Annotated in this window: 56 protein-coding genes and 4 tRNA genes (1 of these 60 running past the window's edge); 42 read left to right on the plus strand and 18 right to left on the minus strand. The window is 50.4% G+C overall.

The window, feature by feature from the left end; genetic code table 11:
• Nucleotides 1-862: 862 nt before the first annotated feature.
• The gene (gene ltrA, locus HMPREF9469_RS29080) at nucleotides 863-2,110 is read left to right on the plus strand and encodes a group II intron reverse transcriptase/maturase (protein WP_007871059.1); all 1,248 of its coding nucleotides are present in this window, start codon (nucleotides 863-865) and stop codon (nucleotides 2,108-2,110) included.
• A 16-nt stretch (nucleotides 2,111-2,126) separates the two neighbouring features.
• Nucleotides 2,127-2,639 (plus strand): IS200/IS605 family transposase, encoded by a 513-nt coding sequence (gene tnpA / locus HMPREF9469_RS29085; RefSeq protein WP_416390403.1) that lies wholly within the window; start codon nucleotides 2,127-2,129, stop codon nucleotides 2,637-2,639.
• A 259-nt stretch (nucleotides 2,640-2,898) separates the two neighbouring features.
• Here tnpA and HMPREF9469_RS29090 read toward each other — a convergent pair whose 3' ends face one another.
• The 8 genes from HMPREF9469_RS29090 to trmB form a co-directional block, all read right to left on the minus strand.
• The gene (locus tag HMPREF9469_RS29090; RefSeq protein WP_007871064.1) at nucleotides 2,899-3,588 is read right to left on the minus strand and encodes a response regulator; all 690 of its coding nucleotides are present in this window, start codon (nucleotides 3,586-3,588) and stop codon (nucleotides 2,899-2,901) included.
• Between the two features lie 3 nt (nucleotides 3,589-3,591).
• Nucleotides 3,592-4,701, minus strand: coding sequence for a sensor histidine kinase (locus HMPREF9469_RS29095; RefSeq protein WP_007871065.1), 1,110 nt, complete (start codon nucleotides 4,699-4,701; stop codon nucleotides 3,592-3,594).
• Nucleotides 4,702-4,787: 86 nt separating this feature from the next.
• Entirely contained in the window at nucleotides 4,788-6,428 is a 1,641-nt protein-coding gene (locus tag HMPREF9469_RS29100) for a D-alanyl-D-alanine carboxypeptidase family protein (RefSeq protein ID WP_007871066.1), read from the minus strand.
• A 78-nt stretch (nucleotides 6,429-6,506) separates the two neighbouring features.
• Nucleotides 6,507-7,202 (minus strand): TIGR01906 family membrane protein, encoded by a 696-nt coding sequence (locus HMPREF9469_RS29105; RefSeq protein WP_007871067.1) that lies wholly within the window; start codon nucleotides 7,200-7,202, stop codon nucleotides 6,507-6,509.
• A gap of 104 nt (nucleotides 7,203-7,306) precedes the next feature.
• Nucleotides 7,307-7,379 (minus strand) — tRNA-Lys (locus HMPREF9469_RS29110).
• Between the two features lie 205 nt (nucleotides 7,380-7,584).
• A tRNA-Lys gene (locus HMPREF9469_RS29115) sits at nucleotides 7,585-7,657 on the minus strand.
• A 105-nt stretch (nucleotides 7,658-7,762) separates the two neighbouring features.
• Nucleotides 7,763-7,918: a hypothetical protein gene (locus tag HMPREF9469_RS32555; RefSeq protein WP_007871068.1), complete on the minus strand. Its 156-nt coding sequence runs from the start codon at nucleotides 7,916-7,918 to the stop codon at nucleotides 7,763-7,765.
• A gap of 86 nt (nucleotides 7,919-8,004) precedes the next feature.
• Complete coding sequence (gene trmB, locus HMPREF9469_RS29120) at nucleotides 8,005-8,643, minus strand: tRNA (guanosine(46)-N7)-methyltransferase TrmB (protein WP_007871071.1); 639 nt, start codon at nucleotides 8,641-8,643, stop codon at nucleotides 8,005-8,007.
• Between the two features lie 221 nt (nucleotides 8,644-8,864).
• On the opposite strand from trmB, the gene HMPREF9469_RS29125 reads away from it, so the two are divergent.
• From HMPREF9469_RS29125 to HMPREF9469_RS29225, 21 genes are all read left to right on the plus strand, one after another.
• A complete protein-coding gene (locus HMPREF9469_RS29125) occupies nucleotides 8,865-9,851 on the plus strand; it encodes an SH3 domain-containing protein (RefSeq protein ID WP_007871074.1) in 987 nt (328 codons plus the stop codon).
• Between the two features lie 203 nt (nucleotides 9,852-10,054).
• On the plus strand, nucleotides 10,055-10,366 hold the full coding sequence (locus tag HMPREF9469_RS29130; RefSeq protein WP_007871077.1) for a hypothetical protein: 312 nt from the start codon (nucleotides 10,055-10,057) through the stop codon (nucleotides 10,364-10,366).
• 4 nt (nucleotides 10,367-10,370) lie between these two features.
• The gene (locus HMPREF9469_RS29135; protein ID WP_007871079.1) at nucleotides 10,371-11,390 is read left to right on the plus strand and encodes a V0D/AC39 family V-type ATPase subunit; all 1,020 of its coding nucleotides are present in this window, start codon (nucleotides 10,371-10,373) and stop codon (nucleotides 11,388-11,390) included.
• A gap of 17 nt (nucleotides 11,391-11,407) precedes the next feature.
• Nucleotides 11,408-13,348: a V-type ATP synthase subunit I gene (locus HMPREF9469_RS29140; RefSeq protein WP_007871080.1), complete on the plus strand. Its 1,941-nt coding sequence runs from the start codon at nucleotides 11,408-11,410 to the stop codon at nucleotides 13,346-13,348.
• Between the two features lie 74 nt (nucleotides 13,349-13,422).
• Nucleotides 13,423-13,851 carry an ATP synthase subunit C gene (locus tag HMPREF9469_RS29145; protein WP_007871081.1) on the plus strand — a complete coding sequence of 143 codons (429 nt, stop codon included), beginning with the start codon at nucleotides 13,423-13,425 and terminating at the stop codon, nucleotides 13,849-13,851.
• 4 nt (nucleotides 13,852-13,855) lie between these two features.
• A complete protein-coding gene (locus tag HMPREF9469_RS29150) occupies nucleotides 13,856-14,164 on the plus strand; it encodes a V-type ATP synthase subunit F (RefSeq protein WP_007871082.1) in 309 nt (102 codons plus the stop codon).
• Between the two features lie 31 nt (nucleotides 14,165-14,195).
• The gene (locus HMPREF9469_RS29155; RefSeq protein ID WP_007871083.1) at nucleotides 14,196-14,777 is read left to right on the plus strand and encodes a V-type ATP synthase subunit E; all 582 of its coding nucleotides are present in this window, start codon (nucleotides 14,196-14,198) and stop codon (nucleotides 14,775-14,777) included.
• 1 nt (nucleotide 14,778) lies between these two features.
• Nucleotides 14,779-16,545 (plus strand): V-type ATP synthase subunit A, encoded by a 1,767-nt coding sequence (locus HMPREF9469_RS29160; protein ID WP_007871084.1) that lies wholly within the window; start codon nucleotides 14,779-14,781, stop codon nucleotides 16,543-16,545.
• A 14-nt stretch (nucleotides 16,546-16,559) separates the two neighbouring features.
• Complete coding sequence (locus HMPREF9469_RS29165; RefSeq protein ID WP_007871085.1) at nucleotides 16,560-17,951, plus strand: V-type ATP synthase subunit B; 1,392 nt, start codon at nucleotides 16,560-16,562, stop codon at nucleotides 17,949-17,951.
• Between the two features lie 5 nt (nucleotides 17,952-17,956).
• Entirely contained in the window at nucleotides 17,957-18,574 is a 618-nt protein-coding gene (locus tag HMPREF9469_RS29170) for a V-type ATP synthase subunit D (protein WP_007871086.1), read from the plus strand.
• 50 nt (nucleotides 18,575-18,624) lie between these two features.
• Nucleotides 18,625-19,005, plus strand: coding sequence for a MazG family protein (locus HMPREF9469_RS29175; protein WP_007871087.1), 381 nt, complete (start codon nucleotides 18,625-18,627; stop codon nucleotides 19,003-19,005).
• A 100-nt stretch (nucleotides 19,006-19,105) separates the two neighbouring features.
• Nucleotides 19,106-19,381: an HU family DNA-binding protein gene (locus HMPREF9469_RS29180; RefSeq protein ID WP_007871088.1), complete on the plus strand. Its 276-nt coding sequence runs from the start codon at nucleotides 19,106-19,108 to the stop codon at nucleotides 19,379-19,381.
• Nucleotides 19,382-19,384: 3 nt separating this feature from the next.
• The gene (locus HMPREF9469_RS29185) at nucleotides 19,385-19,624 is read left to right on the plus strand and encodes an RNA-binding S4 domain-containing protein (RefSeq protein WP_007871090.1); all 240 of its coding nucleotides are present in this window, start codon (nucleotides 19,385-19,387) and stop codon (nucleotides 19,622-19,624) included.
• 70 nt (nucleotides 19,625-19,694) lie between these two features.
• Nucleotides 19,695-19,982, plus strand: coding sequence for a sporulation protein YabP (gene yabP / locus HMPREF9469_RS29190; protein ID WP_007871092.1), 288 nt, complete (start codon nucleotides 19,695-19,697; stop codon nucleotides 19,980-19,982).
• A gap of 12 nt (nucleotides 19,983-19,994) precedes the next feature.
• A complete protein-coding gene (gene yabQ, locus HMPREF9469_RS29195; protein ID WP_007871094.1) occupies nucleotides 19,995-20,375 on the plus strand; it encodes a spore cortex biosynthesis protein YabQ in 381 nt (126 codons plus the stop codon).
• Nucleotides 20,376-20,378: 3 nt separating this feature from the next.
• Nucleotides 20,379-20,696 (plus strand): hypothetical protein, encoded by a 318-nt coding sequence (locus HMPREF9469_RS29200; protein WP_007871095.1) that lies wholly within the window; start codon nucleotides 20,379-20,381, stop codon nucleotides 20,694-20,696.
• A 104-nt stretch (nucleotides 20,697-20,800) separates the two neighbouring features.
• The gene (locus HMPREF9469_RS29205; protein WP_007871097.1) at nucleotides 20,801-22,222 is read left to right on the plus strand and encodes a SpoIIE family protein phosphatase; all 1,422 of its coding nucleotides are present in this window, start codon (nucleotides 20,801-20,803) and stop codon (nucleotides 22,220-22,222) included.
• A gap of 174 nt (nucleotides 22,223-22,396) precedes the next feature.
• Nucleotides 22,397-23,767, plus strand: a complete 1,371-nt coding sequence (gene tilS / locus HMPREF9469_RS29210; protein WP_007871099.1) for a tRNA lysidine(34) synthetase TilS — start codon at nucleotides 22,397-22,399, stop codon at nucleotides 23,765-23,767.
• A 54-nt stretch (nucleotides 23,768-23,821) separates the two neighbouring features.
• Nucleotides 23,822-24,349, plus strand: coding sequence for a hypoxanthine phosphoribosyltransferase (gene hpt, locus HMPREF9469_RS29215; protein ID WP_007871119.1), 528 nt, complete (start codon nucleotides 23,822-23,824; stop codon nucleotides 24,347-24,349).
• A gap of 55 nt (nucleotides 24,350-24,404) precedes the next feature.
• Nucleotides 24,405-26,219 carry an ATP-dependent zinc metalloprotease FtsH gene (ftsH, locus tag HMPREF9469_RS29220; protein ID WP_007871122.1) on the plus strand — a complete coding sequence of 605 codons (1,815 nt, stop codon included), beginning with the start codon at nucleotides 24,405-24,407 and terminating at the stop codon, nucleotides 26,217-26,219.
• Nucleotides 26,220-26,794: 575 nt separating this feature from the next.
• Entirely contained in the window at nucleotides 26,795-28,915 is a 2,121-nt protein-coding gene (locus HMPREF9469_RS29225) for a glycoside hydrolase family 13 protein (protein WP_007871125.1), read from the plus strand.
• A 191-nt stretch (nucleotides 28,916-29,106) separates the two neighbouring features.
• Here HMPREF9469_RS29225 and HMPREF9469_RS29230 read toward each other — a convergent pair.
• Nucleotides 29,107-29,190, minus strand: a tRNA-Leu gene (locus HMPREF9469_RS29230).
• Nucleotides 29,191-29,286: 96 nt separating this feature from the next.
• Nucleotides 29,287-29,368: transfer RNA gene (locus HMPREF9469_RS29235), tRNA-Tyr, on the minus strand.
• A 378-nt stretch (nucleotides 29,369-29,746) separates the two neighbouring features.
• Here HMPREF9469_RS29235 and HMPREF9469_RS29240 point away from each other — a divergent pair.
• Genes HMPREF9469_RS29240 through HMPREF9469_RS29270 form a run of 7 tightly spaced genes read left to right on the plus strand, consistent with a single transcriptional unit; the run spans nucleotide 29,747 to nucleotide 35,891 of the window.
• On the plus strand, nucleotides 29,747-31,312 hold the full coding sequence (locus HMPREF9469_RS29240) for a SulP family inorganic anion transporter (RefSeq protein WP_007871127.1): 1,566 nt from the start codon (nucleotides 29,747-29,749) through the stop codon (nucleotides 31,310-31,312).
• A gap of 24 nt (nucleotides 31,313-31,336) precedes the next feature.
• Nucleotides 31,337-32,800, plus strand: coding sequence for a hypothetical protein (locus HMPREF9469_RS29245; RefSeq protein WP_007871128.1), 1,464 nt, complete (start codon nucleotides 31,337-31,339; stop codon nucleotides 32,798-32,800).
• Between the two features lie 17 nt (nucleotides 32,801-32,817).
• On the plus strand, nucleotides 32,818-33,378 hold the full coding sequence (locus HMPREF9469_RS29250; RefSeq protein WP_007871131.1) for a flavodoxin family protein: 561 nt from the start codon (nucleotides 32,818-32,820) through the stop codon (nucleotides 33,376-33,378).
• Nucleotides 33,379-33,427: 49 nt separating this feature from the next.
• Nucleotides 33,428-33,808 carry a TIGR03792 family protein gene (locus tag HMPREF9469_RS29255; protein WP_007871133.1) on the plus strand — a complete coding sequence of 127 codons (381 nt, stop codon included), beginning with the start codon at nucleotides 33,428-33,430 and terminating at the stop codon, nucleotides 33,806-33,808.
• Between the two features lie 21 nt (nucleotides 33,809-33,829).
• Nucleotides 33,830-34,561 carry an SDR family NAD(P)-dependent oxidoreductase gene (locus tag HMPREF9469_RS29260; protein WP_007871135.1) on the plus strand — a complete coding sequence of 244 codons (732 nt, stop codon included), beginning with the start codon at nucleotides 33,830-33,832 and terminating at the stop codon, nucleotides 34,559-34,561.
• A gap of 11 nt (nucleotides 34,562-34,572) precedes the next feature.
• Nucleotides 34,573-35,526 (plus strand): dihydrofolate reductase family protein, encoded by a 954-nt coding sequence (locus HMPREF9469_RS29265; RefSeq protein ID WP_007871136.1) that lies wholly within the window; start codon nucleotides 34,573-34,575, stop codon nucleotides 35,524-35,526.
• A 17-nt stretch (nucleotides 35,527-35,543) separates the two neighbouring features.
• A complete protein-coding gene (locus HMPREF9469_RS29270; protein ID WP_007871138.1) occupies nucleotides 35,544-35,891 on the plus strand; it encodes a phenylpyruvate tautomerase MIF-related protein in 348 nt (115 codons plus the stop codon).
• Nucleotides 35,892-36,001: 110 nt separating this feature from the next.
• Here HMPREF9469_RS29270 and HMPREF9469_RS29275 read toward each other — a convergent pair whose 3' ends face one another.
• From HMPREF9469_RS29275 to HMPREF9469_RS29285, 3 genes are all read right to left on the minus strand, one after another.
• Nucleotides 36,002-37,153: an ROK family transcriptional regulator gene (locus HMPREF9469_RS29275; RefSeq protein ID WP_007871140.1), complete on the minus strand. Its 1,152-nt coding sequence runs from the start codon at nucleotides 37,151-37,153 to the stop codon at nucleotides 36,002-36,004.
• Between the two features lie 106 nt (nucleotides 37,154-37,259).
• Nucleotides 37,260-37,655, minus strand: coding sequence for a DUF2752 domain-containing protein (locus tag HMPREF9469_RS29280; protein WP_007871143.1), 396 nt, complete (start codon nucleotides 37,653-37,655; stop codon nucleotides 37,260-37,262).
• The gene (locus tag HMPREF9469_RS29285) at nucleotides 37,648-37,992 is read right to left on the minus strand and encodes a DUF4234 domain-containing protein (RefSeq protein ID WP_007871146.1); all 345 of its coding nucleotides are present in this window, start codon (nucleotides 37,990-37,992) and stop codon (nucleotides 37,648-37,650) included. The genes HMPREF9469_RS29280 and HMPREF9469_RS29285 overlap by 8 nt, the downstream gene beginning before the upstream one ends.
• A 220-nt stretch (nucleotides 37,993-38,212) precedes the next feature.
• On the opposite strand from HMPREF9469_RS29285, the gene HMPREF9469_RS29290 reads away from it, so the two are divergent.
• From HMPREF9469_RS29290 to HMPREF9469_RS29320, 7 genes are all read left to right on the plus strand, one after another.
• Nucleotides 38,213-40,261, plus strand: coding sequence for a DHH family phosphoesterase (locus tag HMPREF9469_RS29290; protein WP_007871157.1), 2,049 nt, complete (start codon nucleotides 38,213-38,215; stop codon nucleotides 40,259-40,261).
• 34 nt (nucleotides 40,262-40,295) lie between these two features.
• On the plus strand, nucleotides 40,296-40,742 hold the full coding sequence (gene rplI / locus HMPREF9469_RS29295) for a 50S ribosomal protein L9 (RefSeq protein WP_007871160.1): 447 nt from the start codon (nucleotides 40,296-40,298) through the stop codon (nucleotides 40,740-40,742).
• Between the two features lie 110 nt (nucleotides 40,743-40,852).
• Complete coding sequence (dnaB, locus tag HMPREF9469_RS29300; RefSeq protein ID WP_007871163.1) at nucleotides 40,853-42,211, plus strand: replicative DNA helicase; 1,359 nt, start codon at nucleotides 40,853-40,855, stop codon at nucleotides 42,209-42,211.
• 96 nt (nucleotides 42,212-42,307) lie between these two features.
• A complete protein-coding gene (locus HMPREF9469_RS29305; RefSeq protein ID WP_007871165.1) occupies nucleotides 42,308-42,976 on the plus strand; it encodes a MerR family transcriptional regulator in 669 nt (222 codons plus the stop codon).
• A gap of 270 nt (nucleotides 42,977-43,246) precedes the next feature.
• Nucleotides 43,247-44,854 (plus strand): C40 family peptidase, encoded by a 1,608-nt coding sequence (locus HMPREF9469_RS29310; protein ID WP_082082468.1) that lies wholly within the window; start codon nucleotides 43,247-43,249, stop codon nucleotides 44,852-44,854.
• A 27-nt stretch (nucleotides 44,855-44,881) separates the two neighbouring features.
• Complete coding sequence (locus HMPREF9469_RS29315) at nucleotides 44,882-45,577, plus strand: response regulator transcription factor (protein WP_007871169.1); 696 nt, start codon at nucleotides 44,882-44,884, stop codon at nucleotides 45,575-45,577.
• Nucleotides 45,578-45,585: 8 nt separating this feature from the next.
• Nucleotides 45,586-48,045 carry a sensor histidine kinase gene (locus tag HMPREF9469_RS29320; RefSeq protein ID WP_007871172.1) on the plus strand — a complete coding sequence of 820 codons (2,460 nt, stop codon included), beginning with the start codon at nucleotides 45,586-45,588 and terminating at the stop codon, nucleotides 48,043-48,045.
• A gap of 143 nt (nucleotides 48,046-48,188) precedes the next feature.
• Here HMPREF9469_RS29320 and HMPREF9469_RS29325 read toward each other — a convergent pair whose 3' ends face one another.
• The 5 genes from HMPREF9469_RS29325 to HMPREF9469_RS29345 all read right to left on the minus strand — a co-directional run bounded on the left by HMPREF9469_RS29325 (nucleotide 48,189) and on the right by HMPREF9469_RS29345 (nucleotide 53,146).
• A complete protein-coding gene (locus HMPREF9469_RS29325) occupies nucleotides 48,189-48,938 on the minus strand; it encodes a phosphotransferase family protein (RefSeq protein WP_007871187.1) in 750 nt (249 codons plus the stop codon).
• 158 nt (nucleotides 48,939-49,096) lie between these two features.
• Nucleotides 49,097-51,061 (minus strand): 1,4-alpha-glucan branching protein GlgB, encoded by a 1,965-nt coding sequence (glgB, locus tag HMPREF9469_RS29330; RefSeq protein ID WP_007871189.1) that lies wholly within the window; start codon nucleotides 51,059-51,061, stop codon nucleotides 49,097-49,099.
• 1 nt (nucleotide 51,062) lies between these two features.
• Nucleotides 51,063-52,403, minus strand: a complete 1,341-nt coding sequence (locus HMPREF9469_RS29335; protein WP_007871192.1) for an alpha-amylase family glycosyl hydrolase — start codon at nucleotides 52,401-52,403, stop codon at nucleotides 51,063-51,065.
• Between the two features lie 55 nt (nucleotides 52,404-52,458).
• A complete protein-coding gene (locus tag HMPREF9469_RS29340; RefSeq protein ID WP_007871201.1) occupies nucleotides 52,459-52,722 on the minus strand; it encodes a YaaL family protein in 264 nt (87 codons plus the stop codon).
• A gap of 70 nt (nucleotides 52,723-52,792) precedes the next feature.
• A complete protein-coding gene (locus HMPREF9469_RS29345) occupies nucleotides 52,793-53,146 on the minus strand; it encodes an ArsR/SmtB family transcription factor (protein WP_007871208.1) in 354 nt (117 codons plus the stop codon).
• Between the two features lie 266 nt (nucleotides 53,147-53,412).
• On the opposite strand from HMPREF9469_RS29345, the gene HMPREF9469_RS29350 reads away from it, so the two are divergent.
• The 5 genes from HMPREF9469_RS29350 to HMPREF9469_RS29370 all read left to right on the plus strand — a co-directional run.
• A complete protein-coding gene (locus HMPREF9469_RS29350) occupies nucleotides 53,413-54,045 on the plus strand; it encodes an A24 family peptidase (protein WP_007871211.1) in 633 nt (210 codons plus the stop codon).
• A gap of 87 nt (nucleotides 54,046-54,132) precedes the next feature.
• On the plus strand, nucleotides 54,133-55,122 hold the full coding sequence (locus tag HMPREF9469_RS29355) for a P-loop NTPase family protein (RefSeq protein ID WP_007871214.1): 990 nt from the start codon (nucleotides 54,133-54,135) through the stop codon (nucleotides 55,120-55,122).
• 354 nt (nucleotides 55,123-55,476) lie between these two features.
• Nucleotides 55,477-56,652 (plus strand): CpaF family protein, encoded by a 1,176-nt coding sequence (locus tag HMPREF9469_RS29360; protein ID WP_157140361.1) that lies wholly within the window; start codon nucleotides 55,477-55,479, stop codon nucleotides 56,650-56,652.
• On the plus strand, nucleotides 56,603-57,457 hold the full coding sequence (locus HMPREF9469_RS29365) for a type II secretion system F family protein (protein WP_007871229.1): 855 nt from the start codon (nucleotides 56,603-56,605) through the stop codon (nucleotides 57,455-57,457). The genes HMPREF9469_RS29360 and HMPREF9469_RS29365 overlap by 50 nt, the downstream gene beginning before the upstream one ends.
• Before the next feature lie 35 nt (nucleotides 57,458-57,492).
• Nucleotides 57,493-57,671, plus strand: the start of a protein-coding gene (locus tag HMPREF9469_RS29370) for a hypothetical protein (RefSeq protein ID WP_040417781.1). 1,102 nt of this gene lie beyond the right edge of the window; the window shows 179 of its 1,281 coding nt (coding positions 1-179); its start codon is at nucleotides 57,493-57,495; its stop codon lies beyond the right edge, outside the window.

The raw sequence follows: 57,671 nt of genomic DNA on the forward strand, positions 1-57,671 counted from the left end.
GTCAAGACCACCAAGATGGCGGGGGACGAGGATGTGGAACTGCTGACCCAAAGAAAGGAAGACGGGCGCAGAAAGCGCAGTGCCAAGAGCCACACTAAAAAATATGACAACAATTAGCAAAACCTGCAGGACGGCTGACCAGCGATCCTGCAGGTTTTATTGTGTCACAGTAAAAATAAACCACCTGCTCTGCAGGTGGAGGGAATATCTTCAGATAAAAGCAACTCCTGTGCTAAACTAGATGTAGGTCTGCAAACCACAAATAAAAAGCACAGGAGGTCCAAAATGGACAATAATAGTTTAGCTCATAGTGTGTCCTGAATGCTAGAGGATACTGAAAAAGTAGTAACCGAAAAGCAGTGCTTTTCGTGAGATGGAAGCAGGCCTTCCGCAATCGGTATACAGGTGCAGGTTGCAAAACACCCATAGGTGCTATAGACAAAAGCTACGGTATTGAGCGTATGAGGAAAAGGCAGTAAAGAAACTGTCAGTTAAGTGCCATGAAGCTGAATGAAAATGAAGAACTGATGAAGCATCGTTAAGACTTATAGGTACAGTCAAAACCAGAGTGTTGTGTGGACGCTGGGATAGATCCGTGAGGAGCCTGATTTACTGCGCGGGTGGCTGTCGGTGTTGAGGTTACAGGAGCATGGTGCAGGCTCATGAAAGGAACAGGAGAATCCTGTGTTGTAATGCTAACCGAAAAATACAAGCTAACATATGTGCGAGTATGAAAGTAGGAATGAACAACACAGGTGCGGAAGAATCCGTAGTAGTGATGAAGTCTCTGTAATGGAGGTGGAGCAAAGGGATTCTGTCATTGCAACTTCTTGAATAGAACAACCAGAAATGGGAGGATTACATGAAAGAAGGGAAAACATTTCATATTTCACAGAATGAAGTCCTGAATGCGTACAAGGCGGTCAAGGCCAATAAAGGCGCTGGCGGTGTGGATGGAATAGAGCTGGAGGAGTTTGACAAAAACTGGAAAAACAGGTTGTATGTGCTGTGGAACAGGATGTCATCCGGCTGCTACTTCCCAAAACCGGTCAGAGGAGTTGAAATACCGAAAAAGAATGGAAAGGTAAGGCTTCTGGGAATTCCGACTATTGAGGACCGAGTAGCACAGATGGTGCTCCGAAACCATATAGAGCCATTTGTGGAACCTGTTTTTCATGAAGATTCATATGGGTACAGGCCAGGTAAGTCCGCCCTTGATGCGGTGGAGACAGCCCGGAAAAGATGCTTTCAGATGAGATGGGTCATTGAGTTTGATATTGTAGGGCTATTTAACAACATTGAACATGATAAGCTGATGAGGCTGGTTGAAAACCATTGCAAAGAAAAATGGGTTAGCCTTTATGTCAAAAGATGTCTGAAAGCGCCAGTACAGATGCCGGATGGAACGGTTTGCGAAAAGAATTCCGGTACACCCCAAGGTGGGGTGATTAGTCCAGTCCTTGCGAATCTATTCATGCATTATGGATTTGACAACTGGATGAACAGGAAATTTCCAAACTGCCCATGGGAAAGATATGCTGATGATGGATTGATACATTGTGTCAGCAGAAAACAGGCAGAATTCGTACTTGAAATGCTAAAGGAGCAGATGCAGCGAGTGGGACTGACAATTCACCCTGAGAAAAGCAAGATTGTATTTTGCCAACGAAACAATGAAGAAGTGCCGGAGGATGTGGAAACATCGTTTGTATTTCTCGGATATTGTTTCAGGCCTCGGCTTGTAAAAAGCGGAGAGGGAAAATATTTCATGGGATTCACACCAGCGGTCAGCAGTGATGCCGGAAAAGTATTCCGTGAGAAAATCAAAGAGGGGATAGAACAGCAAAACAGCACAGACATAGTAGCATTGTCAGAAAGACTAAATCCAATTATCAGGGGATGGATGAATTATTTTACAAAATTCACTCCAAGCGAAGCATTCAGACAGGGAATCAATTATGTGAATCTGACGTTAGTACGATGGTTGAGAAAAACAAGGAGGAAGGCACGGCGGAGTTATCAAAAAGCACAGCGTTTACTGCATCAGATAGCCATGTCGAATATAGAAATGTTTTACCATTGGAAAGTGGGTTATATACCAGTGAAATGATGACAAGAGCCGTATGATGGGAGACTATCACGTACGGTTCCGTGAGAGATTTGGGGTGAAATTCCCCTTATCTACTCGACCAAAATGGGATTGCAAGTATCATCTGGTTTTTGCACCAAAATATCGTAGACAGGTAATCTATAAAGATATCAAGGCAGATGTAGGACAAATCCTTGGGACATTATGTCGAAGAAAAGGGATTGAGATAATTGAGGCACAATGCATGCCAGATCATATTCATATGCTGGTAAGCATTCCACCCAAATATTCAGTATCAGAGGTGGTGGGGTATCTCAAGGGAAAAAGTTCACTCATGATATTCGAGAAGCATGCGAACCTAAAGTATAAGTACGGAAACCGTCATTTCTGGTGCCGTGGATATTATGTGGACACAGTAGGAAAGAATACGGCGGCAATAAAGGCATACATCCAAAATCAGATAAAAGAGGACTTGGAATATGATCAGATGTCGTTAGTAGAGTACATAGACCCGTTTACGGGCGAGCCGGTGAAGAAAAACAAGAAGTAGGACTCTTAAGAGTCAGTAGGAAGTCAAAGCAAACCAGTAAGCCCCTATTGGGGCAAAGCCGGAGTAAGGAAGCACTGAACATGCCCTTTTAAGGGCAGCTGAGAATGTGGTGCAGCAGGCAGACTTTTCAGTGCGCCTTCCGGGCGCAAGCAGGTAACAGCCCCTTATAGGGGCAGAACAAGCCACCGGCTAAGCCGGTGGTCTTGACTTTTTGTTATTCCTTCTGCTATTCCTTCTGCTATTCCTTCTGTTATTCCCTCTATTCTTCCCTCATACGGTAACCCACGCCGATCTCTGTGAATATATATTGGGGCTCTGCGGGATTTTCCTCCAGCTTTCTTCGGATATGGGCCATGTTCACACGCAGGATCTGATTGTCGCTGTCAGCATAGGGGCCCCAGATTTTGGATATGATAGTTTCGTAGGTCAGCACCCTTCCCGCGTTCTGAGCCAGCAGGGAGACCAGTTTGTATTCGATCTGGGTCAGATGTACGTCCTGATCCTTTACCTTTACCAAACGGCGTTCAAAATCGATCATCAGGTCCCCGACCTCATAGCGGGTATTCTCATTGGCTGTCTTCTGGCTGTGGCGCAGTGCGGTGCGGATGCGCGCCAGCAGTTCCGCTGTGCCAAAGGGTTTTGTGAGATAGTCATCGGCTCCCATATCCAGGGCAGCTACCTTGCTGCGCTCCAGGGTTCTGGCAGAGATAACAATGATGGGCACGGAGCTGTATGCCCGAACCTCCTCAATGATCTCAAGCCCATCCATATCAGGAAGACCCAGGTCCAGTAAAACAACATCCGGTTTGTGGGTATTGATCTGCTTTAACCCATCGGCTCCTGTATATGCACAGACCACATGGTAGTTCTGAGGTGTCAGGACTGTTTCTATAAAATTACATATATTTTTTTCGTCTTCAATGATGATAATACTGGCTTTTGCGTTCATAAATCAGTATTCCCTCCAATCTGGTAAGGTAAAAGTAAATTGGGCGCCATTCTGATGATTGCCGGCCTGGATCTGGCCGCCATGTGCGTTTATGATGGTTTTACAGAGAGACAGGCCGATCCCCATTCCCTTATGGCTGTCTCCCATCTGGTTGGCATAGACTCCTCCTCCGTCAAACAGGGTGTCCAGCAGATCCGGACGGATACCCTTTCCATAATCCTTTATGGTTATGGATACATAAGGTCCGTCTGTGGTTACGATCAGATCAATGGGACCGTGGCTTCCGGAGTGAAAGAATGCGTTTTCCAGAAGATTGTTAATGACCTGTTCGATGAGCGTGGCGTCCATGGGAACCATGATAAAGATGTCCGGTATGGAAACATGGACAGGAACATCCATAAAGCGTTTTCTGAACCTTCTCACTGCGGAAGAGATGATCTCCTCCAGCGACTCGTCCGCCTTGATCACATTGGCCACACCCCGTTCATCCTGGATCCTGGTAACGGTGAGGAGATTTTCCACCATGGTCAAAAGCCACTGCGCATCCTCCTCAATGTTCTGGACCAGTTTGTGCTTTTCATCGGGGGACATGGTCTCCTCCTGTTCAAGATAGGTGGAACTGGAACCGATGATCGTGGTAAGAGGCGTGCGCAGATCATGGGACATGGCCCTCATCAGGTTGGCTTTCATGGTTTCCTTCTCTGCATTAAGAAGCATCCGGTCCTTTTCCTGGATCTGGGCATTCTGCTTTGTGATCATGATGCAAATGCTGCTGGTAATACAGGAGATCAGCATCATGCCCACAAACGTGATCGGGTATCCTGACATGGTAAAGTTCAGTGTCATGTAGGGATACGTGTATGCAAAGTTTACCCAGAAGACAGCAAATAAAGAGGCAAGTATTCCGGAACCGTAGCAGCTGGTGGCGCGGGCGATCAGGATAATGGCCAGAGTAAATATGATGGAAATGTTGGTGACATTGTTGCTGAAATGAAAAAATATGGTGGAAACTAAGGTGGCGGCAGCCATATATTCGATGGTTATAGGAAGGTTCCTTACCAGGTTCATGACAGCTGCTTTCAAATCCTCTTTATCCGTATGGAAAAGTTTCATTTCTCTCTCCCCTGTAAATTGTGGTTACATACATGATTGATTTCATGAATAGCCCCCCTACATTATAACCCATGGATATGGGAAGTTCAACGGAAAAAGGTCTTTTTACGCCGGCCTCTCCTGTTTCTCCGTTTGGAGGGAGATGGGACCCTGCGCTCGGCCACCAGTTTGTCAAAATCGGCAGAGGAGTAGCCGATATCCTCCAGGCGTTCAAGCCTGCGCTGGCGGCGGAGCGTCAGGTCGGCCTCCTCCTTCTTTTTAACATGTATTTTTACGGCGGCCACAATTGCCACAATAACACACAGGGACAGCGCGATCCCCAGAATGGTCAGGGTATTGGCGGGAATCCGGATACTGGAAGCAGTGCCTTCCTTTGTGGTGATGTCCGGCCGTGTGGCAGGAGGTGTCAGGTTCCCATCTGTTGAGAGGCCGTTCCCCTGATCCTGGAGATTTCCCTGGCCCGGCTCATGGCCCAGGTTTTGACCTGAATACTGCCCTGGATTCTGACTTGAATCCCGCTCTGGGTTCTGGCCCGGAACAGGCTGGTTTCCATTGCCTGCCGCTGCCTGTGGAGGTGTGGCGGCCGCAGCCATGGGATCGGCGGAACTTTCCATGCCTGATGAACAAAGGTATACAAAGCCCACCTGGCGCCCGTTGTAGGTGTAGCGGATACAGGCAACCCCGTTCCTGGGGCTGCTGCTGTCCAGGTCATAGGTCAGGGTGGATTCCGTGTCCGTAAAGTCGGCATCCTTTGGTATGACCACACGTCCGTTCCGGTCAAGCTCCAGGGAAATGCTGTCCCGGGCCGTCATGCCGGCAATGGTCATGTCATTTTCCAGGGATTTGTACCGCGTCTCATAATCCACTGCTTTCAGGGACTGGAAATTGCGGAAACCGAAATCGAACAAGGCCTTTGTGTCTGTGTAGTGGGACTGGTGTCCGTTCAGCACAACGGCAATCAGGGTCATGCCATCTTTTTTTGCACAGGTTACAAGGGTATTGCCCGCAAGGGATGTGTATCCTGTCTTTCCTGCAAAGGCGCCCGGATAGTAGACGGATTCGTTCTTATTAAACATCTTGTGGTGATTGGCCACATATCCGCCCTCAGGTGAACGCTTGGTAGGAGCCAGTCTGTAGCTGCGGGTTATGTTGATGGTAAGAAATTCAGGATTTTTAATGGCTTCCCTGGTAATAAGAGCCATGTCATGGGCCGTGGTGTAATGGTTCTCATCATTTAAGCCGCTGGGGTTTGTAAAATTGCTTCCTGTACAGCCCAGGCTGGCGGCCTTTTCATTCATCAGTTTGGCAAATGCCTCCCGGGAGCCGCTTACATGACATGCCAGGGCGTTGGCGCTCTCGTTGGCAGAGGCCAGCAGCAGGGCATAGAGACAGTCGCGGACCGTGAGCACATCGCCCTCATCAATGCCGGCGCTGCTGCTTCCCGCTTCCACATTATAGACGTCATCATGGGAAAATGATACCATTTCATCCAGACCGCAGTGTTCCAGCACGATCAAAGCGGTCAGTATCTTGGTGATACTGGCCGGGTAATACTGCTGGTCCATATTCTTCCCGTATAATATAGTTCCTGTATCCGCATCCATGACAATGCCGCCGTCCGCCTGTATGGAAACATGGTCGGGCCACTGGGGCGCTGCCAGGCTCTTCATGGTAACTATGCCCATGGAGAGACAGAGACACAGGAACAGCGTGAAAAATCGCTTCATCCAAACAATCTCCAATCATATAATAGCCTATGGTACAGTATAAAATATTTCCGGCTTTAAGTAAAGCCCGGTTAGGATTTAAGCGGCTTTTTTACGGTTTTTTATGGTCAGGAACAGGCAGAATCCAAACAGGATCAGGGATAAAGCGCCGAAAAGACCGGCAATGCGGGCGGCCGTATCCATAAAAAATCCTTCAGGCACAATGTTGATGAGCATATCCGTGGCAGGGTCCAGGATCCACAGGTCATTGGTAAAGAATATATGGTGGAACATGACAAAATATTTGGAGAAATCAGTGGAAATGATCAGGGCCAGGGCGGTGATCAGCCCAAAGAACAGGCCGCATCCAATACACAGGGATGAGGGAAGGGTCTGTCTCATCCGTCCTTTGGCGGCAGCCATAAAGATAAGTAATAAGGCTGCCGCTGCCAGACAGATACGGCGTATGGACATGGCTTTTAAGAACAGCACCTGCACGTCCTCCATATGGGCGATTTCCCGCTCATTAAAAAATTCCCGCTGCTGGCCTCCCATGGTGGTGGTCACGTGGAGATCCTCACGGTCGCCTTTTAAGTAATCCATCATCTGGTCCGTTACTTCCAGCAGGTCGTCCATGGTCATGGCTGGAAGGCTTTCCAGCACATTGTATTTGGTATACTCTTTTTCAAAATATCCAGGGGTCCAGTACACCACGGCTTCCACCGAAGTGATGAACAAAATGATCATAATGCAGAATGCGGCCGCGATCCCGGCAAATCTGTGTAAGTGTTTCATAGTTCCTCCTGACTCAGAATAGAATATAATCTGTAAAAAGTTGTCTGTAACAAAGAAAAGCCCGACCCCGCAGCTTCCTGTATCTGCAAAGTCAGACCTTTTAGTGCGCCTTCAGGGACTCGAACCCTGGACAAATAGATTAAGAGTCTACTGCTCTACCAACTGAGCTAAAGGCGCATATGTTTAATTTAATTCTTTTGAGTGACACGTCCACTATTATATAGCTTGGAGAAGGAAATGTCAATAATATTTTAAGAAAAAATTTATTTTTTAAAATATACCTTTTAAAAATATAGCTTTGTCCCAGATGTGTTTGTTCTATTAAGGCACAAAAAAGTCCGACCCCGCAGCTTCCAATATCTGCAAAATCAGACCTCTTAAGTGCGCCTTCAGGGACTCGAACCCTGGACAAATAGATTAAGAGTCTACTGCTCTACCAACTGAGCTAAAGGCGCATGCCCGTGTTTTGTTATAACCCGTCCGGGCGACACGAACGACATTATATCTCTTTCATAGACAAATGTCAACGGTTTTTCGGAAAAAAAATAATTTAAATGATTTTATTTTCCTTTTTTATCCTTTGCCTTGGAACCTGTGCCCAGAACTTTGTTCACTTCCTTGAAGGAGCGGCTCAGGCGGAGGGCCTGCTTGTTCAGGTCGGTTTTGTCGCTGGTTGCCTGCATTAGTTTTTTGGTGATTCCAGGAGATAATGCCATAGGATCTGCCTCCGGCAGGTAATTTACTTAGTAACAGTATATGGCGTGATCTGTCATTTTGTGCAGGTATCCGCATTAAGACCTGCTTACGCCCTGGCGGCCACCAGTTTACAGATGGGTTTTCCCTCGGCGGCAAACTTTGTCTCATATTCGGTCATAATATTGCCTTCGGCCATGGGGCTGTTATGGAGGTCAAATGTGTGGGACAGGATCTTCCAGCCCGCGGATGGGATGGATTCCAGAGAATATTCAAACAATTCCCGGTTGTCGGTCTTAAACTCCACCACTCCGTCACGGGCCAGTATTTTGTCGTACACTGCCATAAAGTCAGGCGAGGTGAGGCGCCGCTTGGCATGCCTGTCCTTGGGCCAGGGGTCTGAGAAATTGAGGTAAATACGGCTGACCTCTCCCGGGGCAAATAGTTCGGGCATGGTTTTTGCATCAACGCACATGAAGTATATATTGTTAAGATCCAGCTGTGAGCGTTTCTCCAACCCTCTTAAAAGTACGCTGGAATAGCGTTCGATCCCTATATAATTAATATCCGGATGGGCCCCTGCAAGCTCCATGATAAAGCGTCCTTTACCCATTCCCACTTCAATCTCCAACGGGTGGAGGTTTCCAAATACCTGATGCCAGCTTCCGCGTTTTGTCTCTGGTTCCTGGACCACATAGGGGCTTGTGGCAATGGTTTCTTCCGCCCCGGGGATATGACGTAATCGCATGTCTTTTTTCCTTTCTTCCGGAGAGGCGTTCACAATATGCCCCCGGCAGTGATTTTTTTGTTGGTGCAGGCCTTATTTTATCATCCGAAGTGCCTATTTGCAACAAAATTTACTTTTTTCTTATTTTTCTGATTTATTACAATTAGTAGTGCAAAATTGGCAAAAATCGATTATACTATACATAATAGACGGATATCTGCGGATACTAAGGAGGAAGGCTTATGTCGAATGTGGAGCGGACGACCAGCTGGCAGCAGATCCAGTTGGGCGTTAAGGACGCGGAACGGTTGATCGTACGAAAAGAATATAATCTTGTGATGGTTAAAGCAAGGCAGGTTCTGGAATATATGGTAAGGTGCATGGCTGAGCGCGCATGCCTGGTGGAGGGGGATCTGTCGGACACCATTGACCAGCTCTATGAGGGGCGCTGGATCAACAAGGCGACCAAGGATAACTACCATACCATCCGCATACTTGGCAACAAGGCTGTCCATGAAGGGGATGACACTGCATATGATGCCAATCAGGCGTATCAGCTCCTGACCCAGGAGGTCTATGTGTTTGCCAACGAGTTCTCCGGAGGACGCTCATCAGCCAGGGCGCCGCAGACAGGAAGAACTGCATCGTCCAGACAGACGTCCCAGCGCCAGGGATCATCATCCCGGTCAGGCGCCCGAAGCCCCCAGAGCGGCAACCGCCGTCCTGCCCAGTCAGGAGGCCAGCGCCAGGGAGGTCCGAGAAAAAAGAAACGCAGGCGGGTATCACCCGTATCTTATATCTGGAGACTTTTGATCCCTGTACTGATCGTGGTTCTTCTCATTGTTGTGATTCGTACCATGGTTCCTTCCGGGGACAAGGATAAGGGAAATTCAACCACGGCACCCACAGTTACCACGGCGGCCACTGAGCCGGCGCCCACACTGCCCCCTGAGCCGGAGACGGTTCCTGAGACAGAACCTCCGGTGGCGGTATACAGGATTAAGGGCAGCAGCGTGAATGTACGCACGGAGCCGTCCACGGACAGCCGTATCATTGTGCAGCTGACCAACGGCACCGAGGTGGATTATGTGAAGCGCTACAGCAATGACTGGGATGTGATCAATTACGATGGACAGGAAGCATATGTATCCAGCCGGTTCCTGGAAAAGGTGGAACCCGTGGCTGAGACAGAGGTTCCGGCAACCAGCGGGAGCGGTCAGAATAACTGATAAAACATGTTTGTAAAAACTGCATAGATAAATTTGTCACATACGTTGGTAAAAAGAGGAAGGACGAAAAATGTTCTTCCTTTTTTTGGCATTCTGCCACAGGTAATTTGTTAATTTTTTATTTTAATTATTAAAAAACCCTGGTATTTTTAAAAAAAGGAGTATCATGAAGTGATATAAAATTATATATAAGGAGGAGCTCTATGGATACTGTGATCAACAGATTATCGGAAATAGAAGAAGCAGCCGGTGCCATTGCAGATGAGGCGAATGTGCGTAAAAAAGCGTTTGCCAAAGAGATGGAAGACAAGACAGCCTCTTTTGATACGGATCTTGAACAGGAAACAGCCCGCAGGATAGCCGAGATCCAGCATAAGATGGAGGCGGACATGGAAGACATGCTTGCCCGCCAGAAAGCGGATTTTGAGGCGCTTTTAAAACAGCTGGAAGGTAATTACAATCAACATCATGCAGCGTATGCAGAGGCTCTGTTCCAGAACATGATAAAGGGGTGAGGATATGGGCAGCCTGATAACTTACAGCGGCATTGCCACCAAGGTCAAGGCCATGGAGCGGTGGCGGATCAAGGATGAGCAGTTTAAGGAAATGGCTTCCCTGGAGACAGTGCCTGAAGCAGTGGAATATCTGCGGCGTTTTCTGCCTTACCGGGAGATTTTCCAGGAGGCGGAGGACAAGGACCTGCACAGGGGCAATATTGAACAGCGTCTCAACCTTTCACAGTACAGGGATTTTGCAAAGCTTTATAAATTTGCCAATATCAGGCAGAGACGTTTCCTGGACCTGTATTTTATGCATTATGAGATAACGATCATAAAGACATGTCTGAGAAATGCGGCGGGACACAGGGAACAGCGCCAGGACCTGTCCATGTTCCAGGATTTTTTTGAGCGCCATTCCAGCATTGACCTGATCGTTTTATCCCAGTCCCCATCCATAACGGAGTTCGTGGGCAATCTTAAGGGGTCGCCTTATTATGAGCCCTTAAACATGATGCTGCAGAACGGGACCGTAAGCCTGCCCGCCTTTGAGACGGCGCTGGATATGCTGTATTTTAAGACTATGTGGAAGATCAAGGACAAATATCTGTCCAAGGAAGAGCGTAAGATCCTGGCCCAGTGTTTCGGCACCAGGATGGATATGCTGAACCTGGAATGGCTCTGCCGTTCCAAGAAATTTTATAAGCTGTCTCCCGGAGAGATCTATGCAATGATGATTCCGGTCCAGCTTCATCTCACCAAGAGCGAGATCAATAAGATGGCTGAAGCCGAAACCCTGGACCAGCTCTATGGACTGATCCGTTCAAGCTGGTATGGAAAGCTGGACTTAATAAGCCACTCAGAGGAACCGGATCTGGACCGCCTGACCTATGAGATCATTGACAGGATCTATCAGATGACCAGAAGAAAAGACCCGTACTCCATCGCCATCCTTAACTCCTACCTGTATTTTAAGGAACGGGAGATTGCGCACATTATCAACACCATTGAGCGCATACGGTATGGCTTGGCTGCAAATTGACTAAAGGGGGTTAAGACGTGATTGAAAAGATGAAATTCTTGAGTATTACCGGTCCCAAGGATGATATTGACCGGGTAGTGGACACGTATCTGTCCAGATACGAGATACACCTGGAAAATGCCCTGTCGGAGCTCAAGACAGTAAAGGACCTCCGGCCCTATATTGAAACCAATCCATATAAAGAGGAACTTTTAAAAGCAGGGGAGCTGATGGAGAGCTATCATGAGCTTTTGCCTGAACATACGGACAGGAGGCTTAAGCTGGGGGATGCGGTGCAGCTGATCCGCAGCCTGGATAAAGATTTAAAGGAACTTACGGACAAAAAAAGCGTTCTGGTAAACCAGAGGAACGAGCTGCAGGCGTCCAAGGACAAGGTGGTTCCCTTTGCAGGGCTGAACTACAGTGTGAAGGAGATACTTGGATTCCGGTTTATCAAGTTCAGGTTCGGGCGCATTTCCAAAGAGTACTATGAAAAGTTTTCCACCTATGTGTACGATACCATTGATACGGTCATGTTCAAATGCGAAGAGGACGGGGACTATGTGTGGGTGGTCTACTTTGTGCCGGAAAAGCTGGCAGACAAGATCGATGCCATCTATGCATCCATGCATTTTGAGCGGAGTTTCCTTCCGGATGAATATGAAGGGACCCCGGTGGAGGCCGGCCATGTGCTGGATGACCGGATCAGTGCGTTCCAGAAACAGATTGATGAAGCGGACCAGGCCATTGTGGAATCCATCAGCAACCGCAAGGACGACCTGGTGGCGGCCTATCATGTGATCCGGACATTTTCCACTAACTTTGATGTGAGGAAGATGGCAGCCGTCACCAAGCATGACCTGCACAATTTTTATATCCTGTGCGGGTGGATGACACAGAAGGATGCAGCCGACTTCCAAAAGGAGATTGAGCGCGACAGCGATACGTTCTGTATCATAGAAGACGACCATAACAATATAATGAGCAAGCCGCCTACCAAGATGAAGAACCCGGGGCTGTTTAAGCCCTTTGAAATGTATGTGGAGATGTACGGACTTCCCTCTTACAATGAGCTGGACCCCACTATCCTGATCGGGATCACTTACTCCATCCTGTTTGGTTTCATGTTCGGGGACGCGGGGCAGGGATTGTGCCTGCTCACAGGAGGATTTCTTCTGTACCGGTTTAAGAAAGTGCGCCTGGCCGGCATTATTTCCTGCTGCGGTGTATTTTCCACCATATTCGGATTCCTGTTCGGCAGTGTGTTCGGATTTGAGGATATCATAGACGCAGTTTGGCTCAGGCCGCAGGAGGCCATGGTAAACCTTCCTTTTATCGGGAAGCTGAACACTGTGTTTGTGGTGGCGGTGGCCATAGGTATGGGAATCATACTCATGTGCATGGTGCTGAACATTATCAACAGCGCCCGTGTCCATGACACGGAAAAGATTTATTTTGATACCAATGGAGTGGCCGGATTTGTATTTTATTTTGCATTGTCCTGTGTCATCATTCTTTATATGACAGGCAACACGCTGCCTGCCACGGCCATACTGGTGGTCATGTTCCTGATCCCCCTTCTGATCATGTTCTTTAAAGAGCCGCTTACAGCAGTGGTGGAGAAAAAATCAGAGAAGATCGAAGGCGGGATGGGTATGTTCATCACCCAGGGGATCTTTGAACTGTTTGAAGTTCTGCTGAGCTACTTTTCCAATACCCTTTCCTTTGTCAGGGTAGGAGCCTTTGCGGTCAGCCATGCGGCCATGATGCAGGTGGTCCTGATGCTTGCAGGGGCAGAGGCGGGAGGAAGTACCAACTGGGCCGTGGTGATAGGAGGAAACCTGTTCGTGTGCGGTATGGAGGGCCTGATCGTGGGCATCCAGGTACTGCGTCTGGAATACTATGAGCTGTTCAGCCGGTTTTACCGGGGAAGCGGACGTGCGTTTGAACCATATGGAAAGGCTGCCGGAGAGCAGTAATACATTATAAAACTAAAATAGCCGGGAAACAGGCCATTTTAAGACCGGGCCGGGTAAAAAAGGAGATAAGAGATATGAGTTTATTAGTTAAGATCACACTGAGCGTAGCATTGATTTTAAGTATCGCAGTACCGTTTGGCGCATTTGCAATGGGTGAGAAATCCAAGGGACGTTATAAGACAGCATTGGCTGCCAACCTGTTCCTGTTCTTTGGCACCATGATGTTTGCCGCCGTTGTCATGTTCTCCGGCAATGCGCAGGCAGCTGAGGCCGGGTCTGAGGCGGTTTCCGCAGCCGGCATGGGATATTTGTCGGCTGCCCTGGCAACCGGGCTTTCCTGCCTGGGCGGCGGTATCGCTGTTTCTGCCGCTGCAAGCGCTGCTCTGGGAGCGATCAGTGAGGACAGCTCCATTCTTGGCAAATCATTAATCTTCGTAGGTCTTGCCGAAGGTGTGTGTCTGTATGGCCTGATCATTTCCTTTATGATCTTAGGAAAGCTGTAAGCCTATGAAGATGTACCTGATCAGTGACAATGTGGACACCCTGACAGGGATGCGCCTGGCAGGTGTGGAGGGCGCCGTGGTCCATGAGAGGGAAGAACTTAAGAATGAGCTGGATAAGGTCCTGGCCGATAAATCCATTGGCATCATCCTGCTGACTGAGAAATTCGGCAGGGAATTTCCGGAGATCATAGATGATGTAAAGCTGGAGCGGAAGCTCCCTCTGATCGTTGAGATCCCGGACCGCCATGGCACCGGCCGCAAGCCGGATTTTATCACCTCTTATGTAAACGAGGCGATCGGACTAAAACTGTAAAAATATGGGATAAGAAAGCAGGTGAGGCAGCTTGACAACAGAGGAAAAGCTGAAACATTTCCAGGATATATGCATGGAGGATGCCAGGGAGCGCAGCGCAAAGATGCTGGACGATTATATGAACGCCCTGGAAAAAGCCTACGAGGAACATACCGCTGATGCCAGACGGCGGGCTGACATGCAGGTGGAGGCAGAGACGGAAAAGCTGGAGCGTGAGATCAATAAACGTCTCTCCATCGGGCAGCTGGACCTTAAGAGGGAATTCAGCCACAGGCAGGAGGAGCTTAAGGATAAGCTGTTTGTGGAACTTAAGGATAAGCTGGCTAATTTTATGGAAACCCAGGAATACCAGCAGCTTCTGGACCGCCAGGTCAAGGAAGCCAAAGCATTTGCAGGGGATGAGGAACTGATCATCTATATGGATCCCTCCGATGGGGATAAGCTGCAGAGGATTGCAATGCATCACAATGCCAGCATTAAACTGAGCGAATATTCCTTTACCGGAGGCATCAGGGCGGTGATTCCAGGCAAACATATACTGATAGACAACTCATTTGAGACCAAACTCAGTGAAGCGCGGCATGAGTTCAAATTCGATTTAGGAGGTAAGTAAAGTGGCAAAGACAGGTGTGATTCACGGCATTAATGGTCCTGTCGTTTCCTTGCTGGGTGACCCGGGATTCCAGATGAACGAGATGGTTTATGTGGGAAAGGAGAACCTGGTAGGTGAAGTCATTGGACTTACTTCAGAGAAAACCACCATTCAGGTGTACGAGGAGACCAGCGGGATCAAGCCGGGGGAAGAGGTGACCGGTACAGGGGCGCCTGTGTCCGTAACCCTGGCGCCCGGGATCCTGAGTAATATTTTCGATGGGATCGAGCGGCCCTTAAGCGAGATCGCAAAGGGGAGCGGATATTACATCAGCCGCGGTATTTCTGTGGACAGTCTGGATACTTCCAGGAAATGGGATACACATATGGTGGTAAAGCAGGGGGACCGGCTGATGCCCGGGGCCATCATCGCAGAGGTTCCGGAGACAAGAGCCATCATTCACAAGGTGATGGTGCCCCCTGATGTGGAGGGGTATGTACTGGATGTGGCGGAAGACGGACAGTACACCATCCAGGACCCCCTGGTCACGGTACAGATGATGGACGGAACTGAGCGGAAGCTGACCATGACCCAGAAGTGGCCCATCCGTATACCCAGGCCGTCAGCCAAGCGTTTCCCGGCTGTAAAACCGCTGATCACGGGACAGCGTATCCTGGACACCATGTTCCCCCTTGCAAAGGGCGGTACGGCAGCGATCCCGGGAGGGTTTGGAACCGGAAAGACCATGACCCAGCACCAGGTGGCAAAATGGTCGGACGCGGATGTGATCATCTACATTGGCTGCGGTGAGAGAGGCAATGAGATGACCCAGGTTCTGGAAGAATTCTCAGAGCTGATCGATCCTAAGTCAGGCAACCCCCTGATGGACAGGACCACCCTGATCGCCAATACGTCCAACATGCCTGTGGCTGCCCGTGAGGCAAGCCTTTATTCCGGTCTGACCCTGGCTGAGTATTACAGGGATATGGGCTATCATGTGGCTATTATGGCTGACTCCACCTCCCGCTGGGCGGAGGCGCTCAGGGAACTGTCGGGACGTCTGGAGGAGATGCCCGCGGAGGAAGGATTCCCTGCCTACCTTGCATCCCGTCTGTCGGCATTTTATGAGAGGGCGGGCATGATGCAGAATTTGAACGGCACGGAAGGGTCCGTGACCATTATTGGAGCCGTGTCGCCTCAGGGCGGCGATTTCTCAGAGCCTGTGACCATGAATACCAAGCGTTTTGTGCGCTGCTTCTGGGGACTGGACAAATCCCTGGCCTATGCCAGGCATTTCCCGGCCATCCACTGGCTGACCAGTTATTCTGAGTATATCAATGACCTGTCCTCCTGGTACATGGATAACGTGGATAAAAAATTCGTGGACTACCGCAACCGGCTCATGGGCATCCTGACCCAGGAGAGCAGTTTGATGGAGATCGTAAAGCTGATCGGCTCAGATGTGCTCCCCGATGACCAGAAGCTGGTGCTGGAGATCGCCAAGGTGATCCGTTTGGGCTTCCTGCAGCAGAACGCGTTCCACAAAGAGGACACATCCGTGCCCTTGATCAAGCAGTTTAAGATGATGGACATCATCCTGTATCTGTACAAGAAGTCCCGTGCCCTGGTGAATATGGGCATGCCGGTTTCGGTTCTTAAGGAAGAGAATATTTTTGATAAGATCATATCCATTAAGTATGATGTACCCAACGACCGCCTGGATATGTTTGATGATTACAAGAAACAGATTGATGCGTTTTATGACAGGGTAATGGAAAAGAACGCGTAGAGGAGGACGGACATATGGCAATTGAATATTTAGGTTTAAGTGAGATCAATGGCCCTCTGGTTGTCCTTGAGGGCGTTCAGAATGCGGCGTTTGATGAGATAGTGGAGATGACTGTGGGAGGCAATACCCACAAAATCGGCCGTATCATAGAGATTTACGGGGATAAGGCCATTATCCAGGTGTTTGAGGGCACCGAGGGCATGGCGCTGCGCAACACCCACACCCGCCTTACAGGCCATCCTATGGAAATACGGGTGTCCGAGGAAATGCTGGGCCGTACCTTTAACGGTATCGGCCAGCCCATAGACGGATTGGGAGACATCATATCTGATGTGAAGCTGGATATCAACGGAAAGCCGTTAAACCCGGTGACCCGTGAATATCCAAGGAACTATATCCGTACCGGTATTTCCGCCATAGACGGGCTGACCACCCTGATCAGGGGGCAGAAACTTCCTATTTTCTCAGGAAACGGCCTTCCCCATGACCAGCTGGCTGCCCAGATTGTACAGCAGGCCTCCCTGGGTGACAATTCAGATGAAAAGTTCGCCATTGTGTTTGGCGCCATGGGCGTTAAATATGATGTGGCTGATTTCTTCCGCCGCACCTTTGAGGAGAGCGGCGTGTCAGAGCATGTGGCCATGTTCATCAACCTGGCCAATGACCCGGTGGTGGAGCGTCTGATCACACCAAAGATCGCCCTTACCCTGGCGGAGTATCTGGCATTTGAAAAGGGGATGCATATCCTGGTCATCCTGACCGACATGACAAGCTATGCCGAGGCCCTGCGTGAGGTGTCCTCATCCAAGGGTGAGATCCCTTCCAGAAAGGGCTTCCCCGGGTACTTGTACAGTGACCTGGCGTCCCTTTATGAGAGAGCGGGCATTGTGGCGGGACGGCAAGGATCCGTTACCCAGATCCCCATCCTTACCATGCCCAATGATGACATTACCCATCCCATACCCGACCTGACGGGGTATATCACAGAAGGGCAGATCGTTCTGGACCGCCAGTTAAACGGACAGTCCATCTATCCGCCCATCAATGTGCTGCCCTCCCTGTCACGTCTGATGAAGGACGGCATCGGCGAGGGATACACAAGGGCTGACCACCAGGATGTGGCTAACCAGCTGTTCTCCTGCTATGCAAAGGTGGGGGATGCCAGGGCCCTGGCATCGGTTATCGGTGAGGATGAGTTATCGCCCACGGATAAGAAATACCTTGTGTTCGGACGGGAATTTGAGGAGAAGTTCATAGGGCAGGCACGCCATGAGAACAGGACCATCCTGGAGACACTGGACATTGGATGGAAACTTCTGGCAATGCTTCCAAGGGAGGAGCTTGACCGTATTGATACAAAGATACTGGATCAGTACTATCAGCCGGCAGCCGAAGAGACGAGGTGATGTAAATGGATCCAAATACATTTCCCACAAAAGGTAACCTGATCGCGGCCAAGAATTCCCTGAACCTGGCCAATATGGGCTATGGGCTGATGGATAAGAAGAGGAATATCCTGATCCGTGAGCTCATGGGGCTGATCGATGAGGCAAAGGGAATCCAGTCTGAGATCGACACTACCTTCAGGGCCGCATATGAGGCGCTGCAAAAGGCCAATATTGAGCTGGGCATCAATTATGTGCAGGAGATCGGCGCATCGGTGCCCGTGGACGACCGTGTGAAGATCAAGGCCAGAAGTATCATGGGAACGGAGATTCCCCTGGTGCAGCATGAGGTAAAGCCCCTGGCCCTGACCTATGGTTTTTATAACACAACCGAGTCATTGGATGAGGCCAGATATCATTTTGAAAAGGTAAAGGAGCTGACCATTAAGCTGTCTATGGTTGAGAACTCCGCCTACCGGCTGGCCAACTCTATTAAGAAGACACAAAAAAGGGCCAATGCCCTTAAGAATATCACCATTCCCCATTACCAGGAGCTGAGTAAATCCATTTCCGATGCATTGGAGGAAAAGGAGAGGGAAGAGTTTACAAGGCTGAAGGTGATCAAGAGGAATAAGGGGAGGTAAGGTGAATTTGAGTGAACTTGAGTACGTTGGAATGAGAAGGAGGCTGCGGTGTGCATACGTTTGATGAGCTGAGGGGAATTGTCGCTAAGCTGCGCTCTGAGGAGGGATGCCCCTGGGACAGGGAGCAGACATTTGAGAGTTTGAAGAAGTGCCTGGCCGATGAGACGGAAGAGGTGTTTGAGGCCGTGGACAATAAGGACATGGAAAACCTGTGCGAGGAGTTGGGGGATGTGCTCCTTCAGGTGGTGCTTAACAGTGAGATCGCAAGTGAGCAGGGAAGCTTTACAATCGATGATGTAATTGACGGAATTTGTAGAAAAATGGTGCGAAGACACCCCCACGTCTTTGGAAATGTAAAGATTAATTCTGTGGAGGAAGGGACCGCTCTTTGGAATCAGATAAAAATGCAGGAAAAAGCCAAAAAACCTTGACAAATCATAGCAAAAAGGCTATAAATGATTAGGTATACTAGACTTTAAATAGTAATGAATCCGGGGGGCTTCCCGGGACTATATTTAGGAGGAAAAATTGATGAACAAGACAGAATTGATCGCAGCAGTTGCTGAGAAGGCAGAACTTTCCAAGAAGGATGCAGAGAAGGCTGTTAAGGCTTTCACTGATGCAGTAGCAGAAGAACTTGTAAAGGGCGGCAAAGTACAGTTAGTTGGATTTGGTACCTTCGAAGTTGCTGAGAGAGCTGCAAGAGAAGGCAGAAATCCTAAAACAGGCAAGACCATGACCATCGAAGCTTCCAAGACACCTAAGTTCAAAGCTGGCAAGGCTCTGAAGGATGAGGTTAACAAATAATTCATGAGACTGGACAAGTTTCTCAAGGTTTCCCGTCTGATAAAGCGCAGAACCGTGGCAAATGAAGCCTGTGATGCAGGCCGGGTGCTGGTGAACGGCAAGCCAGCCAGAGCATCCCTGAGCGTTAAGACCGGGGATATGATTGAGATTCAGTTTGGTGCCAAAGCCGTTAAGGTGGAGGTTCTGGACGTACAGGAAACCGTTAAAAAAGATGAAGCCAAAGAGCTTTACCGTTATATCTGAGATAAAAGGCATAGAATGGCCAACCTCCCCATATATTTAACATAGGTTAGATATGTGGGGAGGTTTTTGTATGGAAGAAAAGATGGTTGGCGCACGCCAGCACAAGCTTATATTGCAGAACCGCGGAGTGGGTAATATCACAGGAATCTGCGATGTGGTATCCTTTGATGAGAACGCGGTGGTCCTGGACACGGATATGGGGCTTTTGACCATCAAAGGCAAGGAACTCCATGTGAGCAGGCTGACCCTGGAAAAGGGCGAGGTGGATATAGAGGGGACCATTGACAGTATGGTCTACAGTTCCAACGAGGCACTGCGCAAATCAGGGGAATCCCTGTTTACCCGTTTATTTAAATAGGAGGTGTCATCAGTGAGCAGCAGGATTCAATATGAAACCTGGCTGATGGTGCTGAGCCTGGTGACCGGAGCATGGCTGATGCTGGCCTATGACACCCTGAGAGTGTTCCGCCTGGTTATCCACCACGGCCCTATCTGGACAGGAATAGAAGATTTCCTTTACTGGCTGTATGCAGGGCTTGTGACCTTTATCCTTCTGTATGAGCAGAACGATGGAGTGTTCCGGGCGTATGTAATCGGCGGAGTATTTATAGGGATGATACTGTATGACAGATTCATCAGCAGAATTTTCTTTAAATGCTTGAAAAAGATAAGTAAATGTCTTAAAATGATAATTAACAGAAACAAACCCGGCGAGGTTTGTAACCGGGAACAAAGTGAAGTTGGTGATTAACAGATGAAATCCTATGGCAGATCAAGACGTGTAAGACGTGATAAATGGGCAAACCGCATGGCTATCATGGGGATTACCCTTGTTGTTATGTGTCTTGCGGTGGCTATTAATATAAAGGGCGCTGATCTAAAGCAGTCGGACCTGGATTACAAGGTCAGAGAAGAGAATCTGGACGCCCAGGTCAAGGCTGAGGAAAAGCGGACCGAGGAATTGAAGGAGTACAAGATTTATGTAAAGACCAAGCAATATGCCGAGGAGGTTGCCAAGGAAAAGCTGGGTCTGGTGAATCCGGACGAGATCCTTTTAAAGCCCACGGAATGATGACGAAAAGGGGCGAAACATTTTTAAGAATCCAAGCATGATTAGACATTTATTTCCCTCCATGATGCGTATACTGAAAGTTACGCGGATTAGGAGGGATTTTTGTGTTTTCGAGGAATAATAAGGATGTAAAAAACAGATTGGATGTGAATCATTATACGGCCAGGAGACTGGGGGATATGGCTGAGTCCTTAAACCAGCTGGCCAAGGCGTTTGATGACGAGATAGAGAAGAACGGGCAGCTGTCCCGGGGAGACGGACTGGCTGCCATGCAGGCCAGCGCTACTTTGGTGTGTGAAAACTGCAGCCAGTGCAACCTGTACGCGGACAGTGAGAAGGAGGACAGCTATTACCTGTATTATCTGCTCCGTGCATTTGAGCAAAAGGGGCATATTGACCATGACGACATGCCCCAGATGTTCCAGACCGGGTGCAGGAAGCAGGACGCTTATCTGGCACAGTTAAACCGGAGTTTGGGACGGGCTACCATGAACCTGTCGTGGAAAAACCGGTTTCTGGAAAGCCGTGATGCGGTGGTGTCCCAGTTCAGGGAAATGTCCGTGATACTGGAAGAATTTTCCCACCAGATCGATCAGGCAAGAGACATCACGGAGGAGTACGAATACATAATAAAGAAATATTTCAGGAAATATCATATGGCGGTGGGAAATCTGCTGCTGCTGGAATATGAAAATGGCCAAAAGGAGGCATTTCTCACTGTCAGGACAACCAATGGCAGGTGTGTGACTTCCAAGGAGGCGGCGGAGCTTATGGGGGACGTGGTGGATGACAGCCGCTGGAGGCCTGCGGGGGACAGCCGCAGCATCATAACAAAGCAGTATGCCACCATACGCCTGCTGGAGGATGGGGGATACCATCTGATCTATGGGGCTTCCAGGATACCGAGACAGGGAGAGCGGTATTCGGGAGACAATTATACTTTTTGTGAGAGCCAGGGCAGTCAGGTGGTCATGAGCCTTTCTGATGGTATGGGCAGCGGGGAGACTGCGTCCAAGGAGAGCAAGCAGGTGGTAGAGCTTACCGAGCAGCTTCTGGAGACAGGATTCTCAGCCAGGGCGGCCCTTAAACTGGTCAATACGGTCCTGCTTCTGGCAGGGGTGGAACAGCACCCGGCCACGCTGGATGTAAGCTGTATTGACCTGCATACAGGGGTGCTGGAGGTGATGAAGCTGGGGGCGGTACCCACCTTTATCATAGGGGATGAAGGTGTGGAGATCCTGGAGGCCGGACAAGTTCCCATGGGCATTATCAATGGTGTGGAGCCTGTGCTCATGTCCAGGAAAATGTGGGACGGCAACCGGATCGTTATGGTCAGTGACGGGGTGCTGGATGCCCTTCCCGGGGATGACAAGGAACAGGTAATGAAGCAGTATCTGGAAAGTGTGGAGGAGATGGGGCCTCAGGAACTGGCAGATCAGATACTGGAATTTGCTGTTTCGTTCATCCCCGCTCCCAGGGACGATATGACCGTGCTGACCGCCGGATTGTGGAAGCGGCATTCCTGACGGAATGGGGTAAAGGGTGCGCGCAGTATATATTCCCGGCGGATATTGCTGTATTACCTGCATTATGGGGCTTGCACGGTTGAGGTTTTACGGGTATATTATAGAGAGAACATCCGGCCGGGCCCGGCCTTTCGGGGTCCGGCCAAAAGGATGTCCATGATACAGGTGGGATAAATGGAAGAGATGGAGCATAAGGTCCGAAGGACCATAGAAGAATATCACATGCTGTCACCCGGTGACCGGGTCATTGCAGCTGTATCAGGAGGGGCAGATTCCGTCTGCCTCTTAGCGTTGTTATACGGCATGAAAGAAGAATGGGATCTGCAGCTGAGAGCCGTCCATGTCCATCACGGTCTCAGGGGACAGGAGGCTGACCGGGATGCGGATTTTGTCAGGACGTTGTGTGCAGAACTTGATGTCCCCTGTCATATCATAAAGGTAGATGTACGCCGGTTTGCGTCCGGGTCCGGCATGTCTGAGGAGGAGGCTGGACGTCATCTGAGATATGAGGCCCTGGAACAGGAGGCGCAGGAGTGGGAATCCGGGGACAAGGGCCGGGCCAGGATCGCTGTGGCCCACCACAGTGATGACCAGGCGGAGACCATCCTGCATAACATGTTCAGGGGAAGCGGATTGGCCGGGCTGAAGGGAATCCCCCATGTGAGGGGACGGATCATCCGGCCGCTGTTGGATGCGGACCGCCGGGAGATCATAGACTGGCTCAGGAAAAACGGGTTTTCCTGGGTACAGGATTCCACCAATACATCAGACCACTATACACGCAACCGCATACGCCGCCTTCTTCCTATGATCGAGGAGGATATAAACCAGGGGGCGGTGGGGAATATACTGCGAATGGGAAGGCTGGCCGGCCAGGCGGATGAATATTTGTCCATGAAGGGGAAATGCTGGATCAGGGAATACGTGAAACAGCTGGGGCCACAGGCCGCGGTGCCCTGTGCGGCACTCACGGCTGAGCCGGAGATCATCCGGTCCTATGTGGTGATGGAACTATTAAAAGACCTGGCCGGTTCGGCCAAAGATCTGGGATGGATCCATGTTCAGCAGGTGCTTGGGCTGACCGGGCGTCCGGTTGGAAAGGAAGTCCATCTTCCGTATTCCCTTGTGGCCGTAAGGGAATATGAGAGTATTTTGATCGGCAGGAACATTTCGCCGGATGAGGAAGAGGAAGGGGAAATGGCGCTGCCCAAGGTGGAAATGAGTATATTTTCCTATAAAAAAGGGACACAATTTCCCAAAAACATGTATACGAAATGGTTCGACTGTGATAGAATAAAGGGTACGCCCGTGGTGAGAACAAGGCGTCCGGGGGATTACATGACCCTGGCGGACGGAAGCCACAAGGCGTTAAAACGGTTTATGATCGATGAGAAAATACCGAGACAACTGCGGGACCAGGTCCCCCTTCTGGCAGACGGCAGTCATGTGATGTGGATTATCGGATACAGGATCAGCGAGTTTTATAAGATCGGTCCGGATACCACACGGATACTGCAGGCAGAGGCAGGCAGGAGAAAAGAATAAGTGTACGCTCGGAATCTCCCAGGGTACGCAATAAGTGAAACGGAGGATAAAGTAATGGCGGATAAGATTCGTGTATTGCTGACCGAAGAAGAGGTTGACAAACGCATCAATGAGGTGGCGGCAAAGATCAGCGAGGAATATGCTGGCAAGGAGATTCACCTGATCTGTATTTTAAAGGGCGGGGTATTCTTTACCTGTGAACTGGCAAAAAGGCTTACGGTACCCGTATCCCTGGATTTCATGTCCGTATCCAGCTATGGGGCTGGGACTGAATCCAGCGGTGTTGTGCGGATCCTTAAGGACCTGGATGAGCCGCTGGCAGGAAAGGATGTGCTGATCGTGGAGGATATCATTGACTCCGGACGCACGCTGGCATATCTGATCGAGGTCCTGAAGCAGAGAGGGCCAAAGAGCGTCCGTCTGTGTACCCTTCTTGATAAGCCGGAGCGCCGTGTGAAGAAGCAGGTCAAGGTGGATTACACCTGTTTTACAATACCGGATGAATTTGTAGTGGGATATGGGCTGGATTATGACCAGAAGTATCGTAACCTGCCCTATATCGGAGTCGTGGAATTGGATTAGGGCATTTAAAAGCCATGCCCTGGAACGCAGAAAGAAGGTCTAAGGAGGCAATTCGTTGAGACAGCAGCAGACATTTAGAGGTTTTATATTTATACTCCTGATGCTGATTTTAATCGCCACGGCAGTTCGGCTGCCATATGCAAGACAGGCGGATAAGGTTACGAATCAGGATTTTATTCAGATACTGGATGATGGGCAGGCATCAGAGGTTGCCATCCATCAGAATCCACAGACGCCCACCGGCGAAGTGGTGATCACCATGGCGGACGGACAGGTAAAGCGCCTGTATGTGACAGATGTGAAGGACACCCAGAAGATCCTGGATGACCATAAGATGGAGTATGTGGTAATGGATGTGCCCCAGGAGAATTATCTGGTGACCATTATCCTGCCCTTTATGCTGTCCATTGTGGTGGTGGTGATCATTATCATGGTTATGAACCGCAGCGCGGGAGGCGGCGGCGCCAATGCCAGGATGATGAATTTCGGCAAGAGCCGGGCAAGGATGAGCCGGGACAGCAAGGTGAATTTTTCCAATGTGGCCGGACTTGTGGAGGAAAAGGAAGAGTTGGAGGAGGTTGTGGATTTCCTCAAGAATCCCCAGAAATACACCAGCGTGGGAGCCAGGATACCCAAGGGACTCCTGCTTGTGGGACCTCCGGGAACAGGTAAGACGCTGCTGGCAAAGGCAGTGGCCGGAGAAGCAGGTGTTCCCTTCTTTTCCATATCAGGTTCTGATTTTGTGGAAATGTTTGTAGGCGTGGGAGCTTCCCGTGTCCGTGACCTGTTTGAGGAAGCCAAGAAGAATTCCCCGTGTATTGTATTTATAGATGAGATCGATGCGGTTGCCCGCCGCAGAGGCACGGGCATGGGCGGCGGCCATGATGAGAGGGAGCAGACCTTAAATCAGCTGCTGGTCGAGATGGATGGATTTGGCGTTAATGAGGGCATCATTGTGATGGCAGCCACCAACCGTGTGGATATACTGGATCCGGCCATTCTCCGTCCGGGCCGTTTTGACCGGAAGGTTGCAGTGGGCCGTCCTGACGTAAAGGGCCGTGAGGAGATCCTTAAGGTACATTCCAAGGATAAGCCCCTTAGCGAGGATGTGGATCTTCACCGCGTGGCCCAGACCACTGCGGGATTCACAGGCGCTGACCTGGAGAACCTGATGAACGAGGCAGCCATTGTGTCTGCAAGGGAGAACCGCAGGTTCATCAAGCAGAGCGATATAGACCGGGCATTTGTGAAAGTGGGGATCGGGGCTGAGAAAAAGAGCAAGGTGATTTCTGAAAAAGACAAGAAGATCACCGCTTACCACGAAGCAGGCCATGCGATCTTGTTCCATGTGCTTCCCGATGTGGGTCCGGTACACACCGTATCCATCATACCTACGGGAATCGGAGCAGCAGGCTACACCATGCCCCTTCCTGAAAAGGATGAGATGTTTAACACCAGGGGGCGCATGCTTCAGAATATTATGGTGGACCTGGGCGGACGTATCGCAGAGGAACTGATATTTGACGATATCACCACCGGCGCATCCCAGGACATCAAGCAGGCCACCCAGATCGCCAGGGCCATGGTAACCCAGTACGGTATGTCTGATAAGGTGGGTATGATCCAGTACGGCGGTGATGATAATGAAGTATTTATCGGCCGTGACCTGGCCCACACAAAGTCATACGGCAACGGCGTTGCGGACACCATTGACAGCGAGGTGAAACGGATCATCGATGACTGTTACCAGAAGGCCACGGATATCATCAAGCAGTACGATTATGTACTCCATTCCTGTGCGGCCCTGCTGATTGAGAAGGAAAAGATCAACCAGGAGGAATTTGAGGCATTGTTCGCTCCTGCACAGTGATCAGTTAATTGTGATCAATCATAAGAGAGACAGGGCGGTTCCCGGAAATGGGAGCCGCCTTCTGTATCCGCTGTCAGCTTTGTTGGGAGCGGGCATCTATGGGGCCTCGGAAACGTACTGGCAAGAGGCGGACAGGTGTTCCTGATCAGAGGAAACGGCTGGATCCTTCTCCTGGCCTTTGTGCTTATGGCAATAAGCGCCATCTTGGCAATGAACCTTTACTGGGAACGCTGGGCGGGAAATTCATAAGCCCCCCTCCTTTGTGTATTTTTACCACAAACATCCAGGAAAATAATTGATCTTTGTGCACACTTTTTCCGCCCCCTGTGCTATTATAATAAATGTAACCCCCCCCAATACATTATATAGTTTTTGCTACACCCCATAAGAAACGAAATACCTTCTCCTGAAAAGCCTGGCTACCCCGCCAGGCTTTTCACTTTGTGGCATCTATGCAAAAACGTCACCATTAAAGCGGTTTTTCTACTATTATTCGCCTTGTGCAAATAAAAAAATTCATATACAATAGATGATGGGAAAATGGATTTAAACAAATAAGGAAAAGGAAATCAACAGTGGGAGACAATATAAACCGACTTATCAACAAAGACGCCCTCTTTTCCTCAGAGACAGAGGATTACCGTTTTCCGGCTGAGCCGGACGCGGATGATGACGTATTACTTCGTATGCGGACCGGTAGGGGCAATGCAGATCATGTATATTATGTGGAGGACAAAGCAGAAGTTGAGATGGCCAAAGTGCTGTCCGATGATTTGTTTGACTATTATGAATATGAAATTACAGTAGGCACCGATCAGGTGCTTTATCACTTTAAAGTTGTATCCGGACAGGATGTCTGCCTTTATAACAGGCTGGGACCCGTGGATGATGGCCAGGCATGTTTTGATTTTAAGATCACACCGGGATTCCACACTCCTGATTGGGCCAAGGGCGCGGTTATGTACCAGATCTATGTGGACCGCTTTTGCAATGGCGACAAGGATAATGACGTGGAGTCATGTGAATATGTTTATATAGGACGCCCGGTACAAAAGATTGAGGATTGGAGCAGGAATCCTTCCGCCATGGATGTGGGATGTTTTTACGGAGGAGATCTTCAGGGAGTATGGGATAAGCTGGATTACATCAAGAGTCTGGGGGTGGAGGTCATTTACCTGAACCCGATTTTTGTATCTCCTTCCAACCACAAATATGACTGCCAGGATTACGAACACATCGATCCCCATTTTGGCAGGATCGTCAAGGACGGCGGAAGCCTGGTGGATAAGAATGCCACGGATAACAAGGGAGCGGAGAAATACATCATCCGCAGCGCGGGCTGGGAAAATCTGGAGGCCAGCGATGCATTTTTTGCAGAGTTTGTCCAGGAGATTCATAAACGGGGTATGAAGATCGTGCTGGACGGCGTATTTAACCACTGCGGTTCTTTTAACAAGTGGCTGGATGCGGAGGAGATCTATAAGAACTCAGGGGACTATGAACCAGGCGCTTATGAGACCAAGGACAGTCCTTACCACAGCTTTTTCCAGTTCCATGACGAGAGGGACCAGGCGTGGCCCTGCAACGCTACCTATGACGGCTGGTGGGGCCATGACACCCTGCCTAAACTGAACTATGAGAATTCCGGAAAACTGGTGGAATATATACTGAACGTTGCAAAGAAATGGGTATCACCGCCCTATTCCATTGACGGCTGGCGGCTGGATGTGGCGGCCGACCTGGGCCACACGGCGGAATACAACCACTCCTTCTGGCGCAGGTTCAGACAGGCGGTCAAGGAAGTGAATCCACAGACCCTTATACTTGCGGAACACTATGGGGATCCGGCAAGCTGGCTGGAGGGAGACCAGTGGGATTCCATCATGAATTATGATGCCTTTATGGAGCCGGTCACATGGTTCCTGACAGGGATGGAAAAACACAGCGACAGCTATAACGGCAGTGTGTGGGGAGACGGAGAGGCGTTCTTTAATGCCATGAAGTACCATATGAGCCGTATGCAGACCAACACAGTGCTCACTGCCATGAACCAGCTGTCCAACCATGACCATTCCAGATTCCTTACAAGGACCAATCAGGTAGTGGGGCGGACCGGCACCTTAGGGCCTGAGAAGGCTTCGGAGAATGTAAAGCTTCCCGTGTTCCGGGAGGCGGTGGTGATCCAGATGACATGGCCGGGCGCTCCCACTTTATATTATGGCGATGAGGCTGGTGTGTGCGGATGGACAGACCCGGACAGCAGAAGGACCTATCCCTGGGGCAGTGAGGACTTGGAATTGATTGAGTTCCACCGCTATATGACAGGCATCCACAACCGGCTTCCCGTGTTCAAGAAGGGCAGTGTAAAGCCTCTTGTGGCAAAGCACCAGCAGATCGCATTCGGCCGCATGTACCGGGAATACCAGGCAGTGACCGTGGTATCCAACAGCCCTGAGATCCAGATGATGGAAATTCCCGTGTGGCAGCTGGGTATCACGGATGATATGATCCTGGGCCGTCCCATACTTACCATGGAGAGCGGTTATAATGCGGGAATCATGATGTACCGGGTTAAAAACGGTGTGTTAAAGGTGAATATGCCGCCTTACAGCGCGGCGGTGTTTATCTCCAAGCCGGAAGATTTTTATCCGGTGGTGGATTCCCGGTTTGCAGATGGGGTTGGGGAAGAAAAGTAGAAGGAACAGAGTACTCCTGACAGGTAGTGTCAGGGGTACTTTTTCCTTCTGGTATCTCCGGAGATTTTTCCTGTGTATGGTGATTTGCATAAATTGCGATGAAAATAAAAACAGATCCAAAACATGAGAGAGGGACAGCCGAAACCGGCTGTCCCTCTCTCATTACCTTAAAAATATCGAATTTGTTTTAATGCGGGTGGCCGGACTTGAACCGGCACGGTATCGCTACCGAGGGATTTTAAGTCCCTTGTGTCTGCCTATTCCACCACACCCGCATAAGCACAGGTGTACTTACTGTGCGTGCCACGGCTGAAAACCAGGACCTTTACGCGCAATGCACTGATGTCCTTAAGCTATAACTGACACGCTAGTGGGCGAAGGTGGATTCGAACCACCGAAGCTATAAGCAGCAGATTTACAGTCTGTCCCCTTTGGCCACTCGGGAATTCGCCCAAATATTGCTTTGACAAGCAGTGATTATAATACCACAGACAGGGGGAAAAATCAAGAGGTTTGCACAATTTTTGTACGTATCAGGGTGCATTTTAGGTGCTGGAACAGAGCACGATTCCGGTTGGATGGGGCAGTGGGGAAACGTCCTGAACTGTTACTATAATTTTTAATAAAAAGAGTATTGACAAATAAATAACGAAGTGATATATTAAAAAAGGATTCAGTATCCATTTTTTATTAAATAGTTTGTTTAATAGTTAAATAAAGTCCGGCAGATGCAGATTGCAGACATGAGAATAAGTGCACTTGCAAACGGCTATACACTTTTGTTGGCTAGTTTGTTTAATACATAAACAAATAAATGGAGAACATTTAACAATGGGAAGAGAAGGATTTAAATATCACTGGTGGGGCAAGGGCGATATTGATGCCTCCTTTGGGATCTTCTTTGATGGATTTTCAAAGATCCTGACAGCCACAGGTATCATGACAGTGGTGTTCGGCATGCCGGCGTCCATTGTCATCGGCAAGGTGGTGCCGGGGATCGGACTTGCCATATTCCTGGGAAATCTGTGGTACTTTTTTGAAGCCTCACAGCTGGCCGGCAAGGAAAAGAGGCAGGATGTCACATCCCAGCCCTTTGGGATCGGCGCATCCCAGCTTTCAGGCTGGCTGTATCTGATCATCGGCCCGGTGTACTGGCAGACCAGGGATGCCCAGCTGGCATTCCAGGTAGGACTGGCTGCTGCTTTTATCGGCGGCATGGTAGAGGTGGCTGGCGGTTTTGCAGGGAGATGGATCATCAATAATGTGCCCAACTGCGCGCTTATGGGAAATATGGCCTCATCGGCCATGGTATGGCTGTCCATTGTTGGGCTGGCCATGGTGTTTGACAAGCCGGTGTATGGGCTTTTGCCGCTGTTCATTATCATCATCGATTACCTGGGCAAGGCGGATAAGCGGTTTGCCAAGATCCCCTCCGGAGTGGTGGCTATCCTGATCGGCACAGCCGCTGCCTGGGCGGGAGGATACCTGACTTGGGGCCAGTTTGAACAATCCTTTTCCAGTCTTGGGTTTTATCCCCCTTCCCTCAGCCTGGGGGATGTGACGGCTGGATTTAAGGGGATCGTGCCATTTCTTCCGGTGATCATCCCGCTCCAGATCAACAATTTCCTGTCCACTCTTCAGGGGCTGGAATCAGCCAGAATGGCGGGGGATGCATATCCGGAACGCCGGTCCATGATCATGGATGGGGTGTCCACCATTACCGGCTCCCTGTTTGGCAACCCCTTTCCCACCACGGTGTACTTCGGTCATCCGGGCTGGAAGGAGCTGGGGGCAAGGGCGGGATTTTCCCTTGTGAACGGTATCCTTTACCTTGTCATCTGCACCACGGGAATGACCGGGGTGCTGATGGCCCTTATTCCAACAGAGGCTGTGATGGTGCTTCTCATCTTTATCGGTTTTTCAGTGACCGACAGTACGTTCCGGTCCATGGATAAGAAATACTATCAGGTGATATTTTTATCCCTGATGCCCATTCTGTTCCAATACATGCAGACGCTCATCAGCTCGTCCGTGCAGGCGGCAGGGGCAGCCATGGAAAACATATCCTCCGCAACATTTGCCGAGTATTCCGTGCCCATTGAGGGCATCATGTATCTTGGGAACGGTGGTTTCCTCACCAGCCTTTTGCTGGCAGGTCTTCTGGCCTGTGTGGTGGACCGGCGCTACCGGATGGCAGGCGGGTTTGCCCTGGTGATGGCGGGCTGTGCGGCCATAGGAATGATCCATTGTCCGGAGATCGCGCTGCTGTCCGGTCCGGGGATCGTGTTTGGGATCATTTACCTTACGGTTGCCATTTTCCTGTTTTCAAAGGGATATTATTTTGAGCAGCAGACAGAGGAAAAAGGACCGCACCCCATGGTGCAGGATCATATATAATTTTCATTACAGGAGGAAATAAGTATGGGAAAGGCAATACCTTTTTTCAAAAAGGCAGACCTGGATGCATCCATTGGCGTGTTCTTTGATGGATTTTCCAAGGTAATCGTGGCGATCGCCATTTTAGCAGGCACATTTGGGCTGGATGGAAGGACCATCTTCGGCACCATGATGCCGGGTGTATTTCTCACCGTGGTCATCCTAAACGGAGGGCTTTGGCTCTATTACAGGAAGATAGCGGCTGACCGCAACGACCCGAACCTGACCGCGATCCCTGCCGGTCTGCAGGCAGGCCGTATGTTTATCTGGCTTTACAGCATCATGCTTCCGGTATTCATAAGCACAGGCAGCGCGGACCTTGCGTTTAAGACAGGCGTGCTGGCCCATCTGGTGGGCGGGATCATCTTTATTATCGGCGCATTTGTGGTTCCGGTCATCTTAAGGATCGTGCCGGCCGGCGCACTGTTCGGCTCCCTGGCCGGAGGGGCCATGGCATTCCTGATCATGCAGTCCATGAACGGCGTTCTGAAAATGCCTCTGGTGGGATGGCTGTCCCTGATGGTACTGTTTGTGATCTATCTGGGCAAGGTGGAGGTTAAGCTTCCCGCAGCCCTTATAGCCATTGTGATCGGCTCTGTTGTGGCGTGGATCAGCGGTGTCATGGGATTTGGCGCAGTGACGGAATCCCTGAGTAACCTGAGTTTCTACATACCACTCCCGGTACTGGACATTTTTAACCCTGACGTTATCAGCGCCATGATCCCATTCCTGCCCATTATCATTGTGTTTTCCCTGAATGAGGTCATCACAGGGATCCAGGCAGTGGAGCAGGCCAAGGAATGCGGCGATACCTTTTTTACAACAACCAAACCCCTTGTGCTGTGCGGTGTGGCCAGCATTGTGGGGGCATGCTTTGGAAATCCTCTGGCCGTGGGCCTGTACTGGGGATATCCGGGATGGAAGAAAATGGAATCCGGAACGGGATATCATCTTGGAATCGTTGCCCTGTATGCTCTGGTGGGACTGACCGGACTTTCAGCCATCATCAATGCTTTTATCCCTGAAGCGGTGGTTCTGCCTATTCTGGTATTTGTAGGAATATCCAGTTATTCCCAGGCTTTTGAGGTGGTGGATAAAAAGTATTATCCGGCGGTCATCATGGCTTCCCTGCCGGTTGTCATGGACTTTATTGTGGACAACATGAAGGAAGGCACCCTTCCCGGATTTACGGCCTTTGACCCCGGCTCTGCATTTGTGGGACTTCTGGTGGGCTGTGTTTTCGTATTTATCATAGACAACAATTGGAAAAATGCCTCCATTACCAATGGGGCGGCCCTGGCCCTGACAGCAATTGGAATGATCCATTCCCCGGGGATACTGGGCACGGAAGGATATGCGCCGGATATGGGATTTATACAGGTGTACATTGTGCTGATCATTGTATTTGCAGTAATGCATGTCACAGGTTTTAACAGGAAAAAAGCTTGAATCAGGAGGAAGTAAAGGTGAAGACACTTGTAATTATAGGAGCGGCAAGAAAAAACGGGCATACGCGCCAGATGGTGGATCTGTTTCTGGAGCACCTGGATGGTGAAAAGGAGATCATCGATGCCTACCGCACGGAAGTAAAGCCCTGTGTGGACTGCCGGTTCTGCTGGAAAAAGAAGGAATGTGCCATCAAGGACGGCATGCAGGAAATCTATCAGAAACTGGAGGAAGCGGACAACATCATCCTGGCCTCCCCCATGTATTTCCACTCCATCACAGGGAGGATGAAGTCCCTGATCGACCGTTTCCAGGTGTATTGGGCAGGTCATGTGAGAAATGATATGCCGGAAACATTTTTGCGCAAAGGCGCCATACTGATGGTGGGCGGCGCTCCCTCCTTTGAGAACCAGTTCCTGGGCGGGGAGATCGTGCTTAAGAACCTGTTAAATGATCTGAGCACAGAGTGTCTGGGCCAGGTCTGTCTGCCAAACAGCGACAGGGACAGTCTTGAAACCAGGCCTGATATCGCGGCGCAGGTTATTGCTTTGGCGGAAAAGATGAATCGGGCAGTAAAATAAGCCGTCCTGAACAGTTACAATAAAACAAACATAAATAGGAGGAATTATCATGCAGGGTTACACTTACACAAAGGGAGAGCATTATCCGGTAGAACATTTGGTTTTTAAGGTAGCGCCGGAGGACGTGGAGCATTATCTGGCGGTTGACCATGAGATCTGGACTTTAAAGGAGGCATATGCGCCTGGATTTGACCATATCCCCTTCCTTTACAAAGAGGTTTGGGTCAATGACAACAAGCCGGGCGAAATCCACTTCATCTTTGTCTGGGAGAGCATTGAGTCCTGGAGAAAGATCGATGACAAGGAATACCAGGCTAAACTGATCAAGGAGTTTGACGAGAAGTTCGGCCGGCCTTACGAGTTCATCCGCTGCGTGCAGAATGAGGAGAACTTCGGCGTTCACCGTGTGAGCCGTTTTGAGAGAATCTAGTAAAGGAGCGAGGAAAAGAATATGAGATTTGAAGATAAAGTAGTGATCGTTACCGGCGCAAGCTCCGGTATCGGTGAGGGAGTTGCCAGGAAATTCCTGGATGAGGGCGCTTTGGTTGTGGGATGCGGCATTGAGCCTGAGATGCATATTGAGAGCAGCAGGGCCATCTATGTACAGGCCAACCTTACTGAGTTTGCCCAGGCGCAGCATGTGGTGGAGGAAGCAGTGAAGGCATTTGGCAGGGTGAATAAGCTGGTGTGCTGCGCAGGGGTTACCTTTGTGGGTTCCCTGGAGACAACGGATTATGACACCTTTATGAGGGAGCTTTCCATTAACATGGGCGGCGTGTTCAATATGTGCAAGGCAGCTATTTCCGAGCTTAAGAAGCAGGAAGGTTCCACCATTGTGAACGTGGGATCCGACCTGGGAGTGCGTCCCATTCCGGAGCGCATCGGCTACTGCCCGTCCAAGGCTGGCGTTATCATGCTGACTAAATGCATTGCCCTGGAGTATGCTCCTTCCATCCGTGTAAATGCCATCCTTCCGGGACTGGTGCGCACACCTATGATCGAGCAGAGGTTTACAGAGGCAGAGGATCCAAAGGCTCTGGAAGAGTCATACGCAAGCCTGTACCCCCTGCACAAGATGGGGAAGATCGAGGATATGGCCAATGCCATTGCATTCCTGTCCAGCGATGAAAGCGGGTTTATCACAGGAGAGATCATGCAGGTCTGCGGCGGCAGTCTGATTTAAGGAGGAATGACATGGCAACATCTTTATTTAAAATGCCTTTTGATATTGAAAAGACCAGGGTGAAGCAGATCTACAGAAGCAGCTCCCTGGACCAGGCGCAGGTGGAAACCATAACATGTGAGGAGATGGAGGAAATCTACGGGGACCTGAAGTTTGAGGCTCTCCACGAGGACCGTCCCTATACATATACGTCCCTGGTCACATCCATTGACGGAAGGATCGCATTTACAGACGCACCCCAGGGGCCCCTCATTGCAAAGCTGAACAAGTATGACGGGGATGGGGCCGGCGCCGACTGGTGGATCCTCAACATGCTCAGGGCCGTGTCTGACGGAGATATCATTGGTGCGGGCACCATGAATGCGGAGAGTGACTATACGGCCCATGTGTTCTCGCAGCAGCTGGAGGATGCAAGGGTGGCGGCCGGCATGGAGCCGGTCCCATGGAATATCATCTCATCCCTGGATGCAACAGACATTCCTTTTGACCATGTACTGTTTAAAACAAAGGAAGTTCCCGTGATGATCAGCACCAGCACTGCCGGTGTTCCTGTTATCCGGGAAAAAATGAAGGAAGATTACTACCTGGTGGGGCCTGTTAAGGATATTTCTGAGGTCACCGGGGAAATGATCGAGTCCATGAAGGCAAACCGGAACAAGGTACTGGTGATCGCCACAGGCGACAAGGCGCCGGATTCCAAGGTTGCCCTCTATATCATGAAGAAATTCGGCCTTAACAAGGTGCTGGTGGAGACTCCCTCCTACATGCATTACCTGGTATCCCAGGGCATGATGGATGAGCTGTTCTTTAATTACTCCTGCATTTATGTGGGCGGGCAGGCGCTGACCATCGGCAAATTCGGGCAGGAGTTTGGCTCTGAGGACCACCCCCATACCAGGATGCTGAGCATCCATTCCCACAGCGATCATTTCTTCTATTTCAGGCATAAGCTGATTTATGGTTAGGGAAAGGGGCAAATAAAATGCCGTGCATACAGGTAAAAACAAACGTTAAGACCTCCCGTCAGGCTGCGGAGGAGATCAAGGAAGCATTGGGGCAGGCCATCAGCTGTCTTCCGGGAAAAAGCGAGGATTGGCTTATGGTGTCCATTGAGGACGGATGCCAGATGTTCTTTGGAGGAAAGGGCAGCCGGCCCATCGCCATGGTGGAGGTAAAGATTCTGGGAAATGCCGTGGATCAGGAAGGCGCCAAACGCATGACCGGGGAAATGACCAGAGTATTAGGCGGGACTTTGGGGGTATCGCCTGATAACATGTACATTAAATATGAAGCATCTCCTGACTGGGGATGGAATGGAACGAACTTTTAATAGGCTGGCAGAGACGGTGTGATGCAGGATCCGCCGGCAGTTAAAGAGGGGACTGGATCTTCCAGGTGCCCCTCTTTTTGTATGGTCATGTTTCGGTTTACATATCCGCCCTAACCATGGGCTGATAAAATCTCAAAAAATTCCTCAATGGCTTTGAGGGAGGCCCCAAGGATCGGCCCTTCATTTCCAAGTGAGGAGATCAGGATCTCCTGGGTATGGGTGATGGGGAGGACAATATCCTTCATGATCTCAGGCAACAGGTAAGGGAGGGACTGGATGAGATGGGAGTTAAGGATGATCATTTCGCAGTTTACAAAAAATATGATGTTGGACAATCCGATGGCCAGGTTGCGGATGTATGTGTCCAGGATGGCCAGCGCAGAGGGATGCTGCTTTTTAACCAGCTCTATAAACTCATCAATATCCTCCAGGGGTTTCTCCAGATGGAGGTTGATCTCGTCCAGAAGGTATTGGTCTGAGCAGTACTGTTCCCAGCACCCGTATTTGCCGCAGGAGCATTGCTTTGTCTCCTGGATGTTGATGGTGTGGTGCCCAACTGCATTGGCAAATCCCAGGTAACCGCGGATAAGCTGGCCGTTGGAGATCATGCCGCAGGATATGACATCGGAGATGCACAGTACGGTCAGCTCCTCATACTGGGGATGAAGGCGGGATTCCATGGAAGCTGCCAGGTTCCCGTCATTGTCAATGTACACAGGTACATTGTAGCGCTGTTCCAGCAAGGACTTAATATCGATGTTGTGCCACTGGAGCTTGGGAATAAAGCGGATGACCCCGTCCAGATCAATGATCCCACGCACAGCCAGGCTGATGCCGATCAGCCCGTAGGGGCAGGGCGGTATTTCCCTGATCATTTTGTCAATTGCCACATAGATCTGCTGGTACACGTAGGAAAACGCCTTTTTCTCAATGAACAGGGACCGGCGGCTGATAATATCGTTGTTCAGGTCCGTGAGGATGAGACTGATACGGCGCGCCCCGATATCAACGGCAATGCAGTAACCCGCCTTGGCAGCCAGGGTAAGGATGATGGGGGGCCGTCCTCCGCTGGAATCACCCATGGTGGTTTCCTCCACCAGCTTCAGGCTCATCCATTCCTTTACAATGGTGGAAACAGTGGCCTTATTAAGCCCCGTCTCCTCGGAAATACGGGCGCGGGAAATCTGCTTTTTGTTTAATATATGTTTGATAATGGTCAGCCGGTTGGCTGAGCGTATGTCCTTGGTCTGTGATATTTTCATGGGTATGCCTCGATGTTAAAGTATGATTCCATATCAGGAGATGATTTTAATTAGTCATATCATAACATACAGAGGAAATGACCGCAAGTCAAAGCCGGGACCCGGCTCACGGACTGAGCCATGCAAATGCAGGAAGATTGCGCAGTATGCCGAATAGGAGGAGGAAACCGGCCATGATGTAAAGGACCAGGTTCTGGGCCCTTGTGGGCTGCAGCCTGCCGCTTTTTATATACCGGAAAGCCATTTGAAATGCGATTATAAGGCCGGGTGGAAGGATCAGCATGACGGCGGCATTAGCCTGAAAGGCCGACTGAAAGTCCAGGGACAGCAGGGACAGACACATGCGGCTCACTCCGCAGCCGGGGCAGTACAGTCCTGTAATGGTATGGAACATGCAGGGGATAAGGGGATGGCCTGCCAGAATACAGAGTAATGCATAAAACAGGCCGGCTCCCAGGAGCCCGCCTGTTTTTATACATAATCGTATCAAACGCTTATGCATTGGGAAGGTATTTGTTTAACTCGTTCTGCAGCAGGGCATAGGACACAATGCCCAGGCCGAACAGGCTGAGAAGCAGATAGACCACAGGTGCGCTTCCCCTTGGTTCACCGTGTTGGTCGTGAAGCATCTCCACTGCATTTCCCATCTGGTACATCCAGAAAAGCCCGTAGATACCGCAGGTGATCAGTGTGAACAGGAAAACCATTCCACCGCTTGTGCCCTGTCTTCCGGAGAGGCTGTTTGTGTCATCATTGAGCACAATCATCCAGTAGATGCCGTATAAGCCGCAGGTAATCAGGCTCAGCAGGATGCAGACCACAATATTGCGCTGTTTCATACGTATTTCCTCCTTGGTATGTTTTGATATGCAATACAGGTAGATTCTATCACAGGCTCTGCGTATTATCAACAAAAAGCATGTAAAATAAGACATTTTCAGACACCGGCCATATGGTGCATTACTGGTAAAAACTCATTTTTATGGACGAATGGGGCTGGATATGGTATACTAACTAAGATAGGCGTATTCCGATTATGGATACGAATGGAGGCAGACTATGAAAGATAAAGGAAGGACGCGGGGGACATTTAAGGTCTACCTGCAGTGGCCGCTCTTCTTGTCGGTCCTTATGGTCATATTGACTGCCGCTGTTGGAGCGGTGTCCATAAAGGCCGGCATTATTGTATCGGTATTTACCATTGTCTATATAGGGATTGCCCTTTGGCTGTATTTTTCACGGAGAAAAGGCATACTTGCAGGGCTGATCGCATTTTCATCTGCCTATGACCAGAGCAGGCAGAACCTGATGGAAGAGATGCTCATGCCTTATGCAGTGGCAGACGGAAGCGGGCATTTGCTCTGGATGAACCGGGAGTTTGCGGCAATCCTGGCAGAGGAAAAAATTTCATATAAGAATATAACAGCCATGTTCCCTGATATTACGAAGGAAATGCTGGCAACCGGCGGTGAACTGGTAAGCGTGCACAGCTTTCTGGGGGACAGGAAGTTCCGCATTGATCTAAAGCAGGTCATGGTGGACCGGCTGGAGGCAGCGGTGGCTGACAACGGGCTGGAGGGACAGGGGTCGTTTGTGACAGCCATCTACCTGGTGGATGAGACACAGACTCTTTTGTACATGCAGCAGATCAATGATCAGAAGCTGGTGGCCGGACTGATCTATCTGGATAATTATGATGAGGCGCTGGAAAGCGTGGAGGAGGTTAGGCGTTCTCTGCTGACAGCTCTCATTGACCGGAAGATCAGCAAGTATATATCCGGTATGAACGGCATTGTAAAAAAGCTTGAGAAGGACAAATATTTCTTTGTCATCAAGCAGCAGTACATGGCCAGGATCCAGGAGGAGCGTTTCTCCATCCTGGAGGATGTAAAGACAGTGAACATAGGCAATGATATGGCGGTGACCTTAAGTATCGGTATCGGTATGAACGGGGACAGCTACAGCCAGAACTATGATTACGCCAGGACCTCTATTGATATGGCCCTTGGACGGGGAGGCGACCAGGCCGTTGTGAAGGATTCAGGTAAGATCCAGTACTACGGCGGCAAAGCGCAGCAGATGGAAAAGACCACCCGTGTCAAGGCAAGGGTGAAAGCCCATGCCCTCAGGGAACTGATGGAGAACAAGGACCGGCTTTTGATCATGGGACACCGGCTGGCTGACATTGATTCCTTTGGAGCAGCTGTGGGTATATACCGCATTGCCGTGTCCATGAATAAGAAGGCCAACATTGTGGTCAACGAGGTGACATCCTCGGTGCGCCCCATGATGGACCGGTTTATAGGCAACGCGGAATATCCGGAGGATATGTTCCTCACAGGGCCAAAGGCATCAGAGGTGGCGGACCAGGGAACCATGCTGGTCATCGTGGATGTGAACCGCCCCAGTATTACGGACGAACCGGCATTGCTGCGGGAGGTCAGGACCGTTGTGGTACTTGACCATCACAGAACCAGCAGTGAGATTATTGACAATGCGGTGCTTTCCTATGTGGAGCCATATGCTTCATCCACCTGTGAGATGGTGGCGGAAGTTCTGCAGTATATAGCGGACGGCATCAAGGTGAAGCCGGCAGAGGCGGATGCCATGTATGCAGGCATTGTGATCGACACCCAGAATTTTACCAACCAGACAGGTGTGAGGACCTTTGAGGCGGCCGCATTCCTACGGCGCAGCGGCGCGGATATCACAAGGGTGCGCAAGCTGTTCAGGGAGAACATGAGGGATTATCAGGCCAAGGCCGATGCTGTGCGCAAGGCGGAAGTATATATGGACGCCTTTGCCATCAGCGAGTGCTCGGCAGATGGGCTGGACAGCCCCACCATCATCGGCGCCCAGGCCGCCAACGAGCTGTTGGAGATCCGGGGCATTAAGGCTTCGGTGGTGCTGACCGATTATAACGGTACTATTTATTTCAGCGCCCGCTCCATTGACGAGGTCAATGTGCAGGTGATGATGGAGAAGCTGGGGGGCGGCGGACACCGCACCATAGCAGGCGCCCAGATGGAGGGCGTATCAGTGGAAGATGCTAAGATCCGTTTAAAGGAAGTCATCCGCCAGATGCTGGAGGAAGGCGAAGTTTCCTGAGAATGAATTATAAATTGGAAAGGAAGTAAGAGACATGGATATTGTATTACTGGAAGATGTAAAAGCATTAGGAAAAAAAGGACAGATCGTAAAGGTAAATGACGGCTATGCCAGGAATTTCATCCTGCCCAAGAAGCTTGGCCTGGAAGCTACCTCTAAGAACTTAAATGACTTAAAGCTTCAGAAAGCCAATGATGCCAGGATCGCCGCAGAGCAGCTGGCAGCAGCAAAGGAGCTGGGAGCAAAGCTGGATGAGTCCACCGTGACCTTGTCCATTAAGGCGGGCGAGGGCGGAAGGGCGTTTGGCTCCGTGTCCAACAAGGAGATCAGCAAGGCCATTTCCGACCAGCTGAACCTGGATATTGACAAGAAAAAGATCGTTTTAAACGACCCCATCAAATCCATCGGAAGCTTTGAGGTTCCCATTAAGCTTCACAAGGAGGTAACGGCCAGACTTGCGGTAAAGGTAGTGGAAGCTTAACGGTAAGCTGCCGCTGATAATGAAACATGACATGACCCGCCCCGAAAGGAGCGGGTCTCATAGACTGGTATGGGATCTGCATACCGGTTTGAATACAGGAGACGATTAAAATGGAAGAAGCTCTGATCAAGCGGGTGCTTCCCCACAGCCTGGAAGCGGAACAGTCCGTCATCGGATCCATGCTGATGGACAGGGAGGCAGTCATCGCTGCATCGGAAATTGTAACTGGAAGTGATTTTTACCAGCAGCAATATGGTATCATGTTTGATACCATGGTGGAGCTGTTCAATGAGGGCAAGCCCGTGGACCTGGTTACCCTTCAGGACCGGTTAAAGGAAAAGGATGTGCCTCCGGAGGTGTGCAGCCTGGACTTTGTCCGTGACATTGTGACCATGGTGCCCACATCAGCCAATGTGAAGTCCTACGCCACCATTGTAAGTGAGAAGGCAGTCCTTCGCAGGCTGATCAAGACAACGGAGGAGATCGCCAATACCTGCTATGCGGGAAAGGAACCCTTGGAGAATATCCTGGCGGACACGGAGAAATCCGTTTTTAACCTGCTTCAGAACAGGGGAGGCCAGGAGTTTGTTCCCATCAAGCAGGTGGCCATTAATGTCCTTGAAAAGATTGAGGACGCCTATAAGAATCAGGGTACGGTAACGGGTATTCCCTGCGGTTTTATTGACCTGGACTACAAGCTGTCCGGTTTCCAGCCCTCTGACTTTATCCTGATCGCGGCCCGCCCTTCCATGGGTAAGACTGCCTTTGTGCTTAACGTGGTAGATTATGTGGCGGTGCGCAAAAGCCTGCCCTGTATGGTATTCAGTTTGGAAATGTCCAAGGAGCAGCTGGTCAACCGTATGCTTTCCATGGAGTCCAATGTGGACTCCCAGAAGCTGCGTACAGGCTCCCTGACGGATTCGGACTGGGACGCGGTGGTGGAGGGCATCGGCGTTATTGGTAATTCCAAGCTGATCATTGACGACACGCCCGGTATCTCCATCTCGGAGCTGCGCTCCAAATGCAGGAAGATGAAGCTGGAATACGGCTTGAGTATTGTTATCATTGACTACCTGCAGCTGATGAGCGGTAGCAAAAAAGGCGGGGGAGACAACAGGCAGCAGGAGATTTCCGATATATCGCGTTCCCTTAAGGCTCTGGCCAGGGAGCTTCATGCTCCGGTGATTGCCCTGTCCCAGCTGTCCCGTGCCTGTGAGACAAGGCAGGACCACCGCCCCATGCTTTCCGACCTTCGAGAGTCCGGAGCTATTGAGCAGGATGCGGACGTGGTTATGTTCCTTTACCGTGATGATTACTATAATAAGGATACGGAACATCCCAATGAGGCTGAGGTGATCATAGCCAAACAGCGAAACGGCCCCATTGGTACGGTGACATTGATCTGGAAGCCCGAGTACACAAAGTTTGTCAATGCGGCAAGACCTCAGGGCGGAGGACCCCAGGAGTAATAAAAATTTTCCGGGAATGTCATAATATCCATTCTCAACGCATACACTAATAGTAAGGCAGGACATGCCTGTTAAGATGTGAAGGAGAGAGTGGCTATGGATGAAGTACATTATCTGATATCGGATGCGTCCAAAAAGGTCGATGTGGAGGCCCATGTATTAAGGTACTGGGAAGAGGAGCTGGAACTTGATATTCCCCGTAACGAGATGGGGCACCGGTACTATACGGATTTACATATCCGCCTGTTTAAGCAGGTCAAGAACCTGAAAGAAAAAGGGTTTCAGCTCAAGGCGATCAAGCACGCGCTGAACCAGGTACTTAAGAAAGACGGAAAAGCTCAGACAGAGCTGTCCGATGAAATTTTAGAGCGTGATATGAACGCGGCCCTGAATGAATTCAAGGAAGAGGATGGGAACACATCATTAAGCACTATGAAGAGTGACGGTGTATCCGTGGTAGCCATGGAAGAGAAGATGGAACAGTTCCAGCAGATTATGAACCTGATAATCGGACGAGCCCTTGAAGTCAACAATGAAAAGCTGAGCCAGGACATCAGCTGCCTGGTCAACGAAAAGATGGGAAAGGAATTGGAATTCCTGCTCCAGGCATCAGATGAGAAGGAAGAGGAGCGTTTCCGCCAGCTGGATGAAACCCTGAGGGCTTACCAGAAGGGCGGACAAGCTGAGGCGGCGGCTGCCAAAGTCCCATTTTTCAAACGCCGCAAATTCGGCCGCAGCGGAAAGAAGCTGAGGGATGGAAAGTAGTCCGGATCTCATGCCGGAAGAGAAGGAAGGAATTATAAAATGATACAGGACAGGACATACGCTGCCGCGGCAGTGAGGGTTCTGTCCTGTATGGTTTATAATTCCTTCCTTTTTTGGTAGTTCCATCCCCTTTCAATTTTCTTACAACCACAAAAATGATATCGCTATTCCGTAAGAAATGTGTTAGAATAAATGTGATTTTAGCGTTTTAACCAAGGAAGAAAGTAATTCTTAAGCACGCTCCAGGAAGGATACGCACTTCACATGAATTTGAGGAATAGATATAGAAAATACATTACATATACGGGCACGGCCGGAATCCTGGCTTTGTCCATGACACTAAACGGCTGTACAAAAGGCGCGTCAGGTTCCGCGGAGGGCAATGCCACGCCGGCGGAGGCCACTGAGATCCAGGCTGTGCCTGAGACTATTGCACAGCTGGGGCTTCAGGGACAGGTCCTGCCCGGACTTAACGACATTGACCTGCCGGATGCGGAGCCGGCTCCGGAGTACCTGCGGATCGGTGTGCGTCATGAGATCGTAAAAAAGCTGCAGCAGCGCCTGATGGACCTGGGCTTTATGGATAACGATGAGCCAACGGATTATTTTGGTGAGATGACCCAAATGGCAGTGAAGCATTTCCAGAGGCAGAATGAACTGCCCATGGACGGCATTGTGGGAAATGTTACCTGGGATGCGATCATGTCCCCGGATGCCAAGTACTACGCGGTGTCCAAGGGAGCCCAGGGTGATGATATTGAGCGGATTCAGCAGCGTCTCTACGAGCTGGGATATCTGGCGACCGCGGATCTGGTGACCGGGAATTTCGGAGATTCCACGGAAGCGGCAGTCCTGAAACTCCAGGAGGTCAATGGTCTGGAGCAGGACGGCAAGGTTGGACAAAAGACCATCAACCTGATATACAGCGATGAGATCAGGCCCAACTTCCTGGCTTACGGGGAGAAGAGCGATGTGGTGCTGGCATGCCAGCAGCGCCTTAAGGAACTGGGATACCTCACCACCACGCCCGATGGCGCCTATGGTGAGGACACGGTTGTGGCGGTTAAGCAGTTCCAGGCCAGGAATGACCAGATCGTTGACGGTTATCTGGGGCCGTCCACAAGGATCGCCCTGAACAGTCCGGATGCAAGGGCCAACGGCCTGATGCTGGGCGAGCGGGGGGACGCTGTGACCAAGGTGCAGCAGCTGCTGAACAAACACGGATACCTTGTTTCAGGCAATATAACCGGATATTACGGCGAGGCCACGGAGCGGGCGGTGGAGAACTTCCAGTCCCGCAACGGACTTACGGCTGACGGCCTGGTGGGCGTTCAGACAATGGCTAAGCTGACCAGTGATAATGTAAGACGGCCGGCAGCCAATACAGGCGGTTCAGGAAGCCAGGGCGGCTCAGGCAGCCAGGGCGGTTCAGGCGGTCAGGGCGGTTCAGGCAGCCAGGGCGGCAGCACAAGCAAGCCGTCAGGCAATACTCCGCCGGCAGTGAGCAAGCCCGTTGGGCAGGGCGCAGGAGCATTGATCTCAGTTGCCTCCTCCAAGCTTGGAAGTCCATATGTGTGGGGGGCAAAGGGTCCCAATGCATTTGACTGTTCCGGCTTTGTATACTGGTGTCTGAACCAGGTGGGAGTTAACCAGAGTTACCTCACTTCCTCCGGTTGGAGAAATGCGGGAAGATATACAAAGATCACGAATTTTAATGATATACAGGCAGGTGATATTGTGGTTGTAAACGGCCATGTGGGAATTGCGGCAGGAGGCGGAACCGTGATCGATGCGTCCTCCAGTAACGGGCGTGTGGTACACAGAAGCCTGAGCCAGTGGTGGGCAAACAATTTCATCTGTGCTTGGAGGATTTTCTAGTACTGTTCATAACAAGGAGGGCTAAGGATGCAGACAATACTGGTATGTGATGATGATAAGCAGATCGTGGAGGCCATAGACATATATCTGACAGGAGAAGGATTTCAGGTGATCAAGGCTTATGACGGATATGAAGCACTGGAATACCTGGAAAAGGGGGAAGTGGATCTGCTGATTGTGGATGTAATGATGCCCGGCCTGGACGGGATCCGCACCACGCTTAAGGTGCGGGAGACCAGCAGTATACCCATCATTATACTTTCCGCTAAATCAGAGGATGCGGATAAGATCCTGGGACTGAATATCGGGGCGGACGACTACATAACCAAACCCTTTAATCCACTGGAGCTGGTGGCCAGGGTCAAGTCCCAGCTGCGCCGTTACACCCAGCTGGGCAATATGAACCAGCAGGCAGAAGGCCAGATCTTTAAGTGCGGCGGGCTTCAGATCAATGATGACAACAAAGAAGTGACAGTGGACGGGGAACCCATCAAGCTGACGCCCATTGAGTACAATATCCTTCTGCTTCTGGTGAAGAACGCGGGCAAGGTATTTTCCATTGATGAGATCTATGAGCAGATATGGAACGAGGAGGCCATTGGAGCGGACAACACAGTGGCGGTGCATATCCGCCATATCCGTGAAAAGATTGAGATCAATCCAAGGGAGCCGAAGTATCTGAAGGTGGTATGGGGTGTAGGATATAAGATTGAAAAGCAGTAGGTGGCTTTATGACAGAAGATAGACTGAAATTCAGGCGTAAGAAACAGATCCTGACCCTGGTCCACATATTCTTTGTGATGATCGCTGTGTTTGGGATCAGCGCCATGTATCTGAACTCCAATTACGGTAAAGGGATTAAGTGGATTTATGAGGAGGCTTATGAGGACTCCCCTAATTTCACCACCCAGCTTGCATCGGATGTGGAGCGTATCTTTACTTACGTAGGATACAAGGATATGTTTGAGACTGACGGTGAGCTGGATATGAACAAGGTCATTGTCAACTATACCAATGGTCCCGGTGAGACAGCTGAGATGACCCTGGATGAAATCGTCAGGTACATCAAAAAGCGGGGCTATTATCTGGATGAGAATTTTGAGTTAAAGGGATCCCCTATCTCCATGGATGACGAGGATGATGAAGAGATCACCGTGGATTTCCAGAGCACCAATCCCAACTTCGTGGATGCGGACGCAAGCGGGGAACGGATGACCAAAGAGGACCTGGCTCTGGATATCCTGGACCATCTGGGTGAATACTACACCATTTATAATAACTACATAGAGAATGAGACAAATTTGAGGTTCCGCATTGTGTATAGGGATGACAGCGGGAAGGAGAGCGTGTACACCAACGTGGAGAACATGTCCCTGGAGGACCTGAAAGGCGCGGGAAAATATCTCTATATCCCGGGAAACAGCATTAAGATGGAGACAAACATGCCCACCATCCCGGAAAATGCAGCCACCCTGCTGGAGATATGGAACCCCAATGGAAATGATAATTATTACATGGTCATTTCCGTGGATACCACTTACCCGTGCACGGATGCGTATTCCATGGCTGCATGGGAATACAGCGGCGGAAGACAGAACTTTATCCTGGGGATCGGCGGGATCATTGCCGGAGTGCTGGGCTGTATTGCCACACTGGCAGCCCTGATCCTGATGTCAGGCCATCTCACGCCGGAAAGCGATGAGATAAGGCTGTTCCCCATTGATGAGATCTATACCGAACTGTGCGTGGCCGTCTGGGCCGCCCTTACCGCCTTGTTCCTGCTGGGAGGAAGATATGTGGGCATACGCCTGTTCAGCCTGTTTGTGGCTGAAGGACAGTGGCCCTACTGGAATAAGGTGATCAAGGCCGTGATCATTTACGGCTGTCTGGTCCTGTTTTTCTTTAACATGCTGCGCCGGTATAAGGCCAGGACCCTGTGGAGCAACAGCCTTTTAAAGAAGGTTATTGACACGTTCAGGGAATATGTGCGCCATATCACATTTGCCGCTGGAATGGGACTTTGTTATTTCCTGTTTTTAGGCGCCAATGCAGTTATGCTGTGGGGGATCCTGTTCCTTTTCGGCTATGAAGGGGAACGGTTCGGCTTCCATGTGCTGCTCTATGGGTTGGCGGTGGTCCTTTTGGCAATGGATGGATATATATTCCACCAGATGTTTAAAAAGGCAGTGCAGAGGGATATATTGGATGCGGCGATCAGCAGCATTTCCCAGGGCAACACGCGGTATCAGATCGAGATGGGCAGTCTCACAGGCAAGGAAAGGGATATGGGCGAGCATCTCAACAACATCAGCAGCGGACTTGACTCAGCCCTTCAGCAGCAGGTAAAAAGCGAGCGCCTGAAGGCCGACCTTATCACCAATGTATCACACGATATCAAGACACCGCTTACATCCATTATCAACTATGTGGATCTGCTTAAGAGGGAGAAGATACAGGATCCCAAGATCGCGGCATATCTGGAAGTTCTGGACCAGAAATCCCAGCGCCTTAAGACGCTGACAGAGGATCTGGTGGAGGCATCCAAGGCCAGCTCGGGCAATATGAAGCTGGATATATCCGATATCGACCTGGTGGAGCTGGTCCAGCAGACCAACGGGGAATTTGAGGAGCGTTTTGTGATGCGCCGCCTGGAGCTGGTGTGCAATGTGCCTGATGAGGTGCTTATCATACAGGCGGACGGGCGCAGGCTGTGGCGTGTATTGGAAAACCTTTACACCAATGCGGTAAAGTATGCCATGGAGCACAGCCGCGTGTACGTGGATGTGTCAGAGGAAGACGGAAAAGCCGTGTTTACCATTAAGAATGTGTCTGAGAATCCGCTGAACATCAGGCCGGATGAACTGACAGAGCGCTTTGTCAGGGGAGATGTGGCCAGGACAACGGAAGGCAGCGGCCTGGGCCTCTCCATTGCAAAGAGCCTGACTGAACTGCAGAATGGCCAGTTCCAGGTTATCATTGACGGGGATCTGTTCAAGGCAATGGTGTCCTTCCCCATCATGCACGCAGAGCATAAGACGGAGAGGATCGGTGTTGATCCTACTTCCGTTGAAGCAGCCGCAGCTGAGGAGACAGAGCAGGAAGAGGTCAGGCACGACAATGTGGTAGCGGATGTGGAGCTGATAGAAGTAGGAGATTCTTCCAATCATTTACAAAATGAGGGAGAAAGCTGATAAATATTTCACGAAGAAAATGACACAAACCACAAAAATGTAAAAAATATACAAATATAATTAGTTAATATTACAGCGAAAAAAGCCCCCGGAAATTCCTTCCCGGGGGCCTTTTTGAACCCTAAATAATGTGTAAGCAGATTTTATTGGTATTCAAATACATTAATCCAACTCTCTAACAGTTCCTTTTCCTCAGGACGTTTGTAAACCAGCTGGGCGGCGGCCACGATGGGCAGCCATCCCTGTACATAACGTTTCTCTGTGCCTGTTTTTTCACAGAACAGATCCATGTACATCTCGGCTTTCTTTTTGTCCTTTAAGGAGAGAAGGAGGTAGGTTCTGGCAACATCGGCACTTGCATTGCCCTGGGAAGCATGTACCCAGTCGATCACGTACCATTTGCCGTCATCGCCCACAATGATATTGGTTGGGTTAAAGTCGCCGTGGCACAGCTTGGTGTGCTTTGGCATTCCGTCCAGTCTGGTCATCAGTTCGTAGCGCAGGTTATCATCCAGCTGCTCCTCTGATTTCAAGGCGCGGATGGTCTTTTCCTTTAACTTATTAAGGAGTGGGCATGCCTGAGCATGGATCAGCAGGTGCAGATCCACCATCTTATCCATGTACTCCTCAAGCTTATCCGGATTCTCATCCATCAGCTGCTGAAGGGTCTTGCCTTCAACAAACTCCTTGATAATGGACCATTTGCCATCCACAACAGATACCCCCAGAACCTTCGGGATGTTCAGGGCTTCGATGGACTCCACACGCGCGTTGCACAGTGCTTCATTCAATACCTCAGCCTTTGGAAAGCCCTCACAGAATTCCTTGATGGCAGTGTTTCCGTCACGGTAAACGGATTTTGTTTCGCTACTGGAAATTAATTGTTTTGCCATAATTACACTCTCCTTCCACACATTATAAACGGTGCTGCGACATAATACCCATCGCACTGCCTTTATTCTACTACAACAAGGTCAAAAAGTACATACCCAATTTGATAAATTTTTAACGTACTTTTTGGCCTTATATGACAATATTTCCTTATGATTTCCTAAAAACGGAAAATAGCTGTTCCGTATGGGGGAAGAGGATAGGAAAATGAATATGGCTGCCCATCACACTCGCCTTTGGAGGACTGGAAGCCGGGGGCTTCCGATGCCTTATAGGCGCCGTGGATGTTGTCCAGCAGCAGGGTGTATTTGCCTCGTTTGGGAACGCCCACCCTGTAATCCGGCCGTTCCACCGGTGTGAAGCTGATGATAAACAACAGGTTCTTTTTGCCTGTCTCATCCCTGCGCAGGAAGCTGAAGATACTGCGGTCCCCGTCATTGGCATTGATCCACTGGAACCCGTTCCAATCATTGTCCAAACGGTAGAGGGCGGGATATTTCTTGTATAAATGCAGCAGGTCCTTAACGTAATCCTGCAGCTCTTTGTGATCACCCTGGTCAGCCAGATACCAGTCCAGGGACACCTTCTCATCCCACTCATGAACCTGGGCAAAGTCCTGGCCCATGAACAGCAGCTTCTTGCCGGGATGTCCCATCATAAAGGTATATCCGGCCTTTAAGTTGGAGAATTTGTCCTGGTCCAGACCGGGCATCTTGTTGATCATGGAGCATTTTAAATGCACCACCTCGTCATGGGATAGTACCAGGATATAATTTTCACTGGTAAAATAGGTGAGTCCAAAGGTCATGCGGTGGTGGTTATATTTGCGGAAATAGGGGTCCAGCTTCATGTATTCCAGGAAGTCATGCATCCATCCCATGTTCCACTTAAAGGTAAAACCAAGCCCGTCCTCCTCCGGATGGGTGGTGACCTTGGGCCATGCCGTGGATTCCTCAGCGATCACCAGGGCTCCGTGGTTGCGTCCCTGCACCACGGTGTTCAGGTGTTTAAAAAATTCAATGGCTTCCAGGTTCTGGTTGCCGCCGTACTTGTTGGGAACCCACTGGCCCTCCTGGCGGCCATAATCCAGATACAGCATGGAGGCCACCGCATCCACCCGCAGGCCGTCCACATGGTATTGTTCCACCCAATAGAGCGCATTGCTGATCAGGAAATCCTTTACCTCATTCTTTCCGTAATCAAACACCTTAGTGCCCCAGTCCGGGTGTTCCCCCTTGCGCGGGTCCGCATATTCAAAGAGGGGCTCACCGTCAAAATCAGCCAGTCCATGGGCATCCTTTGGAAAGTGGGCAGGCACCCAGTCCAGGATAACCCCGATCCCGCTGCGGTGCAGGTAATTTATAAAATACATAAAGTCCTTGGGCATTCCGTACCGGGATGTGGGGGCGTAATATCCGGTGACCTGGTAGCCCCAGGAACCGTCAAAGGGGTGTTCCGCGATCCCCATCAGCTCCACATGGGTATAGCCCATCTCCTTGACATAAGCGGCCAGCTCATGGGCAGCTTCCGTATATGTATAGCAGCCATCCTTTTCCTCACGGTTCTTCCTGCGCCAGGAACCCAGATGGACCTCATAGATGCTTATGGGCATCTTCTGCACATCCTGGGCAGCGCGTTTTTCGATCCAGTCCTTGTCTGTCCAGTGAAAACCCTGTATATCCGTGGTGACGGAGGCGGTTCCGGGGCGGTATTCCGCGCTGAAGGCAAAGGGATCGGCCTTATAAAGGATCTTGCCGGATTCCGTGGTGATGGCAAACTTGTAGAGTTCTCCCATCTGCATTCCCGGATTAAAATATTCCCAGATGCCGGAGTCCGGTATCTTTGTCATGGGATTGGCTTCGGGGTTCCATCCGTTAAAATCGCCAACCAGATGAACCTCCCTGGCATGGGGCGCCCACACCGCAAAGTAGATGCCCTCTTTCCCTTTATAGGTCTTGGGATGGGCGCCCAGCTTCTGGTAGATATCATAGTGGGTGCCGGCTCCGAACAGATAGCAGTCCAGGTCTGAGATAAATCCGGTGATCTGGGTTTTCTTCTTCTTTGCGGCGGATGCTGCCGGAGCAGACGGATTCTTGGTACCCGGATTGCGTTTATTAACTGCCATATCACTTATCCCCCTTTATTTTCAGGACAGCCCCCCGGTTGCCCTTTAATTTAACATGAACCTTTCCTCCTGTGATGGGCAGGATGGTATCTTCCTCCAGAAGGCTGACGGCCTCCGATGCCTGGATGGGTACGGGTATATCAAGCTCCGCTTCGTTGTCATCATTGTTGGCTGCCGTGATGATAACAGAACCTTCCCCGTGGCGGGCAAATGCGTACTGCCGGTTGGTCAGCAGCAGTTCCTGGTAACGTCCGCCGTGAAACTCCTGGTTCCCATCATGGATGCGGCCCATGGCTGACAGGAAATCCGTGAGCTCACAGTGCAGTTCATCCGCCTGGTCCATGGAAAACGCAGGGCGCAGGGCCTCGTCACTGGTATTGCTCCTTTTGCCTTCCACGCCCCATTCTCCGCCATAATAGATGGAAGGGATGCCCGGAAGGGTAAAGAGGCAGAGATAGATGGGAAACAGATGCTCCTTTAAGACCAGCTTGCTGGCGATCCTGTCCTCATCATGGTTGTCGACAAAGGTATAAAGCTGCCTTCCGATGGCTTCCAGGCGCCGTACATTGTGTGCGATCTCAAAAAAATTATGGTCATTAAAGCCGGAATAAAGGCTTTTGTGAAGTTCATAATTGGTAACGGAGTGAAGCATCTCCTGGTTGACCCAGCGGCTGTAATCCCCGTGGATCACTTCACCCATGAGCCAGAAGTCATCTTTCATGCCGGATGTAACACTGCGCATCTCCTTCATAAAATTAAAATCCAGGACATTGGCACAGTCCAGCCGGATCCCGTCTATATCAAATTCATCCACCCAGAACCGGATCACATCAAAAAGATAAGACCTGACTTCCGGGTTTGGCAGGTTCAGGCACGGAAGCTCAAAATGTCCCTGCCAGGCCTCGTATCCAAAGGAATCGCCGCAGGGGCTCTGCCAGTCAAAGCTGACCCCCCTGTACCAGTCCCTGTAAGGAGAATCCCACTTTTTCTCCTGGATATCCTTAAAAGCAAAGAATTCCCGGCCCGTGTGGTTGAACACTCCGTCCACCACCACTTTGATGCCGGAATCATGGCACTGCTTCACAAAATCCTTAAATGCCTGGTTATCCCCCAGACGGCGGTCAACCAGCTTGTAATCCCTGGTATCGTATCCATGGCTGGTGGACTCAAAAAGCGGCCCTATGTAGATGGCATTGCATCCAAGTGACTTAATGTGGGGAATCCACTGAAACAGTTCTTTAAAACGGCCTGCTGCCTTGGCCGGGTCATTGTGTTTAGGGGCTCCCGTCATCCCCAGGGGATACATATGATAGAATACTCCCCGCTCATACCAGGTGCTCATGTTGTTTTCCTCGCAATCTTTTAGTTTAGTTGTTCTATGGTGCGTGCCAGGAGTATTAATCCTCCTGGCTTTTGAATTTACGCAGTAAAAATTGGTACCGCAGCTGGGCGGCATTCAGTTCGTAAATGTAGCAGTCGATCAGTGTGGGGTCCACGGCCTGCTCAAAATGGTTTCTGGCAGCGTCAATGGCACACTGGGTACGCTCGATCTCGAACCGCAGACGGATCAGTTCCGGCCGGAGCTTTGCCGGCTTTCTGGATGGAACAGCGCCGGCCTTGGCCGCGGCTGTTTCCCTGACTGCTTTTAAAATATCAAACATATTGTTCATCTCCCAGATATTGATAGAAATAGTATATCTGGAAAATGACATCTTATGCATGTGCAGGAATTTAATACATGAATTCCTCCAGCCGGTAACCAAGCTCCATAAGCTTCCGGTTGGACTCCCTCAGGGTGAGGTAATAATAATTGGCTGTCCCTTCCTGGCGCACACCCACAAGTCCCGCATCCTTTAAAATCTTCAAGTGATGGGAGATAGCCGGGCGGGACAGGCTGGTCCGCTGGGTGATCTCATTTACGTTCAGGGCATGATCTTCAAAGATAACAGGGCCGGTGGGACGTTCCGGGCCCATGGCCTCCTCTGTCAGTACTTCCACAATGGACAGACGCATCTCATCCCCCAGGGCGATGAATAAAGGCATGCATAGGTGGAAACGTTCCTGAAGTTCCCGGGCAGTTGTCATCTGCCATTCCTCCTTTGGTTTAAAAATTTGAACCAACTTTATTTTACCATTTATACAGGGGAAGGTCAAGGTGATCAGCTGTGAAATACTCAAATTTTACCCTTGACATTTTCATTAATATCACTCATAATGGAACAACATTCAAGACATTCTTTTTTATAACAATCTAGGTGATCAAGTGTAAGTGATCTGTCCGGATCGGACAGGAATTTCCAAAGGAACAGGAACAAACAAATTTACAAATGGAAAGGGGGAAGTATGGGATTTTGTCTGACTGCATACTGCTGGCCGTGCTTGCTTGCTGCGCATTTTGGGATGTAAGGGAACATCGGATACCCAATCAGGCAGCAGGGTGGGGCGCGGTTCTGGGTCTGGGATGCACCTGCTTTTTTTCGGGAACGGAGCACTTATTACCGGGAACAGGACACTTATTACCGGGAACAGGACACTTGATACCGGAAACAGGGCACTTGGGACTGGGAACAGGGCATTTGGGTCTTGGTCTGGACGGTGCGCTGATCCTGTGGACCGGGGCTGGTTTTTTAGGCAGGATGGTCCTTGTGTGGGGACTGGGATTTCCCTTTTTTGCACTGCGTATGACCGGGGCAGGGGATATTAAGGTAATGGGACTCATTGCCGCTTATATGGGAATGAGGGATGGAACAAGGGCCATTGCGGCCGGGTTATGTCTGGGAGCTGTTCTGGCTCTTGGCAAGATGCTGTTTCATGGCAGCGTTTTTCAAAGGTTTCTGTATTTATCAGCCTATATCAGGCGGATGCTCCAAAGTAAGAACATTGAACCATATTATTGTCCCCAAAGGGACGGGAATGCCTGCGTGATTCCGCTGGGAGCCTGTCTGTTTGCAGGCACTTTACTTACGGTCTTGTGGAAAGGATGACTGAGTGTCAGAACCGGCCTCCTCCGGAAACTTAGGAAAGAGTTTCCCGGAGCGCCGGGATTTTGAAGGGAGGCAGCGTATAAATTCATGATAAGGGTTTTGGCAGTATTTGGGATGGACCCGTCCTATGGGGAACGGTTTGCTGATTATGTAAACCAAAAAGAGAAGATACCTTTTACGGCCATGTCGTTTTCCAGTGTGGAAAAACTCCGTCAGTACGGTGAGGAACATGTGATAGAGATCCTTCTGGCAGATGAAGATGCGAGGGAGCTGGTAAGGGATGTAAAAGCGAAGCAGATCATGGTGTTGTGCCAGGGAGAGCTGGTGGAGGAGAAGGAAGAGTTTCCGGCAATCTATAAGTACCAGTCAGGGGACTGCGTGATGAGGGAGGTCATGGCCCGCTACTGCAGTCAGCCCATGGAGCCCGCCCTGGCCCTTCTGGGGTCAAGGGCAGTGGTAATAGGGATCTATTCCCCTGTAAACCGGTGCTTAAAGTCATCCCTGGCCCTTACCATGTGCCAGCAGATGGCCCGGCAGGAGGCTGTATTGTATATGAATCTGGAGGAGTATTCAGGATTTTCCAGGCTGGTGTGCGGCGATTACAGGGCCGACCTGTCAGATGTGCTTTATCTTTACAGGCAGGGGACATATAACTGGATGCACCTGAAATCCATGGTGCACAACTGGGGGAGTATGGACTACATACCTCCGGTGCGGTATGGGGAGGATCTAAGCCAGGTAACGCCGGAGGAGATGGCTATGCTCATAGACCGCATTGCACGTGAGAGCGGATACGACAAGGTGGTGGTGGATGTGGGGCAGATGGGGCGCGGGGCGCTGCCGGTCCTGTCCGTGTGTGATGTTGTCTACATGCCTGTCAGGGAGGACTGCGTTTCAGCTGCCAAAATTGAGGAATTTGAGGAGTATCTGGAAGCGGCGGATGACGGGTCCGTCAGGGAGCGGATACAGAAGCTGAAACTTCCAAGGATGGGAAGCGTCATCCGGCGGGAGGGGTATCTGGAACAGCTGTTGTTTGGGGAATTGGGGGATTTTGTACGGCAGCTTTTAACAAAGTGAGGGGGATTTTCTCCGCCGCTATTAATTGAGGAATTAATCGCCCAACCTGCCCCGGTTACAAGACGTACCAGGAAATTTTAAGAGCGCACCAGGAGATAAAGGAGGTATTTGCTGACAGTGGCCCATGATAGAAAGGCAGTTGGAGACAGCAGGCGTCAGGCGGCCCGGGAGGTCCGCAACAGGATTGATGCGGAGTACGGAAGGGAGGAGGCAGGAAGGCGGGCAGAATCAGAATGGGCAGAATCAGGGCGGGCAGAATCAGGGAGCCTTTCCGGACGGGAAGCAGAAAACGGAGCAGAAAGGGAAACCGGGAGGAACCGGGATGGGGTACGCGCCAGACTGCGGGGACGGATCATGGAGGAGCTTACAGAATGCCGCAATATGGATGACCAGGAATTGCTGGAGCGCATTGACACTGCGATCCGTGACATGGGGCAGGGAATCTATCTTCCTTTAAAAGAGAGGATCTGGCTGAGAGGAAGCCTTTATGACAGCTTCCGCCGCCTGGATATTCTGCAGGAGCTGATTGATGACAGGTCTGTGTCCGAGATCATGGTCAATGGGGCAGGAACAATATTCATTGAAAGAAACGGTAAGGTGGAACTCTGGAAGGGCAGGTTTGAAAAGCCTGAACAGCTGGAGGACATAATCCAGCAGATCGTGGGTAGGGTCAACCGGGTGGTCAATGTGTCCTCGCCCATTGTGGATGCCAGGCTGGAAGACGGCTCCAGAGTCCATGTGGTGCTGCCTCCCGTGTCGCTGGACGGTCCGGCTGTAACCATCCGCAAATTTCCCGAGCCCATTACCATGGAGAAGCTCATCCGTTTTGGCGCGGTTACCCGGGAGGGGGCGGAGTTCCTTCAGAAACTGGTGGAAGCAGGATATAACATGTTTATCAGCGGGGGGACCAATTCGGGAAAGACAACCTTTTTAAACGCATTGTCAGCGTATATCCCCACCGGCGAAAGGGTTATTACCATTGAGGATTCCGCAGAACTCCAGATTACCCAGGTGCCCAACCTGGTTCGTATGGAGACCAGGAACGCCAACACGGAAGGGGAAGGTGAGATAACCATGAGCCAGCTGATCCGGGCATCCCTTAGGATGAATCCATCAAGGATCATTGTGGGCGAGGTCAGGGGAAAGGAGACACTGGACATGCTTCAGGCAATGAACACGGGGCATGCAGGGTCGCTCTCCACCGGACATGGCAACAGCCCAAGGGATATGATCAGCCGGCTGGAGACCATGGTGCTGATGGCAGCAGAGCTTCCCCTGGCTGCCATCAGGAGCCAGATCGCGTCCGCGCTGGATGTGATGATCCATTTGGGAAGACTCAGGGACGGGAGCAGGAAAGTACTAAGTATCACAGAGATTGGGGCATGCAGGAATGGAGAAGTGGAACTGGAACCATTGTACGAATATGACAGGGAGAAGGGGATTCTCAGGAAAAGGGGAGAGCTCACGTACAGGGAAAAGCTTGGAGCAGCAGGATATTGCCAGAGGAGGGAGGAGGGGAAGACGGGATGAAACGGTGACAGGACAAAAGAAGGGCCGGTGGATTGGGCCGGGGCCTAATCCGGGAAACAGACGGTCCGCAGACTACCGGCGCTACCGGCTGTCTCCACGGGAGTGGCTGCTGTACGGTGCATGGGGACTGGCGGTTTGTGGATTGACAGCCTATACATTTTATCGAAGCATGACAATGTTTCTTATATTGCTTCCGGCAGGCCTGCTCTATCCTGTTTATAAAAAAATGGATCTGAAGCGGGAACGGACCCGGCAGCTGGGGCTTCAGTTTAAGGAAGCAATTTTGGTTCTGGCCTCATTTTTGGGAGCCGGATACTCCCTGGAAAACGGGCTGGCCATGAGTGTGACCGAACTGGAAGGGCTGTATGGGAAGGAAGGGATGATCACACGGGAGTTTACCATTCTCAGCGCAGGGGTCAGAATGAACAGACAGCCGGAACAGCTTCTTATGGAGTTTGGTTCCAGAAGCGGACTTGAGGACGTGGATAATTTTGCCCAGGTATTTGCAGCTGCCAGAAGGAACGGAGGGGAGCTGGTGGAAATCATTCATTACACGGCCGGGATTATCAGGGATAAGGTGCAGGTACAGGAGGAGATCCACACCATGACCGCATCCAGGGTATTTGAGCAGAAGATCATGAACGGGATTCCTTTTTTGATCATTCTTTACATAGATTTTACCTCACCGGGTTTTTTCCGGGTGATGTATGAGACTGTTATGGGAAGATGCATCATGACGGCCTGCCTGGCAGTATATGCAGGAGCTTTGGTCCTGGCGAAAAAGATATTGGAGATTGAGGTATAGAGAATAAAGACATAACAAATGGGGTGATGGATCAGGTGGAGAACACCTTAATAAGGTTTGTGAGCCGGGGGGTGGGCAAATGGGGGAAATGGGACAAACGGAGGAAATGGAAAAGCCAATTCATGTGTGTGACCCTGGGGCTTGCTCTGGGAGTTGTGGCTCATCTTATGGCAGGGATGGAGCAGGACCTTGCCCAGGGATATATCCTTAAACG

It is taken from the genome of [Clostridium] citroniae WAL-17108, assembly GCF_000233455.1.
Classification (GTDB): domain Bacteria; phylum Bacillota; class Clostridia; order Lachnospirales; family Lachnospiraceae; genus Enterocloster; species Enterocloster citroniae.

Bases quoted from the DNA above. Each gene is read 5' to 3' on its own strand.
- ltrA (WP_007871059.1), top strand. From the start codon at position 863: ATGAAAGAAGGGAAAACATTTCATATTTCACAGAATGAAGTCCTGAAT.
- tnpA (WP_416390403.1), top strand. From the start codon at position 2,127: ATGGGAGACTATCACGTACGGTTCCGTGAGAGATTTGGGGTGAAATTC.
- HMPREF9469_RS29090 (WP_007871064.1), bottom strand. From the start codon at position 3,588: ATGAACGCAAAAGCCAGTATTATCATCATTGAAGACGAAAAAAATATA.
- HMPREF9469_RS29095 (WP_007871065.1), bottom strand. From the start codon at position 4,701: ATGAAACTTTTCCATACGGATAAAGAGGATTTGAAAGCAGCTGTCATG.
- HMPREF9469_RS29100 (WP_007871066.1), bottom strand. From the start codon at position 6,428: ATGAAGCGATTTTTCACGCTGTTCCTGTGTCTCTGTCTCTCCATGGGC.
- HMPREF9469_RS29105 (WP_007871067.1), bottom strand. From the start codon at position 7,202: ATGAAACACTTACACAGATTTGCCGGGATCGCGGCCGCATTCTGCATT.
- HMPREF9469_RS32555 (WP_007871068.1), bottom strand. From the start codon at position 7,918: ATGGCATTATCTCCTGGAATCACCAAAAAACTAATGCAGGCAACCAGC.
- trmB (WP_007871071.1), bottom strand. From the start codon at position 8,643: ATGCGATTACGTCATATCCCCGGGGCGGAAGAAACCATTGCCACAAGC.
- HMPREF9469_RS29125 (WP_007871074.1), top strand. From the start codon at position 8,865: ATGTCGAATGTGGAGCGGACGACCAGCTGGCAGCAGATCCAGTTGGGC.
- HMPREF9469_RS29130 (WP_007871077.1), top strand. From the start codon at position 10,055: ATGGATACTGTGATCAACAGATTATCGGAAATAGAAGAAGCAGCCGGT.
- HMPREF9469_RS29135 (WP_007871079.1), top strand. From the start codon at position 10,371: ATGGGCAGCCTGATAACTTACAGCGGCATTGCCACCAAGGTCAAGGCC.
- HMPREF9469_RS29145 (WP_007871081.1), top strand. From the start codon at position 13,423: ATGAGTTTATTAGTTAAGATCACACTGAGCGTAGCATTGATTTTAAGT.
- HMPREF9469_RS29150 (WP_007871082.1), top strand. From the start codon at position 13,856: ATGAAGATGTACCTGATCAGTGACAATGTGGACACCCTGACAGGGATG.
- HMPREF9469_RS29165 (WP_007871085.1), top strand. From the start codon at position 16,560: ATGGCAATTGAATATTTAGGTTTAAGTGAGATCAATGGCCCTCTGGTT.
- HMPREF9469_RS29170 (WP_007871086.1), top strand. From the start codon at position 17,957: ATGGATCCAAATACATTTCCCACAAAAGGTAACCTGATCGCGGCCAAG.
- HMPREF9469_RS29180 (WP_007871088.1), top strand. From the start codon at position 19,106: ATGAACAAGACAGAATTGATCGCAGCAGTTGCTGAGAAGGCAGAACTT.
- HMPREF9469_RS29185 (WP_007871090.1), top strand. From the start codon at position 19,385: ATGAGACTGGACAAGTTTCTCAAGGTTTCCCGTCTGATAAAGCGCAGA.
- yabP (WP_007871092.1), top strand. From the start codon at position 19,695: ATGGAAGAAAAGATGGTTGGCGCACGCCAGCACAAGCTTATATTGCAG.
- HMPREF9469_RS29200 (WP_007871095.1), top strand. From the start codon at position 20,379: ATGAAATCCTATGGCAGATCAAGACGTGTAAGACGTGATAAATGGGCA.
- tilS (WP_007871099.1), top strand. From the start codon at position 22,397: ATGGAAGAGATGGAGCATAAGGTCCGAAGGACCATAGAAGAATATCAC.
- hpt (WP_007871119.1), top strand. From the start codon at position 23,822: ATGGCGGATAAGATTCGTGTATTGCTGACCGAAGAAGAGGTTGACAAA.
- HMPREF9469_RS29240 (WP_007871127.1), top strand. From the start codon at position 29,747: ATGGGAAGAGAAGGATTTAAATATCACTGGTGGGGCAAGGGCGATATT.
- HMPREF9469_RS29245 (WP_007871128.1), top strand. From the start codon at position 31,337: ATGGGAAAGGCAATACCTTTTTTCAAAAAGGCAGACCTGGATGCATCC.
- HMPREF9469_RS29255 (WP_007871133.1), top strand. From the start codon at position 33,428: ATGCAGGGTTACACTTACACAAAGGGAGAGCATTATCCGGTAGAACAT.
- HMPREF9469_RS29260 (WP_007871135.1), top strand. From the start codon at position 33,830: ATGAGATTTGAAGATAAAGTAGTGATCGTTACCGGCGCAAGCTCCGGT.
- HMPREF9469_RS29265 (WP_007871136.1), top strand. From the start codon at position 34,573: ATGGCAACATCTTTATTTAAAATGCCTTTTGATATTGAAAAGACCAGG.
- HMPREF9469_RS29270 (WP_007871138.1), top strand. From the start codon at position 35,544: ATGCCGTGCATACAGGTAAAAACAAACGTTAAGACCTCCCGTCAGGCT.
- HMPREF9469_RS29275 (WP_007871140.1), bottom strand. From the start codon at position 37,153: ATGAAAATATCACAGACCAAGGACATACGCTCAGCCAACCGGCTGACC.
- HMPREF9469_RS29280 (WP_007871143.1), bottom strand. From the start codon at position 37,655: ATGCATAAGCGTTTGATACGATTATGTATAAAAACAGGCGGGCTCCTG.
- HMPREF9469_RS29285 (WP_007871146.1), bottom strand. From the start codon at position 37,992: ATGAAACAGCGCAATATTGTGGTCTGCATCCTGCTGAGCCTGATTACC.
- HMPREF9469_RS29290 (WP_007871157.1), top strand. From the start codon at position 38,213: ATGAAAGATAAAGGAAGGACGCGGGGGACATTTAAGGTCTACCTGCAG.
- rplI (WP_007871160.1), top strand. From the start codon at position 40,296: ATGGATATTGTATTACTGGAAGATGTAAAAGCATTAGGAAAAAAAGGA.
- dnaB (WP_007871163.1), top strand. From the start codon at position 40,853: ATGGAAGAAGCTCTGATCAAGCGGGTGCTTCCCCACAGCCTGGAAGCG.
- HMPREF9469_RS29305 (WP_007871165.1), top strand. From the start codon at position 42,308: ATGGATGAAGTACATTATCTGATATCGGATGCGTCCAAAAAGGTCGAT.
- HMPREF9469_RS29315 (WP_007871169.1), top strand. From the start codon at position 44,882: ATGCAGACAATACTGGTATGTGATGATGATAAGCAGATCGTGGAGGCC.
- HMPREF9469_RS29320 (WP_007871172.1), top strand. From the start codon at position 45,586: ATGACAGAAGATAGACTGAAATTCAGGCGTAAGAAACAGATCCTGACC.
- HMPREF9469_RS29325 (WP_007871187.1), bottom strand. From the start codon at position 48,938: ATGGCAAAACAATTAATTTCCAGTAGCGAAACAAAATCCGTTTACCGT.
- glgB (WP_007871189.1), bottom strand. From the start codon at position 51,061: ATGGCAGTTAATAAACGCAATCCGGGTACCAAGAATCCGTCTGCTCCG.
- HMPREF9469_RS29335 (WP_007871192.1), bottom strand. From the start codon at position 52,403: ATGAGCACCTGGTATGAGCGGGGAGTATTCTATCATATGTATCCCCTG.
- HMPREF9469_RS29340 (WP_007871201.1), bottom strand. From the start codon at position 52,722: ATGTTTGATATTTTAAAAGCAGTCAGGGAAACAGCCGCGGCCAAGGCC.
- HMPREF9469_RS29345 (WP_007871208.1), bottom strand. From the start codon at position 53,146: ATGACAACTGCCCGGGAACTTCAGGAACGTTTCCACCTATGCATGCCT.
- HMPREF9469_RS29355 (WP_007871214.1), top strand. From the start codon at position 54,133: ATGATAAGGGTTTTGGCAGTATTTGGGATGGACCCGTCCTATGGGGAA.
- HMPREF9469_RS29360 (WP_157140361.1), top strand. From the start codon at position 55,477: ATGGAGGAGCTTACAGAATGCCGCAATATGGATGACCAGGAATTGCTG.